The sequence below is a fragment of the Agrobacterium sp. D14 genome (genome assembly GCF_001526505.1).
Taxonomy (GTDB): Bacteria; Pseudomonadota; Alphaproteobacteria; order Rhizobiales; family Rhizobiaceae; genus Agrobacterium; species Agrobacterium leguminum.
In genome coordinates, this window is the sequence record NZ_ASXX01000024.1 from 1 (window position 1) to 46872 (window position 46872).

At 59.7% G+C, this 46872-nt stretch carries 44 protein-coding genes and 1 pseudogene; 26 read left to right on the top strand and 19 right to left on the bottom strand.

The annotated features are described in order from the left end of the window. Window positions 1-83: 83 nt before the first annotated feature. The 4 genes from L901_RS15565 to L901_RS15580 form a co-directional block, all read right to left on the bottom strand. Entirely contained in the window at window positions 84-1130 is a 1047-nt protein-coding gene (locus tag L901_RS15565) for a LacI family DNA-binding transcriptional regulator (RefSeq protein ID WP_183044103.1), read from the bottom strand. 193 nt (window positions 1131-1323) lie between these two features. Further along, window positions 1324-2811 (bottom strand): HlyD family type I secretion periplasmic adaptor subunit, encoded by a 1488-nt coding sequence (locus tag L901_RS15570; protein ID WP_059758385.1) that lies wholly within the window; start codon window positions 2809-2811, stop codon window positions 1324-1326. Continuing rightward, the gene (locus L901_RS15575) at window positions 2808-5012 is read right to left on the bottom strand and encodes a type I secretion system permease/ATPase (protein WP_245289659.1); all 2205 of its coding nucleotides are present in this window, start codon (window positions 5010-5012) and stop codon (window positions 2808-2810) included. The genes L901_RS15570 and L901_RS15575 overlap by 4 nt, the downstream gene beginning before the upstream one ends. Before the next feature lie 138 nt (window positions 5013-5150). Next, a complete protein-coding gene (locus L901_RS15580; protein WP_156430055.1) occupies window positions 5151-7478 on the bottom strand; it encodes an MAP7 domain-containing protein in 2328 nt (775 codons plus the stop codon). A gap of 143 nt (window positions 7479-7621) precedes the next feature. Here L901_RS15580 and L901_RS27095 point away from each other — a divergent pair, with 143 nt between their 5' ends. Then, on the top strand, window positions 7622-8071 hold the full coding sequence (locus L901_RS27095; RefSeq protein WP_147401542.1) for a hypothetical protein: 450 nt from the start codon (window positions 7622-7624) through the stop codon (window positions 8069-8071). A 200-nt stretch (window positions 8072-8271) separates the two neighbouring features. On the opposite strand, the gene L901_RS15585 is transcribed toward L901_RS27095, so the two are convergent. The 9 genes from L901_RS15585 to L901_RS15625 all read right to left on the bottom strand — a co-directional run bounded on the left by L901_RS15585 (window position 8272) and on the right by L901_RS15625 (window position 17332). Continuing rightward, the gene (locus L901_RS15585; RefSeq protein WP_059758394.1) at window positions 8272-9057 is read right to left on the bottom strand and encodes a TIM barrel protein; all 786 of its coding nucleotides are present in this window, start codon (window positions 9055-9057) and stop codon (window positions 8272-8274) included. Between the two features lie 8 nt (window positions 9058-9065). Continuing rightward, window positions 9066-10076, bottom strand: coding sequence for a Gfo/Idh/MocA family protein (locus L901_RS15590; RefSeq protein WP_059758397.1), 1011 nt, complete (start codon window positions 10074-10076; stop codon window positions 9066-9068). 10 nt (window positions 10077-10086) lie between these two features. Continuing rightward, complete coding sequence (locus tag L901_RS15595) at window positions 10087-10983, bottom strand: sugar phosphate isomerase/epimerase family protein (protein WP_059758400.1); 897 nt, start codon at window positions 10981-10983, stop codon at window positions 10087-10089. Window positions 10984-11030: 47 nt separating this feature from the next. Beyond that, window positions 11031-11939 carry a sugar ABC transporter substrate-binding protein gene (locus L901_RS15600; RefSeq protein ID WP_059758402.1) on the bottom strand — a complete coding sequence of 303 codons (909 nt, stop codon included), beginning with the start codon at window positions 11937-11939 and terminating at the stop codon, window positions 11031-11033. Between the two features lie 128 nt (window positions 11940-12067). Next, window positions 12068-13009: a sugar ABC transporter substrate-binding protein gene (locus L901_RS15605; RefSeq protein ID WP_059758405.1), complete on the bottom strand. Its 942-nt coding sequence runs from the start codon at window positions 13007-13009 to the stop codon at window positions 12068-12070. 278 nt (window positions 13010-13287) lie between these two features. Next, entirely contained in the window at window positions 13288-14316 is a 1029-nt protein-coding gene (locus L901_RS15610) for a LacI family DNA-binding transcriptional regulator (RefSeq protein WP_059758408.1), read from the bottom strand. 400 nt (window positions 14317-14716) lie between these two features. Then, window positions 14717-15922, bottom strand: a complete 1206-nt coding sequence (pcaF, locus tag L901_RS15615; protein WP_059758409.1) for a 3-oxoadipyl-CoA thiolase — start codon at window positions 15920-15922, stop codon at window positions 14717-14719. 10 nt (window positions 15923-15932) lie between these two features. Next, on the bottom strand, window positions 15933-16628 hold the full coding sequence (locus L901_RS15620; protein ID WP_059758412.1) for a CoA transferase subunit B: 696 nt from the start codon (window positions 16626-16628) through the stop codon (window positions 15933-15935). Next, window positions 16625-17332 (bottom strand): 3-oxoacid CoA-transferase subunit A, encoded by a 708-nt coding sequence (locus L901_RS15625; RefSeq protein WP_059758415.1) that lies wholly within the window; start codon window positions 17330-17332, stop codon window positions 16625-16627. Before L901_RS15625 ends, L901_RS15620 begins: the two co-directional genes overlap by 4 nt. Before the next feature lie 136 nt (window positions 17333-17468). Between L901_RS15625 and L901_RS15630 the strand changes: the two genes are divergently transcribed. Beyond that, window positions 17469-18230, top strand: coding sequence for an IclR family transcriptional regulator (locus L901_RS15630; protein ID WP_059758463.1), 762 nt, complete (start codon window positions 17469-17471; stop codon window positions 18228-18230). Here L901_RS15630 and L901_RS15635 read toward each other — a convergent pair. Then, window positions 18200-19123: a helix-turn-helix domain-containing protein gene (locus L901_RS15635; RefSeq protein WP_059758418.1), complete on the bottom strand. Its 924-nt coding sequence runs from the start codon at window positions 19121-19123 to the stop codon at window positions 18200-18202. The two genes, L901_RS15630 and L901_RS15635, sit on opposite strands and share 31 nt — an antisense overlap. A 116-nt stretch (window positions 19124-19239) precedes the next feature. Here L901_RS15635 and pobA point away from each other — a divergent pair, with 116 nt between their 5' ends. Next, window positions 19240-20412: a 4-hydroxybenzoate 3-monooxygenase gene (pobA, locus tag L901_RS15640; RefSeq protein WP_059758422.1), complete on the top strand. Its 1173-nt coding sequence runs from the start codon at window positions 19240-19242 to the stop codon at window positions 20410-20412. Between the two features lie 118 nt (window positions 20413-20530). On the opposite strand, the gene pcaQ is transcribed toward pobA, so the two are convergent. Further along, a complete protein-coding gene (gene pcaQ / locus L901_RS15645) occupies window positions 20531-21466 on the bottom strand; it encodes a pca operon transcription factor PcaQ (protein WP_003519800.1) in 936 nt (311 codons plus the stop codon). Between the two features lie 94 nt (window positions 21467-21560). Here pcaQ and pcaD point away from each other — a divergent pair, with 94 nt between their 5' ends. The 12 genes from pcaD (at window position 21561) to aroQ (ending at window position 30898) form a co-directional block, all read left to right on the top strand. Further along, a complete protein-coding gene (gene pcaD, locus L901_RS15650) occupies window positions 21561-22358 on the top strand; it encodes a 3-oxoadipate enol-lactonase (RefSeq protein ID WP_059758425.1) in 798 nt (265 codons plus the stop codon). Between the two features lie 3 nt (window positions 22359-22361). Continuing rightward, window positions 22362-22781, top strand: coding sequence for a 4-carboxymuconolactone decarboxylase (pcaC, locus tag L901_RS15655; protein WP_020009036.1), 420 nt, complete (start codon window positions 22362-22364; stop codon window positions 22779-22781). Continuing rightward, on the top strand, window positions 22778-23518 hold the full coding sequence (pcaH, locus tag L901_RS15660; protein WP_003505508.1) for a protocatechuate 3,4-dioxygenase subunit beta: 741 nt from the start codon (window positions 22778-22780) through the stop codon (window positions 23516-23518). The genes pcaC and pcaH overlap by 4 nt, the downstream gene beginning before the upstream one ends. Before the next feature lie 2 nt (window positions 23519-23520). Beyond that, window positions 23521-24141 (top strand): protocatechuate 3,4-dioxygenase subunit alpha, encoded by a 621-nt coding sequence (pcaG, locus tag L901_RS15665; protein WP_059758429.1) that lies wholly within the window; start codon window positions 23521-23523, stop codon window positions 24139-24141. 68 nt (window positions 24142-24209) lie between these two features. Beyond that, complete coding sequence (locus tag L901_RS15670; protein WP_059758432.1) at window positions 24210-25271, top strand: 3-carboxy-cis,cis-muconate cycloisomerase; 1062 nt, start codon at window positions 24210-24212, stop codon at window positions 25269-25271. A gap of 370 nt (window positions 25272-25641) precedes the next feature. Beyond that, on the top strand, window positions 25642-26310 hold the full coding sequence (locus L901_RS15675; RefSeq protein WP_059758436.1) for an amino acid ABC transporter permease: 669 nt from the start codon (window positions 25642-25644) through the stop codon (window positions 26308-26310). Between the two features lie 10 nt (window positions 26311-26320). Then, the gene (locus L901_RS15680) at window positions 26321-26971 is read left to right on the top strand and encodes an amino acid ABC transporter permease (RefSeq protein ID WP_035262651.1); all 651 of its coding nucleotides are present in this window, start codon (window positions 26321-26323) and stop codon (window positions 26969-26971) included. A 41-nt stretch (window positions 26972-27012) separates the two neighbouring features. Continuing rightward, window positions 27013-27852, top strand: a complete 840-nt coding sequence (locus tag L901_RS15685; RefSeq protein ID WP_020810443.1) for a transporter substrate-binding domain-containing protein — start codon at window positions 27013-27015, stop codon at window positions 27850-27852. Between the two features lie 35 nt (window positions 27853-27887). Further along, the gene (locus tag L901_RS15690) at window positions 27888-28727 is read left to right on the top strand and encodes a transporter substrate-binding domain-containing protein (protein WP_059758439.1); all 840 of its coding nucleotides are present in this window, start codon (window positions 27888-27890) and stop codon (window positions 28725-28727) included. Between the two features lie 30 nt (window positions 28728-28757). Beyond that, complete coding sequence (locus L901_RS15695; protein ID WP_003505500.1) at window positions 28758-29516, top strand: amino acid ABC transporter ATP-binding protein; 759 nt, start codon at window positions 28758-28760, stop codon at window positions 29514-29516. A gap of 72 nt (window positions 29517-29588) precedes the next feature. Further along, entirely contained in the window at window positions 29589-30458 is an 870-nt protein-coding gene (locus L901_RS15700) for a shikimate dehydrogenase (RefSeq protein WP_059758465.1), read from the top strand. After that, window positions 30455-30898 (top strand): type II 3-dehydroquinate dehydratase, encoded by a 444-nt coding sequence (aroQ, locus tag L901_RS15705; protein WP_059758442.1) that lies wholly within the window; start codon window positions 30455-30457, stop codon window positions 30896-30898. Before L901_RS15700 ends, aroQ begins: the two co-directional genes overlap by 4 nt. Here the strand turns inward: aroQ and L901_RS15710 are convergent. Then, window positions 30873-31565 (bottom strand): TetR/AcrR family transcriptional regulator, encoded by a 693-nt coding sequence (locus L901_RS15710; RefSeq protein ID WP_020810447.1) that lies wholly within the window; start codon window positions 31563-31565, stop codon window positions 30873-30875. The genes aroQ and L901_RS15710 overlap by 26 nt on opposite strands. 119 nt (window positions 31566-31684) lie before the next feature. Between L901_RS15710 and L901_RS15715 the strand changes: the two are divergent. Next, window positions 31685-33585, top strand: a pseudogene (locus L901_RS15715) (bifunctional sugar phosphate isomerase/epimerase/4-hydroxyphenylpyruvate dioxygenase family protein). A 63-nt stretch (window positions 33586-33648) separates the two neighbouring features. On the opposite strand, the gene L901_RS15720 reads toward L901_RS15715, so the two are convergent. Then, window positions 33649-33951 carry a putative quinol monooxygenase gene (locus L901_RS15720; protein ID WP_059758445.1) on the bottom strand — a complete coding sequence of 101 codons (303 nt, stop codon included), beginning with the start codon at window positions 33949-33951 and terminating at the stop codon, window positions 33649-33651. A 60-nt stretch (window positions 33952-34011) separates the two neighbouring features. Further along, window positions 34012-34422, bottom strand: a complete 411-nt coding sequence (locus L901_RS27440; protein ID WP_183044104.1) for a hypothetical protein — start codon at window positions 34420-34422, stop codon at window positions 34012-34014. A 15-nt stretch (window positions 34423-34437) separates the two neighbouring features. Here L901_RS27440 and L901_RS15725 point away from each other — a divergent pair, with 15 nt between their 5' ends. The 5 genes from L901_RS15725 (at window position 34438) to L901_RS15745 (ending at window position 41429) form a co-directional block, all read left to right on the top strand. Further along, complete coding sequence (locus L901_RS15725; RefSeq protein ID WP_059758447.1) at window positions 34438-36258, top strand: ABC transporter ATP-binding protein; 1821 nt, start codon at window positions 34438-34440, stop codon at window positions 36256-36258. Window positions 36259-36299: 41 nt separating this feature from the next. Beyond that, window positions 36300-37835 carry an ABC transporter substrate-binding protein gene (locus L901_RS15730; RefSeq protein WP_059758450.1) on the top strand — a complete coding sequence of 512 codons (1536 nt, stop codon included), beginning with the start codon at window positions 36300-36302 and terminating at the stop codon, window positions 37833-37835. A 76-nt stretch (window positions 37836-37911) separates the two neighbouring features. Continuing rightward, complete coding sequence (locus tag L901_RS15735) at window positions 37912-38835, top strand: ABC transporter permease (protein ID WP_035263266.1); 924 nt, start codon at window positions 37912-37914, stop codon at window positions 38833-38835. A 6-nt stretch (window positions 38836-38841) separates the two neighbouring features. Then, window positions 38842-39690 carry an ABC transporter permease gene (locus L901_RS15740; RefSeq protein ID WP_059758452.1) on the top strand — a complete coding sequence of 283 codons (849 nt, stop codon included), beginning with the start codon at window positions 38842-38844 and terminating at the stop codon, window positions 39688-39690. 5 nt (window positions 39691-39695) lie between these two features. Further along, complete coding sequence (locus L901_RS15745; RefSeq protein ID WP_059758455.1) at window positions 39696-41429, top strand: M14 family metallopeptidase; 1734 nt, start codon at window positions 39696-39698, stop codon at window positions 41427-41429. A 27-nt stretch (window positions 41430-41456) separates the two neighbouring features. Here the strand turns inward: L901_RS15745 and L901_RS15750 are convergent, their stop codons facing one another. Next, entirely contained in the window at window positions 41457-41828 is a 372-nt protein-coding gene (locus tag L901_RS15750) for a hypothetical protein (RefSeq protein ID WP_059758458.1), read from the bottom strand. 377 nt (window positions 41829-42205) lie between these two features. On the opposite strand from L901_RS15750, the gene L901_RS15755 reads away from it, so the two are divergent. From L901_RS15755 to L901_RS15775, 5 genes are all read left to right on the top strand, one after another. Then, window positions 42206-43378, top strand: coding sequence for an ABC transporter substrate-binding protein (locus tag L901_RS15755; protein ID WP_003519825.1), 1173 nt, complete (start codon window positions 42206-42208; stop codon window positions 43376-43378). An 88-nt stretch (window positions 43379-43466) separates the two neighbouring features. Then, a complete protein-coding gene (locus L901_RS15760; RefSeq protein ID WP_003519826.1) occupies window positions 43467-44330 on the top strand; it encodes a branched-chain amino acid ABC transporter permease in 864 nt (287 codons plus the stop codon). Window position 44331: 1 nt separating this feature from the next. Then, complete coding sequence (locus L901_RS15765) at window positions 44332-45339, top strand: branched-chain amino acid ABC transporter permease (protein WP_059758460.1); 1008 nt, start codon at window positions 44332-44334, stop codon at window positions 45337-45339. Then, window positions 45336-46100 (top strand): ABC transporter ATP-binding protein, encoded by a 765-nt coding sequence (locus L901_RS15770; protein WP_020809643.1) that lies wholly within the window; start codon window positions 45336-45338, stop codon window positions 46098-46100. Before L901_RS15765 ends, L901_RS15770 begins: the two co-directional genes overlap by 4 nt. Then, window positions 46081-46797, top strand: a complete 717-nt coding sequence (locus L901_RS15775) for an ABC transporter ATP-binding protein (RefSeq protein ID WP_020809642.1) — start codon at window positions 46081-46083, stop codon at window positions 46795-46797. The genes L901_RS15770 and L901_RS15775 overlap by 20 nt, the downstream gene beginning before the upstream one ends. Window positions 46798-46872: the final 75 nt, after the last annotated feature.

Below are 46872 nucleotides of genomic sequence, written 5' to 3' on the forward strand. Positions count from 1 at the left end.
ATTCCGGCTCAAGGCCGGAATGACGGGAGAATTAATCGTCTGGAGTTTGTTCAGCGGTCAACACAAGACGATACTCCAACACCTTACTTCGGCGGCGGCGCGATGCTGCCCCTTAACACCAGCCGACAACCGAGTTCCAGCCGGTGCGCCGGGCGGGTGGGATCGGCCGCCACAAGCCGCTGCTCCAGCAGCGCAAGCGCCGCCCCGCCCAGCCTGTCGGCGGGCAACTGGATGGTGCTGAGCGGCGGCGCACTGAAGGCCGCCGGCATGATATCGTCAAACCCCAAGACCGAAACATCGTCAGGCACCCGGATTCCAGCTTCCGTCAGGGCCTTCAGACAGCCAAGCGCCAGATTATCGGCGGCGCAGAAGATCGCCGTGGCGTTTCTGAGCGGCCGCTGTTCGGCCAGCAGGCGGCGGATGGCGGCCTCGCCCCATTCCGGCTCATAGCTCTCCACCTCGATGACCATATCGGCGGGAACAGTGAGACCCGCCGCGAGATACGCGTCGCTATAGCCGTCATATCGGCGGCGGATCGTCGTGCGCCCTTTCCAGGTGATATGCAGAATATTGCGATGCCCGAGAGACAGCAGATGTTCGATGCCGAGCCGCGCGCCAAAACGGTTCTCGGCGGTCACCGTATCGACGATCATGGCCGGGTCCTCGCCATTGATCAGCACCACCGGCCGCGCAAGCGCAGACAGCGCCTCAACCAGTTGCGGCCTGTCATCGTTCAGGATCACGATACCGTCAACATTGTCGGCATCCGCCGCCGCCGCCACCGCAACCGGGTCGAGCCGGCTCGTTGTGCTGACATAGGGAACGATGCGAATGCCGCGCCGCTCGCATTCGCGCCGGAAGCCGTTCAGCATCGTCCAGCTGACCATGTTGAGATCGCTCTGCGGTGCGGCATCATTGGTCATGGCCAACAACACGACACGCAAAGTGGCGATCGTCGCCTTCTGTCGCCGGTTTTCGAGATAACCGAGCGTGCGTGCCGCCTCCAGCACCCGCTCGCGAACCTGCGTGGTCAAGGGTGCGGTGCCATTGATGGCGTGCGAAGCCGTACTCAGCGAAACATTCGCCTCCCGCGCCACGTCCTTAAGCGTCGTTTTCCTGTCTATTTTCATAAAGGGGAAATTCAACCACTCTACTTCGGACGGTGCGGGCAGAAAGCCTGCCTTACGCAGTCGATCTGAAGAATACCCGTGCCTGTTTGCTGCTCTCTCGTCGCCGGAAGACTACAGCATCATCCGTAAATGCGGAATTGATTTCTCTAGGTTTTTCGAGAGCTCCATACGCTGAACGGAGCAGATTTCGAAATCATCTTTCTTTCATCGCTTCGGATGCAATTTCTGTCAGCGGCGAGAACAAATACTCCAAAATTCGTCGTTGTCCGGTTTTGATTTCAACAGTTACGCTCATACCGGGCGTAACCGGAACAAGCCGACCACTGATTTGCATCACGCTATCCTGAAGGGCGAGAGTGACAGGGAAAACAAGATTTTGTACTCTTTGAGCGTTGCCAGTAGGAACAGCGGACTGGGTGGTTTGCGCTATCGTTGACTCGAGATTCTGGGCGTCAGGTTCTGGAATTGCATCCGAGGAGATATGCTTCACCTCTCCTTTCAAAACGCCAAAACGGGTATACGGGTAAGCTTCGACCTTGATGATAGCGAGCTGCCGCGCCTCTACGAAACCTATATCCTTGTTTGGAAGATATGCTTCAATCTCCAGAACCGAATCGAGTGGGACGATACGCATTAACTCGGCATTCGCTGTCACAACCTGTCCCACGGACGTGATGGATGAAAGTTGAACGACACCGTCAATCGGAGACCGAATTTGAAGGCGCTCTCTTCGGCTTTTTATTTTGATTAACTCCTGTTCCAATTCATCCTTGGCGCGCTGCGCCTCCAGCCAACGGTTTGAATTCTCGGCGGATGCGGTTTCAATGATCTTTTCGGCTTCTGCTATAACCACATTCACTTCCGCTTTTGAGCCACTTAGTTGCGCCAGCTTATCGGCCAATGCCGACTTCGCCTCCTGATACTCCTGCGTAGCATCGAAGACTTCGACCTGAGAGCCTACGCGAGATTGAAGCAGTTGCGACCGCATATTGACCCGTTGCTCAAGGGTTCCGACGAGTTCACGTTGAAACGCAATTGCCTCTGTCAGCCCAGCGATCTCATCTTCCTTCTGCCGGCGCTGGGCAACCAGACTACGGATATTGGCCCATACACCCCGAAGATCGGCCTCCAATACGGCTTGCTCACGAAGACGGATCAGATCCGGAATATTGACGGGAACAGCGAGGACTGGATATGCCGACAACGCCGGCTCTTGCCATAGGCTTGTTTTCAACCTCACTAGTACTTCACCAAAAGAAGTACGCCGCAGAATTTCGGCTCGAAGAGTATAAAGGCTGCTCGATTTCGCGGCCTCGTCCGCCCTCGTTTCAGTATCATCGAGTTCGGTCACAATATCGCCGGCCTCGACAATATCCCCATTGCCAACGACGACTGAGCTGGTCTTTCCATGCTCAAGGGATTCTATGATTTTTACGCGCCCGACTGGTTGAATCTTGCCCTGCGCCGTCGCTACGATATCAAATTTGCCAAACCATCCCCAAGCCAGCAGGGACGTTGCTAGAACGCAGATGAACCATAAAAATGCTATCCTTACGGGCGACTGCGGCGTCTCCAATACTTCTAAAGCCGCCGGGAGAAACTCCAGATCCCGACGGTAGACCGCTTTGTTCTTTTTACCGGGTAGCTTGGCGCGACGAGTGAATCGGGTCTTGAGCTTCACGCAAAAACACTTCCGCTCTGAAGATTCCAGAGATGGGCATAGGTCCCGGTGGGGCGAGCAAGCAACTCCTCGTGTGTCCCCTGCTCGGTGATGGCGCCGTCCTTCATCCCGATGATGCGGTTACAATAACGAACAGTGGCCAGTCGGTGAGCTATGATGATGACCGTGCGCCCCCGAACGATATCGCGCATGTTCTGAAGAATAATACGCTCGCTTTCATAATCCAGCGCACTCGTGGCCTCATCGAGAATAAGTATAGGCGGATTGGTTGCCAGAGCGCGCGCCAGAGCTATCCTTTGCCGCTGACCGCCCGAAAGATTAGCGCCACGTTCTTCGATCATCGTATCGTAGCCGCGCGACAGCTTCGTAATAAACTCGTCTGCGCCAGACATTCGCGCCATTCGGATTACGGTGTCGCGGGACATTGCCGGATTACTGAAAGCAATATTCTCATGCACCGTGCGATTGAACAGCATGTTTTCCTGCAACACCACGCCAATATGACTTCTCAGCCATGCGGGGTCGGCTTGAGAAATGTCCTGCCCATCCAGAAATACCTGACCGCTGTCGGGTAGGTAGAACCGCTGAATAAGCTTTGTGAGAGTAGACTTTCCAGAACCCGAGGCTCCGACGATTCCCACGACTTCGCCGGGCCGAATAGAAATATTGATATCGTTCAAGACATTTGGCGTATCTGGCCGATAGCGGAAATTGACCCGTCTGAACTCCAATGCACCCCGAGGCGGCGGCAGGTTGATAGGATTTTTGGGTCTAGGTTCCGCGGGGGCGTTTAAAATGTCCGCAAGCCTCGAAACCGATATCTGTACCTGCTGAAAATCCTGCCATAATTGCGAGAGGCGCAGGATCGGCTGCGACACCTGGCTGGCAATCATATTAAACGCAACGAGCGCTCCGACACTCAATTCGCCATTGATAACGGATTGCGCCCCAAACAGCAGCAAAGCCGCACTTGTGACTTTGTTGATATATTGAATGGCGTTTTGCCCCTTTGCAGCAAGCATGGTCGCACTGAAAGAAGAACGCACATATGCCGCCAGCCTTTCTTCCCATTGGGCGGAAACAACCGGCTCTACCGCCGAAGCCTTCAGCGTTTGGATACCGACGACAGTCTCCACCAGCAATTGCTGGCTATAGGCGCCTCGATCGAATTTCTCATCGATGCGCTCTTTAAGAAATGGCCGGATCAGAATTCCGATCCCTATATAAAACGGTATCGAGGCAACCACGATCCATGCCAAGGTGGTCGAATAACAAAACAGAACGAATATGAAGACACCCGTAAAGAGCAAATCGAGACCCGAGAACAACCCCTGCCCCGTCAGAAAATCGCGGATGGTCTCGAGTTCCCGAATACGCGCAACGGTTTGGCCGGCAGCCCGCGTTTCGAAGTAGCTCAGGGGCAGGTTCATCATATGACGAAAAAGCCTCTGGCCAAGCTCGACATCTATACGATTGGTGGTGTGGGACAGGGCATAGGTTCTGAGATATTGCAGGATGACGTCAAACAGTCCGAGAGCGACGAGTCCGATAACCAGAACGATGAGGGTCGAATAGCTTCTGTGGGCCAGGACCTTATCCACCACGACCTGAAAAAACAACGGCGTTACAAGTGCGAAAATCTGCACGAAAAGAGAGGCGACCAAAACGTGGCCAAATGCTTTGCGGTACCGGAACAGGGATGGAAGAAACCATCGGAAACCAAAAGTGTCTTTGGAAACGCCCGGTCCCGCGAACCGCCGTTGCACCAGTATGAAAGCCCCGTTTCCCGCCTCCAGCAATGTTGCGATATCCATCTGGCGAACCGCCATACTTACGGGATCGGCAATGTTGTGCATGCCGTTGCTTGCGGTTCCGAGATACAAGCCATAGCTGCTATCGATAAAGCAGGCGATTGCCGGGACTGGCAGAGACGCAATGCGTTTTTCCGATTTGGCCTGTATCAGCCTCGCCTTCAAACCGATATTTTTTGCCGCTCTCAAAATATCCCGGGAATGTGACCTGCCGGGAATGGCGAGTTCATGTGTGAGCCTCTTGGGGTCTGCGGCTATACGGTAATGTGAGGCGATCGCGCACAGCGCGACAAGACCGCCATCATGTTCAATTTCGAAAGCCTCTGTGTCGGCAGCTTTTCGTTCGTTACTAAAATCGACGGTACCCTGCATGGCTGTATTCTGTTTCATCGGATTTTCTGGGTTATGACACTGCCACGTTATGTGGCCGATGCCTGAGCTGCACTCGATGGCTGCCCCGATATCGACTGGCGTGCGTTTTCGAGACGCAGCTGCCAGTCGACGTTTCCGTGAACCTTAAAGGAGACCTTACGAAGCAGGCCTATAAGCGAGCGCGACGTCTCCGACGAGAATGGACGTGCCGTCTATCCGTTTCGCAGAGCTCGTGCCTGCGATCAGCGACCCATCCGGAAACGCTTTCGCGTCCTGTTCGGAAGGTAGAAGATCGATGAAGGCAATACCCTCAGCCTCCATCGTACTAAGCTCGCCGTCGTCGGCGGTACCGTTCTGGTTGAAGTCCTGCCAGATGCGGAACTCGCTCCATCGAGCGTCGCGATTGTCGAGAATATTGTCTTGATTGGTGTCAAATGCAAAACGGAGACCTTCGAGATCGGTTACCGGACGACCGGTATCGTCAATGCCTTGCGCTTTGAGTTCGGCCAATCGCTGCTCTTCCGATTTCCAGAGTGAGAAAGCGACTTCTTCCGGCCGATTGATTTTGCCGTCGGGTCCGGGCGCGCCGGTATCGGCACCGAGGTCGATAGTCAACAAACCATCGCTCGGGCCTACCCACGCGGTTGCATCTCGTTTGCCGTCACCGTTCCAATCGAAAACCGGATGTGAATCTTCCGTCCCTTCAACAACTGGCAAAATCCGCAGGTCTAATTCACCATCCCCATTCATGTCCATAACCACAGGAAAGCCTTTATAGCCGGGGCGCCATTGTGATGGAGGATTTGGGCGTGGGGTGGGGACGGGGCCTGGACGTGGCTGCGGGACAGGCATTCCTGGAGCTGGGCGCTTCCCGTTACCGGTACCAGGTATCCGAATGCTGTCCATTTCTCTTCTAAGCCGTTCTTGTTCAGCGTCTCGCCGAGCCTGATCTGCAGCAGCTTGTCTGCGTTGTTCCTCGGCTTCGCGCTGTCGTTGGAGATCCCATTGCCGTTGGCGCTCTTGGCTCTCTTTTCGTGCTTGTTCTTCTTGCCTCAGTCTCTCCTGATGGCGCTGCATCTGCAATTCGTTCTGGCGACGTGCTTCCTCGAATGCCAGCCGGTCGCGCTCTGCCTTTGCAGCAGCCTCCCGCCTCATTGCCTCGGCGCGTGCAGCCTCCTGCCGTGCAGCTTCGGCTCTCGCAGCCTCCTGTCGTGCAGCCTCGGCTCTCGCAGCCTCCTGCCGTGCAGCCTCGGCTCTCGCAGCCTCCTGTCGTGCAGCCTCGGCTCTCGCAGCCTCCTGCCGTGCAGCCTCGGCTCTCGCAGCCTCCTGTCGCGCAGCCTCGGCTCTCGCAGCCTCCTGCCGTGCAGCCTCGGCTCTCGCAGCCTCCTGTCGTGCAGCCTCGGCTCTCGCAGCCTCCTGCCGTGCAGCCTCGGCTCTCGCAGCCTCCTGTCGCGCAGCCTCGGCTCTCGCAGCCTCCTGCCGTGCAGCCTCGGCTCTCGCAGCCTCCTGTCGTGCAGCCTCGGCTCTCGCAGCCTCCTGCCGTGCAGCCTCGGCTCTCGCAGCCTCCTGTCGCTCAGCCTCAGCCTTCTCTGCCGCCTGCCGTTCCGCCTCGGCCTTTGCTGCAGCCTGCCGCTCAGCCTCGGCCTTCGCCTGCCGTTCGAATTCCGCCTTCAATGTCTTTTGCTGTTCACGCTGAACTTTAATGGCTTCATCCAGTTGCGCTACGAAATCTTCAAAAGGCTTCCCGAGAATTTTCTCTGCCAAATCCCCAACTATACCGAGTGCCATACGTGCTTCATGCCCCAAGTTTATAGCGGTATAGTAGTCAGCTCTGTAATTTCTATTGTTGTAGTCGGAAAACCATTTGGCTCTAGCTTCGTTGAGGGCATTTTCGTACTTCCGGATCGTTTCCTTAGCATCTATGAACCGACGGGAAATTTCATTAAAAGTCAGAGCATTAAACAGGGAATCTTGCTCAATTGGCCGGAACGCCGCCTCCCCCGTTCCGTTTGGACTATTTGCGATGCTCTTGAGAGCGTTAATCTCGTACTGGCCAGTATATGACGTTGGGAAATTTGGACCCTCGGGATCAATTACCGGCGTCTTTATACGTTCACTTTTTTTCCCCGGCTTAATGTCGATTTTATCCCCAATTTCCTTTTGTTTTCTTTCAAAGTCATTTTTCAATAATTCGAGATTTTTAATGGTTTTTTTATGCTCATTTATTTTATCACCTAATATACCAGAAGGATCATCTACTATATTTGTAACATTATTAAGTCCATCAATAAATTTCTTAACGTTTTCGTATATATGATCAACAGTCATCTTCGGGCCATCTGGCCAATATGACCCGTCTCCAGTCAGGAGATATTTTAGTCGCCCATCGATCCAGTTATGAACACCTACCCTATCCTTCTCAGCCAAGGAGAATACTGTTGTTCCCGGCAATGGAGGTAGTGGCGCAGATTCAACCTTAGACATAATCTTCTCCAAACAATAATAATGACTCGCCCATCCGAAATAATATATATAATAATAAAACTAAAAATACGCATTAATTTCACATCAATACGTCAATGTGAGACATTTACACCAAATAAAATAAATAACAAAGGAGAAATTTTATGAATATAAGGTCATTATCAGCAATTTTATATTCAATAATTATTATTTTATTATTTAATAATAATTTATTTTCTCAAGAAAATATAATAAAAATACAGTATATAATTAATATAGATGGAATAAATACAAAAGGAACGACATTTTGTTCACGAGAAAAAATTTGCGACATTAGAATAGACCCCTTAATTAGCCTATCTTTCTATTTATCGGGGTTCAATGATGATTTGTTGTTTAATCTAAATTGCTTTAGAAGCTCCTGTTTACTACAAGACGGCTATGCAGAGCCAAAAGATTCGATCGTAATAAAGGTTCCAGAAACAGAAAAACATGAAGAACTTAATAGTAAATTTAAAATATACTATGGGATAATGACTAAATCACTTGAGTACAGGCCAAGAAGATACGCTGGAACTTTGATGTTAAAAATATCTTCGGCGATGGAACGCTAACTCCACGAGGGCGATGACTTAAAATGGATAAACATCCTCTACTAGGCAGGCGCCTAAATGCCGACAAGTTTCCGCCTCCACACCGCCAGCGAAAGAGCAAAATATGGGAGACTTTGTCGCTCGGAATAATCCGCCATCGGATTCGCCTCAAACCGTCCATAAAGAACGCCGCCCGCAGCGAACCGCGGGCGGCGAGGCGGTCAGAGCGCCTGGGAGATATGGTCGATGCTGCTCTTTACGGCAGCGGCCGGATCCTTCAGTTCATGCACTTCCGTCGCGAAGGGTTCGAAGCTGTAAGGTCCCTTGTAACCGGCCGCCTCGAGCGTCCTGATCTGGGCGATATTCTCCAGCCGGTCGCCGCCATCCACCAGAACGCGGTGGGCGTCGAGCATGTCGGCTACGGAGACGGCAGGACCGATCACGCCGGAAATGTGGACCAGCCCCGTTCGCTCCGGGAAGAACTCCGTCTCGCCAGCGAGATGGTGGTGGAAGGTGTCGTGCACCAGCCTGTAGACATCGCCGCCACCGGCCGCATCGATGGCCCTGATCGCTTCGGCCTTGGTGCGCAGCGACGAGACCGGGAAACCGAGCGGCTCGACGAAACCGATCAGGCCGCGTTCCTTAAGGATCGGTTTCATGGCCTTCAGCGCCGTGACGAGATCGTCAAAGGACACCGGCGTACCGTCGTTGAGCGGGCACATGACCAGCGCTTTCGCGCCGCTTGCCGCCGCATAATCGGCCATCGCGACGGCCCGCGCAGGCAGGTCGCCCGACCAGACGTTGAAGGGATAAAGCGCATTGATCGAGATGATCGTCACGCCGGCCTTTTCGGCCGCCGCCTTCACGGCCGCCGGCTCAACCGTGCCGACGATGTTCGGCAGGTCGTTGCGGATTTCGACTTCGGTAAGGCCGAGTTCGCGGGCTGTCGCAAAGAACGCCTCAAGGGAAAGCTTCGGGGCGGTGATGTGGTTGATGGCAAAACGCATGAAAGACCTCACTGATAAAGGGCGGGACGGGTGGGAAGCTCGATTGCGACGGCTGCCCCGTCCGTTTCCTGCGCGGCCACGCAGGCGTCGGAGGTGATGGCGGCCACGTAGCCGTCCCACGCGTTGGGTCCCGATGCCGTGCCCTTCGCCGCCGCATGGATGAAGTCCTGCAATTCGACATCGTAGCTGGCGATGAAGCGGTCTTTCCAGTCGGTAAGGATATCGTTCTGCAGCTTGGCACCGAGGCGGGTCTGTACCGACATCGGCTCCGGCAGGCTGGCAATGCCGTCTTCGCCTACCACCTGGCACTGGATATCATAGCCATAATGGCAATTGACGAAGATTTCGACGTCGATGATCGTGCCCTTCGCCGTCTCCAGAATGACGATCTGCGGGTCCTTCAGCCGCGCATGGCTTCTGGCCGCCGAACGGGGAAAGAGAACCCGCGCCGAAACATAGTCATCGTCGAGCAGCCAGCGCAGCACGTCGATTTCATGGATCATCGTGTCATGGATCGCCATCGGGGTGACATATTGCTCCGGAACCGCCGGGTTGCGGTGGGCGGCGTGCACCATGATCGGCGCGCCGATCCTGCTATCGACGGCCTGTTTCAGCGCCACGTAACCGGCGTCATATCGGCGCATGAAGCCCACCTGAACCAGCCGCCTGCCATGAGCCACCTCGGCGTCGACGATGCGTCTTGCGCCTTCCGCCGTTGTCGCCAGCGGTTTTTCGCAAAAGCATGGCTTGCCGGCGGCGATTGCCGCCAGCACATATTGCTCATGCGTGGCACCCCATGAGGTGACGAGCACGGCATCCACGTCAGGCGATGCGATCAGCTCTTCGCCGGTGGCGAAAACGACGGCATCCGGGGCGATGTCGTTTTTGACCGCCTCGGCCGAGGCGCGGTTGACGTCGCTGAGCGCAACGATCTTCGCGCCGCCCAGAACCTTGTTGATACGGCGGGCGTGATCACGCCCGATTGCGCCGGTGCCGACGACACCAATTCTGACAGTCATTTGAAAAACCTCATTTCCAGTACTTGGCGACGTATCGCCGGGTTTCGCTGAGCATGAACCGCGCGCTTTCATCGACACGATCTTCCCAGGCAAACACGCAGTTCGAGAGCACGCCGTCGAATTTCATGTCGGCGAGCGTCGCAAAGAAGGTCTCCCAGTCGATCTCGCCCTGGCCGAAATCGGTGTGCTGGTGCACCCTGACCTTCGAGCCGGGGGGATTGACGATGTAACGCAGCTGCGACGACTTGTTGTGGTCATAGGTATCGGCAAGGCGCACATGCACGAGATGGCCCTCGGTCGCACGCAGGTTAGCCACCATGTCCGGCCCGTAAAAGAACGTGTGCGGCGCGATGAAGGAGGCCTTCACCGCCTTGGAATTGATGGTCTTGATGATGTCGATGGCCGGCGCGATCTCCTCGATCCAGTCTTCGGGATGGGCCTCCAGCGACAGCAGCAGACCTTCCCGTTCGAGGATCGGCACCAGAATATCCATGGCGCGGAAGAACTGCGCTTCGCAGGTTTCCGGGCGATGCAGGCCGGAACGGTCGTTAAGGCTGCGATCCGGCGAGCCGCCGCGGCCGAATTCCGAAACGAACATCGGGCATTCCATCTCGACGGCTATCTCGATGGCGCGTTTCCAGTTGTCGATCGCCACCTCCCATTCGTCCGGATAGGGGCTTGCCCAGCGATACATCGGTTGCAGCGTCGCAAGGCCGACACCATGGTCCTTCAGCGCCTTTTTGAATTCGGCGACGCGTTCGGGATAGACCTTCGGCCGGGTCCACCAGGAGAGGAAATCCGGACGGGGTGAAAGTTCGACGTATTCATAACCGAGGTCTGCGACCTTGCGGCAGGTCTCGGCCAGCGAAAGGTGCCGGAACATGTGGGGGTCGAGCGTATGTTTCATGGCTGTTTCCAGTGGAGTGATAGATGGACCGGGGCCGAAACCCCCGCTTATTTGGCGTAGGCGGACATGTTTTCCGGGGTGACGAGTTCGAAGGGCACCCAAAGCGTCTTCTCAGTGCTTTGCCCGGCAGCGGCCTTCACCGCCGTCTGAACCGAGACCTCGCCCTGCTTCGTCGCATTCTGGTAAACGGTAATGTCGAGATCGCCGGCCTGCATGGCGGCAAGGCCGTCCGGCGTGGCGTCGATGCCGGCGATGACGACATCCTTCATGGAAACGCCCGCCGCCTTCAGCGCCTGCGCGGCGCCGATCGCCATTTCATCATTGTTGGCGATGACGGCATCGAACTGGATGCCCGCCGTCAGCCAGGAGGAAACGAGGTCCTGCGCCTGCGTGCGGCTCCAGTTCGCCGTCTGCTTTTCGAGGATTTCGATCTTGCAGTCCGACCGGGCAAACACCGTTTCCACATCCTTGGTGCGCACCAGCGCCGCATGGTTTTCCAGAGGTCCCATCAGGATCACGGCCTTGCCCTTGCCGCCCATCAGCTTGCAGGCGGCTTCCGCCTCCATGGTGCCGGAATCGAGTTCGTTGGAACCGACGAAGGCCGTGCCGTCAGGCAGGCCGGTTTCCAGTTCGGCCGGCGGATGATTGACATAGACGAGCGGGATTTTGGCGGCGGACGCGGCCTTGGTGATCGCCGAGGTGGCATCGCCATCCACGGCATTGACGATGATCGCATCGACGCCGTTGGCGATGAAATTCTGCACCTGATTGAGCTGTTTCGAAGGGTCGAGCTGGGCGTCCTCCACCAGAAGCTCGATATTCTTTTCACGCCCGGCCTCAGCCCTGATACCGTTCAGCAAAATCGTCAGGAACGGATTGTCGAACGATGTCATGGAGACCGCAACACGGGTCTCGGCAAGGGCGGGCGTTGCGAAAATGCAGAGCGCCGTCGCCATCAACAGGTTTTTCAAAGTCTTTCCTCCCGCGGAAAACCTCCGCTGGTTCAATCGCACTGATATTGCTGAAGCCGGAATATCCTCCCCCCGCCTTCAGCGTCTTCTGTCTGTCACGTCATTGTCAGGCCTCAGTTCTTGGCCTGATAGTCCTTGAGGTTTGCCGGTGTGACCAGTTCGAAGGGTACGAAAACCTTCTTGTCCACCGCATCCCCCTTTGCCAGTTTCAGCGCCGTATCAACCGCGCCCTTGCCCTGGCCGGCGGCATTCTGGAAAACGCTCACATCCAGCTCCCCCGCCGCCATGGCGGCAAGCGCGTCCTGCGTGGCGTCGATGCCGGCGATGATGACGTCATCCATCGACCGGCTGGCCGCCTTCAGCGACTGTATCGCGCCGATGGCCATTTCGTCATTGTTGGAAATCACCGCATCGAACTGCACCCCGGCCGAAAGCCAGTTGGTCATTAGGTCCGAGCCTTGCGTGCGCGACCAGTTGGCGGATTGTTCCTCGACAAGCTTGATGAAGCTGCAATCGGGCGTCGCCACCACATCCTTGATATCCTGCGTGCGCATGCGGGCCGCCTGGTTGGAAAGCTCGCCCATCATCACCACCGCCTTCGCTTCCGCCTTGCCGGCCGCCTTCAGCAGGCGGCAGACTTCCTGCGTCTGCAGGGTGCCGGACTGCTTTTCATCGGAGGCAACGAAAGCCTGTTTTTCCGGCAGGCTGTCGAGGTTGACCGGCTGGCGGTTGACATAAACGAGCGGAATGCCGGCGGCAGCGGCAGCCTGCGAAAGCGCCACGGTCGCATCCGTATCCACCGGGTTGACGATGATGGCGTCGACGCCGGCGGCAACGAAGTTCTGCACTTGGCTCAACTGCTTGCCGACATCGTTCTGCGCATCCTCGATCTGCAGCGAAACGCCGCTCATGCCCTTGGAATAATCGATCATGCCGTTGCGCAGCACGGTCAGGAAATTATCGTCGAACAGGGCCATCGAAACGCCGATGGTTTCCGCCGAGGCGGTCGTCGCCAGCATGGTGGCGAGCGCTGCAATCGCGAAATGTCTTTTCATGTTGTTCTCCTCCAAAACCCTTGAAAAGAACCGGCTGCACGGTTCAGCGCCCATCGCGCCGCCACCGTTTTCCGGCAAAAAATACCCGTCGCCGCGAAGACAAGTCCGCAGCCTGAAGCAATCTGAAACATCGTTATTATCGTGGATCAGCCTCCTGCCCGCTCCACACGCAGGCAAGATTTCCCAGTCCCGGCCCGGCGTCAACGGGTCAGCGGCAACCGAAACCATCAAGGCTGATAGAAAGAGACGCGGAATTTATGATAGAACCTATCAAACCATCAAAGGCTTTCAGGAACCCACAGATGGGCGGGTACAAACCGCTGTCCCGGCGTTTCCGCCATGCCATGTTCGATGCTGTGAACCATGGTGGCGATGAGGTCCGCGCATAATTCACGGAGCGGCGTCTGGAATATGCCGCTGATACGCTTTTCCAGCAGCGCCTGACGGGATTCGGGCGTCAGTTCATTCACAAGACAGACGATGGCCTCCTGCCGGTTTTCCTGCTGCAGGGCCTCGATGACGCCTTCCATGCCGCCGCCGATGCAATAGATGCCGACCAGATCCTTGTGCTTGGCGATGGTGTCCATCACCAGCTCATAGGTCAGCCGCCGCGTTTCCAGCGTGATCAGCGCATCCATCACCTCGAATTCCGGCGCATATTCCCGCATATAGCTGCGAAAGCCGGTCTCGCGCAGCGAATGACCGTGAAAACGGTGGCCGCCGAGCAGCAAAAGCACCTTACCCCTGCTGCGCGCCAGCCGCGAGATCATCCAGGCCGCCGTGCGCCCGACTTTCATGTTGTTGGCGCCGAGATAAGCTTCCCGCACCCCCTGCGCGAAATCCGAAAGCAGCGAAAATGTCGGAATGCCCTTCGCCTTCAGGGCCTCGACGGCGGCGGTGACATCGTGATGGTCCGGCCCGGTGGCCGCCACGGCCTGCACGCGGCCCTTCATGCCCGTCAGAAGGGCCGCAAGCTCGCTCGGCTCGCCCGACTGGGCGAATTCGATGCGCAGATTGAGATGGCGATCCCGGACGTTGCGCGCCGCAAGCTCCAGCTCGTCGGCAAAGGTCTGGTAGAAGGCGTGCCGTTCCTTGCGCAGGATGATGCCGAGACTATAGGACGGCAGATCGGCCAGCATGCGCTGACGAATGATGTTGGTGGCGTGAAAACCGATCTTCTCCGCCGCCTCGAACACCCGCCGCGCGGTTTCCTCCCGCACCGGCAGGCGACCGTTCAGCACCCGGTCGACGGTGGCGACGCTGACGCCAGCGGCTGTCGCAACATCTGTGATGGTCGGACGTTTCATGCGGGCACCCCCCTAGACGGAAAGATTTCTGTCATATCTCGCAAAACATGTCACGGACCATGATGGAATCCAACGCATGCCGGAGGATTTCGTCAGGGAAGGCCATGGAGGTGAATATCAGGCAGGCGCCGAATTTGCGAGATCGGCATTTAAAATGCCGTTGCCTCCCTCATCTCTGTGCTTGTCACAGAGATCCAGCCAGCCCAAATCCTTGGGCTGAAAAGACTCCCTTCGCCGCGCAGACGCGCGTCAGCTAGATTCCTGTGACAAGCACAGGAATGAGGGAGGTACCAAGGCGAGAGAATCGCCACCTGATTGCCGGACTAGCAGAAGTCACTCAAGAAGAAATCGAGGCAGCGGCATTCGCACCGTTTTGACGAGGCCGAATGCCGCCAGACAATCAGACCCGTTCCAGCGCCACGGCGATACCCTGCCCGACGCCGATGCACATGGTGGCGAGCGCAAGACGTTTGCCGGTCAGCGAAAGTTCGAGCGCCGCCGTGCCGGCAATGCGCGCACCGGACATGCCGAGCGGATGGCCGAGCGCGATGGCGCCGCCATTGGAATTCACCCGCGCATCGTCATCCGCAATGCCGAGCTGCCTCAGCGTCGCAAGACCCTGGCTGGCGAACGCCTCGTTCAGCTCGATCACGTCGAGCTGCTCCTGCTTCAGCCCGAGCCGGGCCAGCAGCTTTGCGGAGGCCGGGGCCGGGCCGATGCCCATGACGCGCGGCGGCACGCCGGCGGCGGCACCGCCGAGAATGCGGGCAATCGGCGTCAGTCCGTATTTTTTCACAGCTTCCGCCGATGCGACGATGAGTGCGGCCGCGCCGTCATTGACGCCGGACGCATTGCCCGCCGTCACCGTCGCGCCATCGCGCCTGTTGACAGGCTTCAGCTTCGCCAGCGCATCGAGGCTGGTCGCACGCGGGTGTTCATCCTTCGAGACCACCAGCGGATCGCCCTTGCGCTGCGGGATGGTCACGGACACGATTTCCCTGTCGAGGCGACCATTGGCCTGCGCATCAGCCGCCTTCTGCTGGCTGCGAACGGCGAAGGCGTCCTGATCCTCACGGGAGACCTGATAGTCAATGGCGACGTTATCGCCGGTCTCCGGCATGGAATCGACGCCATATTGCGCCTTCATCAGCGGGTTGACGAAACGCCAGCCGATGGTGGTGTCGTAGATTTCGGCATTGCGCGAAAAGGCGCTCTCCGCCTTCGGCAGAACGAAGGGCGCGCGGCTCATGCTTTCGACGCCGCCAGCGATCATCAATTCCGCCTCGCCCGATTTCACGGCGCGGGCGGCTGCGATGAGGGCATCCATGCCCGAACCGCACAGCCGGTTGATCGTCGTTCCGGTCACCGAAACCGGCAGGCCGGCGAGCAGCAGCGACATGCGCGCGACGTTGCGGTTATCCTCGCCCGCCTGGTTGGCGCAACCGAAGATCACATCTTCGATCGCTTCCCAGTCGACGGACGGGTTGCGCTCCACAAGCGCCTTCAGCGGCACCGCGCCAAGATCGTCGGCCCGCACCGAAGAAAGCGCGCCGCCGAAGCGGCCGATGGGCGTGCGGATATAGTCGCAGATGAATGCGTCGGTCATCGGTTTTTCCTTAAAGTTCCGGGGCGACGAGATCGGCGACCTCGCCATCGACCGCCAAAGGCGCGCCGGTCATGGCCTGCAATTCATCGAACGTCATCGCCGGCAGTTTTTCACGCAGCACGAAACGGCCATCCACCACGTCGATGACAGCATGGCTGGTATAAATGCGGGTAATGCAGCCAACGCCGGTCAGCGGAAAAGCGCATTTTTCAACGAGCTTCGGTTCGCCGTTCTTGGTCACATGTTCGGTGATGACGAAGACTTGCTTGGCGCCATGCACCAGATCCATGGCGCCGCCGACGGCCGGGACGCCCTTGGAGCCGACACGCCAATTGGCGAGATCGCCGTTCTGCGCCACCTGATAGGCCCCGAGGATCGCCACATCCAGATGCCCGCCGCGCACCATGGCGAAGCTGTCGGCATGGTGGAAGAAGGCAGCACCCGGCTTCAGCGTCACAGCCTTCTTGCCGGCATTGATGAGGTTCCAGTCCTCTTCGCCTTCCGGTGGCGCTTCGCCGAAATTGAGGATGCCGTTTTCGGTATGGAAGATCGCCTGACGGCCGGGCGGCTGGTAACGCGCCACCATTTCCGGAAAGCCGATACCGAGATTGACGTAAGCGCCGTCCTCGATGTCCTGCGCCGCGCGCCATGCGATCTGGGCGTTGGAAAGCTTGATGTCTTCGCGGGTGTCGATGGTCTGGGTCATGCGTAGGCTACTCCCGCACGAATGAGGACTTCTTCCTGTTGCGGATCGGGGATTTCCACGACGCCGTTCACGAAAATGCCGGGCGTGACGACATGCTCCGGATCGATCTTACCGGCTTCGACGATCTTCGAGACCTGCGCAATGGTGGTCTTTGCGGCCATGCACATCAGCGGGTTAAAATTGCGGCCCGCCTTGTTGTAGGTAAGGTTGCCATAGGTATCGCCAAGCTCGGCCTTGACGATGGCAAAATCGGCTTTCAGCCAGTGTTCCTGCACGTAAGAGCGGCCGTCGAATTCCGCGATGACCTTGCCTTGCGCCAGTTCCGTGCCGAAGCCGGTGGGGGTGTAGAAGGCCGGAATGCCGGCACCGCCGGCGCGGATGCGCTCGGCAAGCGTGCCCTGCGGCACCAGTTCCAGCTCGATTTCGCCGGCCAGATATCTGTCTGTAAAGGCACGCGGATCGGAAGAGCGCGGGAAGGAGCAGATCATCTTCCTGACCATGCCGGCGTCGATCATCGCGGCGATGCCGATGCGGCCGTTGCCGGCATTGTTGTTGATGACCGTCAGGTTCTTCGGGCCCTTGTCGATCAGCGCATGGATCAGCTCGATGGGCGCGCCGGAGCCGCCGAAACCGCCGATCATGATCGTCGCACCGTCACCGATGCCGGAAAGCGCCTCTTCCGCGCTCTTGATTGTCTTGTCCATTAAAACCTCCATCCAGCCGGACGGATGGAACCCGCAAGGCTGCCTGACCGTGAGGTAAATCCGAAACCGCCTCGACGGCAAGGATTTTGTGCGTTATATGATTTTTGTTCGTATATCGCACAAATGGAGCTTCGACATAGCCGTCAGCGAAAGAGACATGATGGGCGGTCTCGCCAAGGGATTGCGGGTCATTGAGGCCTTCAGCGCCGAGCGGCCGCGCCTGTCGATTTCCGATGCCGCCGAGATCGCCGGGCTGGACCGCGCCACGACGCGGCGCTGCCTGCTGACGCTTTCGGAACTCGGTTATGCCGCTTATGACGGCAAGTTCTTTACCGTGACACCGAAGGTGCTGCGCCTCGGCACCGGCTGTCTGGCCACCATGCCGCTGCCGCGCATCGTGCAGCCGCTGCTCGACCGCCTTTCCGAAGAGATCGGCCAGAGCACCTCCGTTTCCATTCTGGATGAGACCGAGATCGTTTATGTCGCCCGCGCCGCCCAGCAGCGGGTCATGTCGATTGCGCTGATGCCGGGTTCGCGCCTGCCCGCCTATTGCACCTCCATGGGCCGCGTTCTTCTTTCGGCGCAGACGGCCGAGCGGCAGCGCGACATTCTCGAAGCCTCCCGGCTGGTGGCGCGCACGGAAAAGACGATCACCAGGATGGACGCCCTGCTCACCGAAATCGAGGCTACCGGCCATCGCGGTTATGCGCTGATCGATCAGGAGGTCGAGATCGGCCTTCGCTCCATCGCGGTGCCGCTGAAAACCATGCGCGGCCAGACCGTGGCCGCCCTCAATGTCGGGCTCGCCGCCTCGGTCGCCTCGATGGAAGACCTCGTGGAGCGATACCTGCCCGCCCTTCTTGCCGTTCAGCGGGAACTGGCAAGAATGCTGGTCTGAAGCGGCACCTGCCGCGCGCCGGAATCTCCCATTTTCCGCTGCTCCGCCAGCCGCCAGGCACGCGGGGTCATGCCGGTCTCGCGCTTGAAGAACCGGTTGAAATAGGCCGGATCGGCAAAACCCAGCCCCTCCGCAATCATCTGCACGCTGGAAACGGTAAAGATCAGCTCCTGCTGGGCGATCTCGATCTGGCGTTTGGCGATCAGCCGCTGCAGGCTGAGGCCGGAAACGGAGCGGACCAGACGGTTGAGATGCGTCTCGGAAAGACCGAGCTTTTTCGCGTAAAACTCCGCCTTTTGCGGCTCGCGAATATGGCGTGCAATCAGTGACAGCAAAAGTTCGAAACGCTGCTCCGCAAGACCTTCGCCGGTTCCTTCCAGCAGCGGCCGCGCCGCCCGCGCCAGAAGCGCCGTCACGATGGCTAGCTGACCTTCGATGATGGCATCCCGGCCTGTCTCGCGTGTTTCATATTCAGCCGAAATCTGTTCGAACCCGCTGCGCAGGCGTTCGCCATCGGTAAAATCCCGCAGCGGCAACAGGATAGGCCGCTGGAAATTCCGCAGCAACAGCGCCTGCACCGATGCCGGCAGGGCGCCCGGCAGCACGGTAACGATCACCCCGCCAATATCGCGCGAAAACCGGAAGCCGTGTTCGAAACCCGGCGGCACGACAATGGCGACCGGCGGGCGGATCGCCTCGATGCGACCATCCAGCAGCGCATCGCCCTCGCCGCCCCAAATGTACAAGATTTGCTGAAAGGCAGCGTGACGGTGCAGGCCGATTTCAAAGCGGTGAAGGCTGCTTCTGGAAAAAAGCGTCTCGCAATGAAAGCGGAAATCAGTGCCTTGCACCGCTTCTTCGCCATACAAACCCTCACTCGCAGCAAGCCGCATGTTCCTTCGCTCCTCCGCACAATGGTCGGATTGTGCAATTTGCCGATCAGAAAGTCCATTGAGCTTGCCGCATCCTTGGTCAATTTCTTGATAGGAGACAAGTTCGGGAGGAAACAATGCGCACCCAGGTCGTCATCATCGGCTCCGGCCCCTCGGGGCTTCTGCTTGGCCAGCTTCTGGGCAGAGAAGGCGTCGAGACCGTCATTCTCGACCGGGTCAGCAAGGATTACATTCTCGGCCGTGTCCGCGCCGGCGTGCTGGAAAAAGGCACGGTGCAACTCATGGAAAAGGTCGGCACGGATAAGCGCCTTCACCGGGAAGGCCTGCCGCATGACGGTTTTTCGCTGACCTTCGACGGCCGCGACCACCGTATCGATCTCTTCGACCTGACCGGCGGCAGCCATGTGATGGTTTATGGCCAGACCGAAGTGACCCATGACCTGATGGATGTCCGCGAAGCGGCAAACCTTGTGACCATCTACGACGCCGGCAATGTCGAACCGCATGATTTCGATGGCGCAAGCCCCTATGTCACCTATCAGAAAGACGGTGTAACCCACCGTATCGATTGCGATTTCATCGCCGGCTGCGACGGCTTTCACGGGGTGAGCCGCAAATCGGTGCCTCAGGGCGCGATCAAGGAATTCGAGAAGGTCTATCCTTTCGGCTGGCTCGGCATTCTGGCCGATGTGCCCCCCGTCAACCATGAACTCATCTATGCCAACCACCCGCGCGGTTTTGCGCTCTGTTCCATGCGTTCGCACACCCGCAGCCGTTATTACATTCAATGTTCGCTGGAGGACCGGCCGGAGGACTGGAGCGACGAGCGCTTCTGGGACGAAATCCGCCGTCGCCTGCCGGAAAACCATGCGGATGTGATGGTAACCGGCCCGTCCTTTGAAAAATCCATCGCGCCGCTCCGGTCCTTCGTCTGTGAACCGATGCGGTTCGGAAGGCTGTTTCTGGCCGGAGACGCCGCCCATATCGTGCCGCCGACGGGCGCGAAGGGTCTCAACCTTGCCGCCAGCGATGTGCATTATCTGAGCGAGGCGCTGATCGAATTTTATCGCGAGAAGTCCGAGGCCGGCCTCGACGGCTATTCCCAGAAGGCGCTTTCCCGCGTCTGGAAGGCCGTGCGCTTCTCCTGGTGGATGACGACGATGATGCACCGCTTCCCTGACACGGGAGATTTCGGCCAGCGCATTCAGGAAGCGGAGCTGGACTACCTCGTGCAATCGCGCGCTGCTTCCACCGCGCTTGCGGAGAATTATGTGGGGCTTCCCTATTAGGGGCCACGCCACTTGTGTCGACGTCATCCTCGGGCCTGTCCCGAGGATCTGCAACGTAGCGATTTTACTCGACGTGATTAGATCCTCGGCACAAGGCCGAGGATGACGTCGAGTGTGTTCACCCTTCAGCCCTCCCATCCAGCAACTCGCCCGCCGCCTCGCGAATAGCCTGCATCAGAAGAGACAGCGGCAGCGAGGGCTGCGTATCGGCCCTCACCGTCAGCCCCACCGGGCCGCTGGTATCGCCGGTCTCGACGGGCAGGATTGCCAGAATACCATCCGCCACATCGGCCGCCACCACGCCTTCCGAGATGATCCAGATCGCATCGCTGGTGCGCAGGAAGGCGCGGCCGAAGGCGTCGGACACGGTTTCGATGCGGATCGGCAGGGCCGGCACGCCGTTGGCGATCAGGAACTGCTCGACGACGGGGCCGATGACCGATTGGCGTGTCGGCATCAGCACGGGATATTCATGCAGGTGATCGAACACCGAAAGGCCGGGTGACAACAGCGGGTGGCCGGCGCGCACCACGAAGCGCACCTTTTCCGAATAGAGATGCTCGAAGGAAAAACCCGCCATTTTCTGCGGTGCAGCCAGACGGCCGACAACAAGATCGAGATCGCCGACGCGCAACTGCTCCAGCAGAACGGCGTTTTCGCCTGTGACGATCTTCACCGGGCTGCCGGTTTTTTCGGCCAGAAAACCGGCCATCGCCTTCGGCATGATCCGCACCGAAACCGTGGGCAGAGCGCCGACCCGCACCGGCGGACCGGCGCGCGCCGCCTCCTGCGATACCGAATCGACCGCCTGCCTGAGCGCCGTCATTGTCGCGCCGGCATGGCGCAGGAACACCTCGCCATAACGGCTGATGCGGATGCCGCGCCCCTCCCGGTCGAACAGCGAGACGCCGAGAATATCTTCCAGTTCACGGATCGTCTTCGTCACCGCCGGCTGGCTGACATGCAGGATTTCCGCAGCCCGGATGACGCTTTTCTGCCGCGCCACCTCCACGAAAGTCTGCAGGTGGCGGAACTTGATACGCTGATCGACCATCGCTCATATAATCCACAGGTTATGATTTTCATCGATAATGTCATTTTACTTAACCGGAACCCGCTTGCAATATCCCCGGCAGGAGGAGCACATCATGCATTTTCTGCGCTGCGGCGAGACCGTGATCCATTACCGCGTCAAGGGATTGGACACAGGCAAGCCGGTCATCGCCTTCATCAATTCGCTCGGCACCGATTTCCGCATCTGGGATGCGGTGATCGAAGCGCTCGGCGATGATTATGCGTATGTGCTGCACGACAAGCGCGGCCACGGGCTCTCGGATGTCGGGCACGCTCCCTATTCCATCGACGATCACGCCGGCGATCTGACCGCGCTGCTCGACCATCTTGGCGTGAAGAGCGCGATCATCTGGGGCCTGTCGGTCGGCGGCCTGATTGCGCAGGGGCTTTATGCCCACCGTCCCGATCTGGTGCGCGCGCTGGTGCTCAGCAACACCGCCCACAGGATCGGCACGGCCGAGATGTGGAACGCCCGCATCGACAAGATTGCCGCGGACGGCCTCGTCTCGCTGGTGGATCCCGTGATGGAGCGCTGGTTCACACCCGCCTTCCGCAAGCCAGACAATGCCGCCTATGCCGGCGCGCGCAACATGCTCTCGCAACAGGCGGAAGCCGGCTATAGCGGCACCTGCGCCGCCATCCGCGATGCGGATTTTACCGAAGCCGCCGGGCGCATCGCCGTGCCGACGCTTTGCGTGGCGGGCGATCAGGATGGCTCCACCCCACCGGAACTGGTGCGGTCGCTCGCGGATCTCATTCCCGCAAGCCGTCTCGTCACCATCGCCGGCTGCGGCCACATTCCCTGCCTTGAACAGCCGCTCGCCTACGCGCAGGCAGCCTCCATTTTTCTCAAGACCTTGCCGGAGCATTGACCGATGGCGGACCATATCGACAAGAACGAACGTTTCGAACAGGGCATGAAAACCCGCCGCTCCGTGCTCGGTGACGCCCATGTCGACCGGGCGCAGACCATGACGTCCGGTTTCGACCAGCCTTTCCAGCAGCTCATCACCGAAGCCGCCTGGGGAACGGTGTGGTCGGGCAACCACTGGACGAAACGCGAGCGCTCGATGGTGACCATCGCCCTGCTCGCCGCACTCGGGCAGGACGAAGAGCTGGCCATGCATGTGCGCGCCACCGCCAATACCGGCGCCACCGAGGCGGATATTCGCGAGGCGCTGCTGCATGTGGCGATCTATGCCGGCGTGCCCGCCGCCAACCATGCTTTCAAGATCGCCAAGCTTGCCCTGGCCGGTATGAAAGCCGATAGTTCCAGCGAGGAGGAGACGAAATGAGCAACCAGCCGCCCGAAACCGGGCCGTTCTTCGCACGCAACCGCGATATTCACCCGCTGGCCTATGCGCCCGGATACAAGACCTCCATCCTGCGTTCGCCGCAACGCGCGCTGATTTCGCTCGAGGGCACCAAGAGCGAAATCACCGGACCGGTCTTCGGCCATGGCATGCTGAACCCGCTGGATAACGATCTCATCCTCAATTATGCCCGCCCCGGCGAGATGCCCGTCGGCCCGCGCATTCTGGTTCACGGCCGGGTACTGGACGAGCGCGGCCGCGGCGTGGATGGCGCACTGGTGGAATTCTGGCAGGCCAATGCCGGCGGTCGCTACCGCCACAAGAAGGAAAGCTATCTCGCCGCCATCGATCCGAATTTCGGCGGCGTCGGCCGCACGATCACGGACGAGAACGGTTATTACTGGTTCAAGACCATCCAGCCCGGCGCTTATCCCTGGCCGAACGGCGTCAATGACTGGCGGCCGGCCCATATTCATTTTTCCGTCTTCGGCCACGGGTTCGCCCAGCGGCTCATCACCCAGATGTATTTCGAAGGCGACCCGCTGATCTGGAAATGTCCGATCGTCAAGACCATTCCGGATGAGGATGCGATCAGAAGACTGATCGCGCCGCTGGACATGAATGCGACCCTGCCGATGGACATGCTGGCCTACAAGTTCGATATCGTTCTGCGCGGCCGCCGCTCGACCCTTTTCGAAAACCGCATGGAGGGCAACTGACCATGGTTCAGCCGCTCAACTATCTCAAGGAAACCGCCTCGCAGACGGCAGGCCCTTACGTGCATATTGGCTGCACGCCGAATTTCGTCGGTATCGAGGGCGTGTTCGAGAAGGATCTCGGCTCCGGTCCGCTTTATAACGACAAGGCCCGCGGCGAACGCATCAGCGTGCGCGGCATGGTCTATGACGGTGCGGGCATGGCGCTGAAGGACGCGCTGATCGAAATCTGGCAGGCCGATACCGACGGTTATTACAACAGCCCCAGCGAAACGCGGGGCAAGGCCGATCCGAATTTCATCGGCTGGGGCCGTTCGCCCGGCGACATGGATACGGGCGAGTTCGTCTTCGAAACCATCAAGCCGGGCAAGGTGCCGTTCCGCGACGGCCGGCCGATGGCGCCGCATATCACCTTCTGGATCGTCGCACGCGGCATCAATATCGGCCTGCAGACCCGCATGTATTTCCCGGAAGAACAGGAGGCCAATGCCGCCGACCCGGTTCTTGCCCGCATCGAGCAGAAAAGCCGCATCGCCACGCTTGTCGCCAAAAAGGAGGAAGGCAACGTCTATCGTTTCGATATCCGCCTTCAGGGCGAGGGCGAAACCGTGTTTTTCGATATCTGACGCATATCGCGCAAAAGTGTGCAGCGGTTTTGCGACGACGATATGCGCAAAAGAAAGCGAGACGGAAGATGAGCCTTTCCCCCTTCGAGCATCCGTTTTTGTCAGGCCTCTTCGGCGACAGCGAGATCGTCGAGCTGTTTTCGGCAAGAGCGGATATCGACGCCATGGTCCGTTTCGAGACGGGGCTGGCGCAGGCGGAAGCGCAGGCCGGCATCATCCCCGAGGAGGCGGCAGAAGCGATCGTTTCGCGGCTTTCGGATTTTGCCGCCGATATGACCGCGCTTCGCCATGGCGTCGCGAAGGACGGCGTCGTGGTTCCCGAACTCATCCGGCAGATGCGCGCGGCGGTCGCCGGCCAGGCGGCGGACAGGGTGCATTTCGGCGCCACCAGCCAGGATGTCATCGATACGAGCCTGATGCTGCGGCTGAAGGCTGCGGCGGAAATCATCTCGGCCCGGCTGGGTCGCCTGATCGATACGCTGGGAGACCTTGCCTCCCGCGACGGCCACAACCCGCTGACGGGCTATACCCGCATGCAGGCCGCCATCGGCATCACCGTCGCCGACCGGGCGGCGAGCTGGACTGCGCCGCTGGAACGCCACCTGCTGCGGCTCGAAAATTTCACGCAGAGCGGCTTCGCCCTGCAATTCGGCGGGGCGGCCGGCACGCTGGAAAAGCTTGGCGACAATGCCGCAGCGGTGCGTGCCGATATCGCAAAACGGCTCGGCCTTGCCGACAGGCCGCAATGGCACAGCCAGCGCGACGGCATCGCCGAATTCGCCAATCTGCTCTCGCTCATCACCGGCGCGCTCGGCAAGTTCGGGCAGGATATTGCGCTGATGGCCGAGCTCGGTGCGGAAATCCGCCTCTCCGGCGGCGGCGGCTCCTCGGCCATGCCGCATAAACAGAACCCGGTCAATGCCGAAGCGCTGGTGACGCTCGCACGCTTCAATGCCGTGCAGATATCCGCCCTGCACCAGTCGCTCGTGCACGAACAGGAAAGATCCGGCGCGGGCTGGATGCTGGAATGGCTGTCGCTGCCGCAAATGGTGACGGCAACAGGCGCCTCGCTGCTGATCGCCGAGCGATTGGCCGAGCAGATAGACAGGCTGGGCACAGGCGAAAACTAGCCGCAAGGCCGGTTGATTTCGTGTGCAGACAGGGTTTTCGGGCACTGCCGAACGGCGGGCCGGAAGCAGCATGACGACGCGTGGAAAGCGCTTGCGCTTTTCCGCATTAGTCATTGATAAAAAAGACTTTATTCAGAAATCCAGAAAATGAAAAAACAACATGAAAGCTGCTTTTTAACCGGACATGACGCTTGACATAAAAATGAACTAACTGGTACAAACATTATGATTAATAACCTGCCGCCGACAGGGGTTTTGAAGCCTGCAGCGACAGTGAACGACAAATGGAGGGCTTTGGCGCCGCAAGGTTTCCAAAGCGATGCGGACAAGGCGAAACGCCTGTCCGGACCCGAACGGGTTGGGAGGAAGAATGTCTTACAGTCTCGATTTTTCGGCGGTCATAGACCGCCTTCCCGAGCTGCTTTTAGCCTGTCTGGCGACGATCGGCCTTGCGATTGCCGGCATGTCGCTCGCCACCGTCATCGGCGTTCTGGGCGTCGTCGCCCGCCGCTCGCGGTTCAAGCTGCTGCGCGGCCTCGTCATCGGTTTTGTGGAAACAATCCGCAACACGCCGTTTCTGGTGCAGATATTCTTCATCTTCTTCGCCCTGCCGCAGATCGGCATCAAGCTCAACCCGACGGTAACGGCCATCATTGCGCTGGCTCTGAACGGCGGCGCCTATGCGATTGAAATCATTCGCGGCGGGGTCGATTCCATTCCCAAGGGGCAGGTCGAGGCTGGGCTTGCGCTCGGCCTTCACCGTGCGCAGATCTTCCGGCACATCATCCTGAAGCCGGCGCTGCGGGCGGTCTATCCCTCACTCACCAGCCAGTTCATCATGCTGACGCTGACCACCTCGGTCTGCACCTCGATTGCCGCTTACGAGCTGACCTCGGTGGCGCAGAAGATCGAGGCGGATACCTTCCGGTCCTTCGAGGTCTATTTCTCGATCACGCTGCTTTATCTGGTCATTTCCTCGCTGATGATGGGCATTTTCTCGCTCATCTCCCGCGCATCCTTCAGCTATCCGGTCAAGTGAGGAAAAGACAATGGCATCCATCGGTCCCAACGAACTCTTCTTCCTGCTGCAAGGCCTGAAATGGACGCTTGCGCTGACCATCATCGGCTTTATCGGCGGCGGCGTCTTCGGCCTTTGCGTGGCGCTTGCCCGCGTCGCGGATAGCCCGGCGATCCAGCGCGCCAGCACCGGCTACATCGCCGTCTTTCAGGGCACACCGCTCCTGATGCAGCTTTTCGTGGTCTATTACGGCGTGGCGCTTGCGGGCCTCAATGTCGATGCCTGGATTGCGGTCGCCATCGCTTTTACGCTGCATGCCAGCGCCTTCCTCGGCGAAATCTGGCGCGGCGGCATCCAGGCGGTGCCGAAGGGCCAGACGGAAGCCGCCAATGCGCTCGGCCTGCATTACATCTCGCGCATGAAGGACGTGGTTCTGCCGCAGGCCTTCAAGATTTCGCTGCCGGCCACCATCGGTTTCCTCGTGCAGCTCATCAAGGGCACCTCGCTTGCGGCCATTGTCGGCTTCGTCGAGCTGTCGCGCGCCGGCCAGATCGTCTCCAACCAGACGTTCCGCCCGCTCACCGTCTTCGCCCTCGTCGGCGTCATTTATTTCCTGATCTGCTGGCCGCTTTCCCTGTGGGGCGCCAGCGTTGAAAAGCGGCTGCAGACCGCAACCCGCTAAATCCATGAAGACATCATCAGCTTTGTAAGGAGGAGCAAAAGATGAAAACCACCAGCATGAAATTCTCTCGTCGCGCCCTGCTCGCGCTTGCCGCGGCAACGGTTGCCCTGCCCTTCGTCGCACCGGTCGATGCTTTCGCCGGCACGGTGGAAGAGGCCAAGGCCAAGGGCAAGGTCGTCATCGGCATTCAGGGTGACAACTCGCCGTGGGGCTTCGTCAATTCCAGCGGTGTGCAGGATGGCCTCGATGCCGATATCGGCAAGGCCTTTGCCGATTATCTCGGCGTCAAGGTTGAGTTCGTCCCGCTCGCCGTGGCCAACCGCATTCCGGCGCTTCTGACCGGCAAGGTCGACCTCTTGTTCGCAACCATGGGCATGACGGCCGAACGCGCCAAGACCATTCAATATTCCAAGCCCTATGCCGGCAACGTGCTTTCCGTCTACGGCCCCAAGGACAAGAAGATCGGCGGTTATGACGATCTGACCGGCATCGCCGTCGGCGTTCCGAAGTCCAGCGCCATGGATACGGCAATCACCGCCGGCGCCGGCTCCAAGGCCAATATCCTGCGCTTCGACGATGACGCCGCCAATATTCAGGCGCTGATCTCAGGCCAGGTCGAGGTCGTCGGCGGCAACCAGTTCTACGGCGACCGCCTGAACAAGGCTGCCGAAGGCAAATATGAGCCGAAATTCGACCTGACGACGCTTTACAACGGCGCCGGCACCCGCCCCGGTGAAAAGGACTGGAACGAGACCGTCAACGCCTTCCTCGACAAGATCAAGTCCGACGGCCAGCTCGCAAAGATCTACGACAAGTGGATGAAGCGTGAAGTCCCGGCCTTCCCGGACAGCCTGCCCGACATCCCGTTCACCGTGAAGTAACGGCGGGTTCCGTCTGGATTTGGGAGGAGGAAACAATGAGAATCTTGAAAACCCTGACGGGTTGGCGAGCAACCCTTGCAGCGGGACTGGCTGCAGCTTTGCTGCCGGTTCTGACGCCGGTGGCGGCAGATGCGAGAACGCTTGACGAGGCAAAAGCCAGCGGCAAGGTCGTGATCGGTATCCAGGGCGATAATGCGCCCTGGGGTTTCATCAATTCCACCGGCGTTCAGGAGGGTTATGACGCCGATCTCGCAAGGGGATTTGCGGATTATCTGGGGCTGAAGGTGGAATTTGTGCCGCTTGCCGTCGCCAACCGCATCCCTTCGCTTCGCACCGGCAAGGTCGATGCGCTGTTCGCATCGATGGGAATGACGCCGGAGCGGGCGAAGAACGTGCAATATGCGCAGCCCTACGCACATAATGTCATGTCGGTCTATGCCACCAAGGACAAGAAGATCGCCGGTTTCGACGATCTGACCGGAATGACCGTCGGCGCACCGAAATCCAGCCCGATGGATACAGCCTTGACCGCCGGGGCTGGCACCAAGGCGAATATCCTTCGCTTCGATGACGACGCCGCCACCATTCAGGCGATCCTGTCGGGCCAGATCGAGGCGATCGGCGGTAACCAGTTCTATGGCGACCGTCTCGCGGCTGCCGGCGGCAAGGACTACGAGGTGAAGTTCGACCTCGTGACCCTCTACAACAGCGCCGCCACACGCCCCGGCGAAAAGGACTGGAACGAAGCGCTGAACGCCTATCTGGACAAGATCAAGGCCAATGGCGACCTCGAAAAAGTCTACGCCAAATGGATGAAGCGCCCGGTACCGCAGTTCCCGGCTTCGCTTCCCGACATTCCCTACACCGTCAACTAACACTGCTGCCAAAGCATGAAGGAAAGTTCCATGCCGCAATCCGCCGCTCAGGCTCCGCTGATCGCCCTTGAAGGGGTGGGAAAGTGGTATGGAGCCTTCCACGCGCTTAAAAACGTCAACATGACGGTTCGCAAGGGCGAAAAAATCGTTCTTTGCGGGCCGTCCGGTTCGGGCAAATCCACGCTCATCCGCTGCATCAACCATCTGGAGGAAATCCAGGAGGGCAAGATCACGGTCGAGGGAACGACGCTGTCGGATTCCAGCCGCGCCATCGATGCGGTTCGCCGCGAAGTGGGCATGGTGTTCCAGAGCTTCAATCTCTTCCCGCACAAGACCATCATGGAAAACTGCACGCTCGCGCCCATGCGGGTGAAGGGCCTGTCGAAAGCCGATGCGGAGGCGACGGCGCGCAAATATCTGGAGCGCGTGCGCATTCTCAACCAGGCAGACAAGTACCCGGCCCAGCTTTCCGGCGGCCAGCAGCAACGTGCGGCCATCGCCCGGGCGCTGTGCATGGAGCCGAAGGCCATGCTGTTCGATGAGCCGACCTCGGCGCTCGACCCGGAAATGGTGAAGGAAGTGCTCGACACCATGATCGGCCTTGCCCGCGACGGCATGACGATGATCTGCGTAACCCATGAAATGGGCTTTGCACGGCAGGTGGCCGACCGGGTGATCTTCATGTCGGAAGGCGAGATCATCGAGGAAGGCCCGCCGGAGGAATTCTTCCGCGATCCCAAGCACCAGCGCACGCGCACGTTCCTCGGCGAAATTCTCGCCCACCACTGAGGTTCGCGCGCTCTTAAGACGGGCGGGGATAATCCCGCCTCTCCCACACCGTCCGATGAGCGACACGTGATCATGACAGAGAAAACATCCTTCAAGGTCGGCCTGATTGGCGCCGATATACAGCTTTCCAAATCGCCCGCGCTGCACATGCGCGAAGGGGCGGCTCATGGCCTCGATTATTCCTACGAGCTGGTGGATGTCACCGCCCGCAAGCTGCCGCCGAGCGCCCTTCCCGACCTGCTGGACGAGCTGGAAGCGCGCGGTTTTTCCGGCACCAACATCACCCATCCCTTCAAGCAGGCCGTTATTCCGCATCTGCACGAACTGTCGGACGATGCCCGCATGCTGGGCGCGGTCAATACGGTCGTCTTCCGGGACGGGCGCCGCATCGGCCACAACACCGACTGGTACGGCTTTTACGAAAGCTTCGTGCGCGGCCTGCCGGATGCGCGGCGTGACCGGGCGCTTCTGGTCGGCGCGGGTGGCGCTGGCGTTGCGGTGGCCCATGCCGCATTGAAGCTCGATATCGCCCGTCTCGACATTCTTGACCGGGATTTCCCAAGGGCGGAGCAACTGGCCCGGGAACTCAATGCCCGCTTCGGCGAGGGCCGCGCGCTTGCCGTCAAAGACCCCGCCGCTTCCCTGCCCTTTGCCGATGGCCTGATCCACGCCACGCCGATGGGCATGCCGGCCCATCCCGGCATGCCGGTTCCGGCCGATCTCATCGAACGGCGGCACTGGGTGGCCGATATCGTCTATATGCCGCTTGTCACCGAGCTATTGGCGACGGCGGCGAAAAAGGGCTGTCGCACCCTGCCCGGCGGCGGCATGACGGTGTTTCAGGCCGTCGGCGCATTCCGCCTCTTCTGCGGCCGCGAGCCGGATGCCGGGCGCATGACGGCGCATTTCACCGAGCTTTGCATGGCGGAGGGCGTCGCATGAGCCTTTTCACCGTTCTGAACGGTCCCAACCTCAACCTGCTCGGCCAGCGCCAGCCGGAAATCTATGGTTATGAAACGCTCGCCGATATCGAGGCCAATTGCCGTGGGATCGCCGAAACCGCGGGCCACGATCTGTTTTTTGCCCAGAGCAACCGGGAATATGAGCTGATCGACTGGGTACACGAAGCCCGCGGCAAGTCCGCGGGCATTGTCATCAATCCCGGCGCCTTTACCCACACCTCGGTCGCGATCCTCGATGCGCTCAATGCCTTCGAGGGGCCGGTGATCGAGGTGCATATTTCCAACATCCACAAACGCGAGGTTTTCCGGCACCACTCCTATATCTCGACCCGCGCCGAAGGCGTGATCGCCGGCCTCGGCGTCGATGGCTATGAGGTGGCGCTCCGCCACCTCATCAATCGCCTTTCCCGATCCTCGTAATATGCTCGGGCATCAATACATAGCGCAGCAACATCTCCGCCACATGCGCAGACAGCGCTTCCTGGCCGGCCTCGCTAAAAAGCGTGTCGCCAAAATTGAACGAAAATGTCTCGGTGTTCGAGACGTTATAAAAAGACAAAGCGCTGATCTGCCAATGCAGTTCAAGAGCGTCCAATCCGGGCCGAAACACGCCGGCATCCTGCCCGCGCTTCAATATTCGGCGCATGATTTCAATGGCCGGTCGGTTGACGTTACGGATCGCTTCGGAAACCCTGATGTGCCTGCCGTGGTGAATGTTTTCCGTCATCACCATCCGGACGAAAGCGGGATTGCGGCGGTGGTGCTCGAAGGTAAACCGACAGAGCTTCTCAAGTGCGGCGACCGGCTCGAGATCATCCAGCTCAAGACTGCCTTCGCCGCCGCGCACCTGCGCATAGGCCTCCTCCAGCACGCGTTTGTAAAGGCCTTCCTTGTCGCCGAAATAATAATAGATCATGCGCTTGGACGTGCGCGTGCGCGCCGCAATCTCATCGATGCGGGCGCCCGAAAGGCCATTCTGCGAAAATTCCTCCATCGCGACGGAAAGAATATCCCGGCGCACCCCTTCCGGATCGCGCTTCGCCTGCCGGGTATCGCGGGTGCCTTTGGAGGTCGTGCTTTTGCTCATGCTTCATTCCCTGGACGGGGCTGGCTTCTGGCTGCGTCCCCTTTATTAACCAATCAGTACATAAGGCTGAAAAGGAAGGCAATATGGCGAGCTATGACACAATAAGACACGGCATGCCAATGCGCACATCCATTGCAACCGTATCGATCAGCGGCGAATTCCCCGAAAAGCTGGCGGCCATCGCCAAAGCGGGCTTTTCCGGCGTTGAGATTTTCGAAAACGATTTCCTGACCTACGACGCCTCGCCGCGCGAGGTGAAAGCGCTGGCCGCCGATCACGGGCTGGATATCACCCTTTTCCAGCCGTTCCGCGATTTCGAGGGCATGCCGGAGCCGCACCGGAGCCGCGCTTTTGAAAGGGCCGAGCGCAAATTCGACATCATGGGGGAACTCGGCACCGACCTGATGCTGATCTGCTCGAATGTCTCGCCGGTCTCGCTCGGCGGCATCGACCGCGCCGCCGCCGATTTCCATCAGCTCGGGGAGCTTGCGGCAAAACATGGCGTGCGCGTCGGTTACGAGGCGCTGGCCTGGGGCCGCCATATCAGCGATCACCGCGACGCCTGGGAAGTGGTGCGCCGCGCCGATCACGCCAATGTCGGCATCATCCTCGATAGTTTCCACACGCTGTCGCGCAAGATCGACCCGAATTCGATCCGCTCCATTCCTGGCGACAAGATATTCATCGTGCAGCTTGCCGATGCGCCGCTGATCGACATGGACCTGCTCTACTGGAGCCGCCACTTCCGCAACATGCCGGGCGAAGGCGATCTGCCGGTGGTGGATTTCATGCGCGCCGTGGCCGCCACCGGCTATAGCGGCCCGCTATCGCTCGAAATCTTCAACGACCAGTTCCGCGGCGGCTCGGCCCGGCTGCTTGCCGAAGACGGCCACCGCTCGCTCATCAACCTGATGGACCAGGTGCGCCGTCTCGAACCCGATATCCGCATCGATGTGCCCGCCATGCCGGAACGGGTGGAGACGGAAGGCGTGGAATTCGTCGAATTCACCACAGCACCGGAAGAAAAACCCAATCTGGAAGCCCTTCTCGCCACGCTCGGCTTTGAAAACACCGCCCGGCACCGCAATCGCGATGTCGATCTTTATACACAGGGCGATATTCGCATCGTCATCAATACCAGCGATGGCGGCGACAGTTTCGCGGGAGCCTCCTATTCCATCCACGGCACCAATGCTATGCCTTCGGGCTGAAGGTGGATGATGCCGCAGCAGCGCTGGCGCGGGCCGAAGCGCTCGGCGCGCCCACCTTCGCCGAACCGCGCAAGTCAGGCGAAGTCGCCGTTCCCGCCATTCAGGGCGTGGGCAACGGCGTCATCTATTTCCTCGACGGTTCACCGGAGCTTTCCGCCATCTGGGACAATGAATTCGTGCCGACGGAAGGCCGAACGCCGGAAGGCGATGCCGGCCTCAGGCGGATCGATCATCTTGCGCAAACAACGCATTACGATGAAATGCTGACCTGGCTTTTATTCTACACCTCACTGTTTGCGACGCGGCGCACGCCGATGGTCGATGTGGTCGACCCAGGCGGGCTGGTGCGCAGCCAGGCGATTGAAAGCGTGCCCTCACCGCATTTCCGCCTGACAATGAACGGTGCGGACAATCGCAAGACTTTCGCCGGCAAATTTCTGGCCGAGGGCTTCGGCACCAGCATCCAGCACATCGCGTTTGCCACCGACGATATCTTCGCCACCGCAAAAGCCCTGCAGGCGCGCGGTTTCCACGCCCTGCCGATCTCGCGCAATTATTACGACGATCTGGAAGCCCGTTTCGGGTTGGAGCCGGAGTTTTCCGATGCGCTGCGGGCCGCGAGCATTCTTTATGACCGCGACGACAATGGCGAATATTTCCAGATTTACAGCCGCACCTTCGGCGAGGGTTTCTTCTTCGAAATCATCGAAAGACGCGGAGCCTATGGCGGTTATGGCGCGATGAACGCCCCCTTCCGCATCGCCGCACAAAGACGGCTTGCGCCGCCGGTCGGCATGCCGAAGGAATAACTCCCGGCACCGAAATACGATCAGGCCGCAGCCGGCAGGAATGCCGCTGCGGCCTGTTCTCATTCACGCCAATGTCGTTATCTCATAGTCGCGTGGAATGGCGGAGGTCGCCGTGAACCACTCGGACGCCCGTGTCCGCTGCTGATGGAAATCGAAGGCGGCGCGGTCGGCGAAAAGCTCCTCCACCTGCCAGATCAGGGGATCGTCTGTCTCGGACACCTCGAAGGAAAGACAGCCGGGTTCCGCTCTGGTCAGACGCAGATGTTCGGGAAGGTAGCGTCGCACCAGTTCGACATCATCCTTGGACAAGCACCGTAAAAAGCCCCTCAGCCTGACTGCACCTGCCTTGTTGTTCATGCCCGGCATTCCCGTTCCTCATCGTTCTTCTCAAAGGTTTTTAGCGACAATAACCGTTGAATACACGCATCATTGCGAAGCATTCTTCAGGAATGCGCGCTCAAAATCGGTGCAGCTGCGCATTTGTAGAGCAGTACACAAAAATTGTTCAACACTCTGGACATGATTGTTCGGTTTTGTTAGCTTTTTCGCAAAACAAGGGTGGGGAATTAGAGTTACATGCGCATCGTCGAATCTGCGGCCGACGCAAATCATCCGGCCGGTACCGATGAGGTTGCCTGCGGCGCTTCGGTGACATCGAATGTGCTGTGTCCACGGGCGACGGCCAATGCGCATTTTGCCGACAAAGCGGCCTGAAGACATGCAGTTCTTCGCGACATTCCCGTCCTTGCCCATGGCATCGCCCAGCACGCGCCTGCCCGAGACATTTTCCCCTTCCTCATTTTCACATGGCCGCGCCAGCTTTGCCGCGCAGGCCACGCCGGAGACGCTGACATGACTGCCGCACCCGCAAACGCCCTCCTCTCGGTCGAAGGCCTGAGCGTCGAGTTCGGCAATAGCCGCGTCGTGGACGATATCTCCTTCAGCGTCGAGCCCGGCCGCACGGTCGCGGTCGTCGGCGAATCCGGATCGGGAAAATCGGTCACCTCGCTTTCGACCATGCGCCTTGCCGACATGATGGGCGCCACCTACCCCACCGGCAAAATCCTGTTTGAAGGCAAGGACTTGCTGAAGGCTTCGCAGAAAGAGATGCGCGCGATCCGCGGCAAGGAGATCGCCATGATCTTCCAGGAGCCGATGACCTCGCTCAACCCCGTCTTCACCATCGGCGACCAGATCTGCGAAGTGCTCGTGCTGCATGAAAAGATGGGCAAGCAGGCAGCGCTGGCGGAAGCACAGAAGCTGCTCGAAATGGTGCGCCTGCCCGATGCGGCCGAGCTTCTGAAGCGTTATCCGCACCAGCTTTCCGGCGGCATGCGCCAGCGCGTCATGATCGCCATGGCGCTCGCCTGCCGGCCGAAGCTTTTGATCGCCGACGAGCCGACGACGGCGCTGGATGTGACCATTCAGGCGCAGATCCTCAACATCATGCGCGACCTGCAGAAGAAGCTCGGCATGGGCATGGTCTTCATCACCCATGATATGGGCGTGGTGGCGGAAATGGCCGATGACGTCGTCGTCATGTGGAAGGGCAAGAAGGTGGAGGAAGGTCCGGTCAAGGATATCTTCGCCAATCCGCAGCACCCTTACACACGCGCCCTGCTTTCCGCCGTTCCGCGCCTCGGCAGCATGGAAGGCGAAGAGTTTCCCAAGCGCCTGCCGCTCACCGTGTTGCAGGACGGCCAGCCGGTTGTGGTTGGCGAGGAGCGCGTGCAAAACACGGCGAAATATGACGCGAAGCCGCTTTTGTCGGTCAAGGACCTGTTCGTGCGCTTCGATATCCGCAAGAACCTGTTCGGCAAGGCGACGCACCGTTGCAGCGCCGTGCAGAAGGTGAGTTTCGATATTCATGCCGGCGAAACGCTGGCGCTGGTGGGCGAATCCGGTTCCGGCAAATCCACCATCGGCCGCACCATTCAGCAGCTGCAGACGGCCATATCAGGCGAAATTGCCTTCAATGGTCGCAGCTATTCTCAGATGTCGGCGGCAGAGCGCTTCCGCATGCGCCAGGAAGTGCAATATATCTTCCAGGACCCCTTCGCCTCGCTCGATCCGCGCAAGACGGTCGGTTTTTCGATTGCCGAGCCGATCAACACCCACGGTTTGATCAACGATCAGAAGGCCGTAAAGCGGCGCGTGGATGAATTGCTGGAGCGTGTGGGCCTCAGCTCCGAACATGCGGCACGTTATCCGCACGAGTTTTCGGGCGGCCAGCGCCAGCGCGTCTGCATTGCCCGTGCGCTGGCTTCCGATCCGAAGCTCATCATCGCGGACGAGGCGCTCTCGGCGCTCGATGTCTCCATTCAGGCGCAGATCATCAATCTGTTCATGGACCTGCAGGCCGAGCGTGGCCTCGCTTATCTCTTCATCAGCCATGACATGGCGGTGGTGGAAAAGATGAGCCACCGCGTCGCCGTGCTTTATCTCGGCCAGATCATGGAAATGGGCAGCCGCCGGCAGGTGTTCGAAACGCCGACGCATGATTATACCCGCCGCCTGCTTTCGGCCGTGCCGGTCGCCGATCCGACCATTGAGCGCCGCATCGCGATGATCGAGGGCGAAATCCCCAATCCCGTGCGCCGTGTCGGCGATGAGCCGGCCATTCTCGCCCATGAGGAAATCAATCCGGGCCACTTCATCGCGAAGAGCGCCTGAATAACAACCAGAACCGCAACCATCTGAAGAGGAACAGGTAGATGACAATGATCAAGAAGGGGATGACGACAACGTTCGTCGCGCTTGCCATGGCCGCCACGGCCTTTACCGCCGCACCGGCTCTTGCCGCCGGCAAGATGACCATATCCAGCCCGCAGGACCCGGGCAGCTGGGATCCGATCGACACCTTCCTCGTGCAATGGGCGGCTGTCGCCACCAACATCTTCGATGGCCTGACCTATCGCGGCCCGGACCTGAAGGTCGTGCCCGGCCTTGCCGAATCCTGGGAAGAGCTGGATGAGGGCAAGCGCATCCGCTTCAAGCTGCGCCAGAACGTCAAGTTCCACAATGGTGAGCCCTTCAACGCCGCCGCCGTCAAGTTCACCTTCGAGCGCCTTCTCGGCGAACAGGGTGCCAAGGGCCCGCAGCGCTCCAACTATGTCGCCATCGAAAGCGTCGAGGTCATCGACGATTATACCGTCGACATGAAGCTGAAGGCGCCGGATCCGGTGCTGCTGACCAAGCTTGCCGGTTATGGCGGCATGATCGTTCCGCCGAAGTACATTCAGGAAAAGGGCGAGGATAATTTCAACCTCAACCCCGTCGGCACCGGCGCGTTCAAATTCGTTTCCTACGCACCGAAGACCAATATCAAGCTGGAAGCCAACCCGGATTACTGGGGCGGTGCACCGAAACTCTCCGAGCTTGAATATCGCTTCATCGCCGAGCCGGCGACCGCCGTTGCCGAATTGCAGGCCGGCCGCGTCGATCTCGTCATTCCGCCGACCATTCCGATCGGCATGATTCCGGTCATCCAAGGCGATTCCAAGCTTGAGATCGTCAGCGTGCCCGGCCCGACGGTCGATGCGCTGCGCTTCAACACCCGTGACGGCATCACCGCCGATCCGAAAGTGCGCAAGGCGATCATCATGGCCGTCGACCGCGGCACCATCGTCAAGTCGATCCTCGCCGGTCAGGCATCCGAAATCGCAAGCTTCCAGAGCGCGCTGTCCTTCGGTTACGATCCGGAGCTGAAGCCGCTGCCTTACGATCCGGAAGGCGCAAAGAAGCTGCTCGCGGAAGCCGGCGTCAAGGCAGGCGCGGCGCTGCAGATCGACATCCGCGGCAATGACGCGACGATGAACGAGGTGGCGCAGGTCATTTCCAGCTACCTCTCCATGGTCGGCATCACCGCCACCATCAAGCCCTATGAGACCAACGTGCTGCTGAACGACATCATCCCGCAGGGCAAGACCGGCGCGATGTTCCAGCAGAAATGGGGCGGCTGGACCTTCGATTACGACAACACGGCCTATTCCATGTATCACTCGGGTGAAAAGTGGAACCCCTATGACAAGGACGAGAAGCTGGACAAGCTGCTGGAATCCCAGCGTCCGCTGACCGACCGTGCCGCGCGCGAAAAAATCCTCAAGGAAATCGGCAGCTATACCGCCGACCGCGCGCTGGAAATTCCGCTTTACAACACCAATGCCATTTACGGCATCAACAAGCGGGTCAAGGGTTTCGTCGCACCGCCGGATAACCGCCTGAAGCTGACCGACGTGACCGTCGAATAAGCGGGCTGTTCTCTGATCAACACACCTTGCCCGCCGCAATGCGGGCAAGGTCGGGTCTCTCTTCAAGGTAAAAAACGTGGCCGGTTTCCTCATCAAGCGATTGCTGCAGGCGATTTTTGTCGTCATTGCCATCACCCTTCTCGTTTCTTTCGCCATCCGCCTCACCGGCGATCCGGCTGTCACCATGTTCCAGGGCGGCGGCAGCATGACGGAAGACGATCTGGCGCGCATTCGCGCGGCGCTCGGCACCGACCGGCCGTTCTTCGTGCAATATTTCAGCTTCCTGAAGGGCCTCGTGACGCTCGATTTCGGCCGCAGCTTCACCGGCAGCACGCCGGTCTCGCGGCTGATTGCCGATGCCCTGCCCGCCACGCTGCTCTTGGCCTTCATCTCCATGGCAGTGTCGATTGCGCTTTCCATCCCGCTCGGCATCAAGGCGGCGACCTCGCGCGGCAAGGCGGCCGATCAGGTGATCCGCATCTTCTCGCTCGTCGGCCTGTCCTTCCCGAATTTCTGGCTGGCCACGATGCTGGTGCTCCTGTTCTCCATCACGCTCGGCTGGCTGCCGCCAAGCGGCATGGGCGGTTTTGCCAGCTACATCATGCCCGCCGTGACGATGGGCGTCATCCTCACCGCCACCAATGTGCGCCTTGTGCGCACCGCCATGCTCGATACGCTGCGCTCGCAATATGTCATGGTGGCGCGCGCCAAGGGCCTCAGCGAAAACAAGGTTCTCTACAAACACGCGCTGCGCAACTGCGCCATTCCGCTCATCACCTATTTCGGCCTGCAATTCGGCGGGCTGCTCGGCGGCATCGTCGTCATCGAACGTGTCTTCAACTGGCCGGGCCTCGGCACGCTGGCCTTCGATGCGGTCGGCGCGCGCGATTATCCCGTGCTTCAGGCCGTCATCACCGTGCTGTCGCTGATGATCGTCGGCATCAACCTTCTGGTCGATATCGCCTATGGGCTTGTCGATCCGCGCATCCGCACGGAGTAAGTGACGATGGCTGCCAAAACCTCGCGTCTCGCACGCTTCACCAATCTCGAATTCGTCCTCGGCGCGTTCCTCACCGTGGTCATCTGCCTTGCCGTCGTCTTTTCCGACGTGCTGTTTCCCGGCGGCGCGGACAAGATCGACCTGATGGCACGCCTTGCCAAACCCTTCGCCAATGCCGCCCATCCGCTCGGCACCGATCCGCTGGGGCGTGACGTGCTCGCCCGCGTCGTTGCCGGCGGCAAGATTTCGCTGCTTGTCGGTTTCACCTCGGTCATCGGCGCGGTCATCTTCGGCGTCGCGGTCGGACTGGTCGCCGGTTATTATCGCGGCTTCTGGGATATGCTGGTCATGCGCTTTGCCGATATCCAGCTCGCCATGCCCTTCATTCTGCTCGCCATCACCTTCATCGCCATTGTCGGCGGCAGCCTCACCAACACCATCATCCTGCTGATCGTGTCGCAATGGGTGCAATATGCCCGCCTCGTGCGCGGCTCGGTGCTGACGCTGCGCGAACGGGAATTCATCCTTTCCGCCCGCGCCATCGGCGTGAAGGACTGGCGCATCATTCTCCAGCACCTGCTGCCGAACCTCATCGGCCCGGTCATCGTGCTGATGACGCTCAATGTCGCCAACAACATCCTCTTGGAAAGCAGCCTCACCTTCCTCGGCCTCGGCGTCGATCCGACCATTCCGAGCTGGGGCGGCATGCTGGCGGATGGACGGACCTATTTGCAGACGGCATGGTGGGTCAGCGTCTTCCCGGGTCTTGCCATCCTTCTGACGGTGCTTGGCCTCAACCTTCTCGGCGACTGGCTGCGCGACAGCCTCGACCCCACCGGCAGAACCTCGAGGTAACAGCGATGAGCCAGATTTTCGACCAGACTTTCGAACGCACGCTGGATGCGCTTCTCGCCAATGCCGAGCCCGGCCAGTCCTTCGAGGCATGGAGCTTCGATGACGCCAAAAGCCGCCGCGAAGCCGAAAACCGGCTGAAGAAAAAAGGCGTCAGCGCCCGCATCCGCAGCGCCTACAAGCCGCTTCTCTTCACCTTTCTGGAAGAGATCAATCTGGATGGCGTCGACACCATAGAGGTGCGTTACCCCGTACACGCCAACGCGCCCGCCAATCGTTTCCGGCTGGAAGCCTATCCGCTGGCGGCTCTGGTGGGCGAGGCGAAGATCGACTTCGTCGCCCGTCAGGACGACACCTTCCATTATGATGTTACCCTGAGCCGCAACGGCAAGAAGGAAACCCTGAAGATTCTGGCGCCAAACCGGGTGCACACCGATATCATCGGCGAAACCAATGTTTCACCCACGGGCTGGTTCCGGCTTGCCGGCGACGCTTTAGGCGAGCGACTGGAGACGGATTACGAACGGCTTTTCGAAGCGGCGATCCATGCCGTCGCCAACCACGGCTGGGGCGATAAAGAGCCCTATTTCGAGGAACTGAACATCCGCGTCGCGCATCCGGCCGAAGATCTGCCGCTCTCCCTCGGCGATGAGGTCGTCAGCCTGCGAGAAGCCCTGCATGAGGATTTCTATTTCTCGCTGCTGGAGTTCTTCCAGAAGAAGTCCGGCCGGCCGCTGGGCGACCGGGGCCTGAAGCCCGGCCAGATCGTGCCGGAAATCGTCAAAAGCCAAGGCGAAGTCTCCGTCCGCATCGAGGCCCGCACGCTCACCACAGCCTTTCTCGATGGCCGTGAACAGCCGATCGATACGGCCAGCGAACCGGTTGCGGCAGGCCAGCTCGCGAAACTGCTTGAAGAAATCGGCGGCGAGGCCTTCGAGGCCCGCTCCCGTTCCGGCCGCATTCTTGCCGCCCGTTATGTCACCGGCAGCGATGCCGCGGTGATGATCAGCGGCGGCCAGCACCCCAACGAGACCACAGGCATCGTCGGCGCCATCCGCGCTGCCCGCAAACTCGCAGAACGCAAGGGCGCACATTTCACCATTTCGCCGCTGGAAAATCCGGATGGTTACGCCCTGCATCAACGGCTGAGAGCCGACAATCCGCGCCACATGCATCACGCGGCGCGTTACACGGCGCTCGGCGACGATCTCGAATATCGCACGCGGGAGAATTCGGGTGTCCATCTCAACGAGAAGGCAATCCGTTTCAGGGCGCAGGAAATGAGCGGCGCCAGCCTGCATGTGAACCTGCACGGTTATCCATCCCATGAATGGACCCGGCCGCTTTCCGGCTATGTACCGCGCAATTTCGCCATGTGGACGCTGCCCAAGGGTTTCTTCCTCATCATCCGCCACCATGCGGACTGGGAAAGGCAGGCCGAAGCCCTGCTCGACCGGGTAACCCGCCATCTCGGCGCCATTCCCGGCCTGCTCGATTACAACAACCGACAGATCGCTCTTTATGAAATCCATGCCGGCGAAACCGGTTTCCGCATCATCAACGGCTTCCCGTGCCTGTCCTCCGTCGACGACCGCCACACCGTGCCGATGACGCTGATCACCGAATATCCCGACGAGACGATCTACGGCAACGACTTCATCACCGGCCACACCGCGCAGATGGAAACGGTTCTCTCCGCCTATGATGCCTGGCAGGAGATTCTCGTCGGGGAAGTGGCCTGATATTGCAGGCCGCCCTCGATGGGCGGCCTATTTTCCTGCCGTGCCGGCGAGTTTTTGGTCCCGCTGCTTCTGCAACAGCCTCTTGCCCTTGCTCAGAATATGCAGATTAGCGGCATCAAGCTTGTTGTACCCGGCCTGAATAATATCGAGATCGGCAACGTGACCGATTGCTGCCAGCTCATGCATCACGTCGCCAATAGCGACATCGACACTCGGCTTTTGCAGGTTGATCACATCCTCCACCGCAGCGTGCATGCCTTGCGCGTCTCCGCCCATGACGTGATACAGCGCCAGCGCCTTGCGAAGAAATGCTTCGCGGCGCTCGATCTTATTGTTGAGTATACTTTCGCCAACGCGATCTCGCATCAACTCAACAACTCTATTTTGATATTCGCCCATCAGACACCAAATAAAGTTCACAATATGCTTCGCGAGGCTACAAACAATCCCCTTAGAACTGGTTAAGGCACGAGGCTTGCGCGGGTATGACCGTCATTTTCGAAACATGTCACAAAAGCTGGTTTTCATGACGAAGCATTTCGATACCACGTGCCGCGAAAACACCGGTCGTGATGGCTGCGGCGGCGCTATACATTGAGAATCACGGGATGATCACTATTGTGCGATCTTACATGAGACAAACCCGGCGAGACGGGTATTGATAACCGTCAGGTTATTTATCACCCCCCTTATTTCATTTTACTTTGGCCACCGCACTCATCAATCTGGCAGTCTGGATCGGTGGATGGGAGCCACGGATCAATTGGGAGGAAATCATGAAATTACGGATCACCGCCGCCATCGCGGCCATCTGCTTCAGTACTGCCGCTTATGCCGAGACCATCAAGGTGGGCGTGGTCGGTCCGTTCTCCGGCCCCTTCGCGCTGCAGGGCAAGAACTTCAAGGCCGGCATCGATGCCTGGTTCGCCCTTCACGGCAACAAGGTCGGCGATGACACGGTCGAGGTCGTCTATCGCGATGTGCCGCAGGCCGATCCGGCGCAGTCCAAGGCGCTGGCGCAGGAGCTGGTGGTCAAGGAAGGCGTGCAATATCTCGCCGGCTTCTATTTCACCCCAGACGCCATGGCCGTCACGCCTTTGCTGAAGCAGGGCAACGTGCCGATGGTCATCATGAATGCCGCCACTTCGGCCATCGTGACCAAGAGCCCCTATGTGGTGCGCACCTCGTTCACCACCTGGCAGACCTCCACCCCCATCGCCAAGGTGGCCTTTGACGGCGGCGTGAAGAAAGTCATCTCGCTGGTCAGCGATTATGGTCCGGGCGTCGATGCCGAGAACGCCTTCAAGGCGGCCTTTACCGCCGCCGGCGGCGAGGTTGTCGAAAGCATCCGTATGCCGCTTTCCACCAATGATTTCAGCCCGATCATGCAGCGCGTGAAGGATTCCGGCGCGCAAGGCGTCTTCGCCTTCCTGCCGTCAGGCCCGACCACGCTCGGTTTCGTCAAGGCCTTCAACGATAACGGCCTGAAATCCGCAGGCGTCAAACTCTTCGCACCGGGTGATCTGACGCAGGAATCCGACCTGCCGGCGCTCGGCGAAGCCGCGCTCGGCATGCAGACGACCTTCCATTACGCCGTCTCGCATGATTCGCCTGAGAACAAGACCTTCGTGGAAGCCGCCGCCAAGGCGATCGGCAATCCGAAGGAACTCTCCTTCCCTTCCGTCGGCGCCTTTGACGGCATGTATGTCATCAGCAAGATGATCGAGGCCACCGGCGGCAAACAGGATGCGGAAAAGGCGGTGGACGCGGTGAAGGGTCTTTCCTGGACAAGCCCGCGCGGCCCTGTCAGCATCGATCCGGAAAGCCGCCACATCACGCAGAACATCTATCTGCGCGAAGTGGCCAAGGGCGATGACGGCAATTATTACAACAAGGAAGTCCAGACCTTCGAAAAACAGGGCGATCCGGGCCTCGCCGCCGCGAAATAACGGCGGTTTGTAGAGATGTTCCGGGCCGCCCGTCGCGGCCCGGTTCCGGCCCGGATGGGTATTGCAGCACCGGGAGGAGCTTTTCAGCATGCAGACGGTCTTCAGCATCCTTGTCGATGCGCTTGCCTATGGCATGGTCCTGTTCATCATCTCCATCGGCCTTTCGGTGACGATGGGGCTGATGCGGGTGGTCAATCTGGCGCATGGCGCCTTCGCCATGATCGGCGGTTACCTCGCCTCCTATGCCGCCCACGGCCTCGGCCTCGGTTACGCCGTGGCGATCCTCGTCGCCATCGTCGGCACCATCGTCATCGCCATTCCGCTTGAGCGTTTTCTCTATCGCCGCATCTATGGCGCGCCGGAACTGACGCAGGTGCTGATGACCATCGGCATCACATTCTGCATCATCGGCATCGCCAATTTCGTCTTCGGCCCGACGCTGAAGACCATTCCGCTGCCGCAGCAACTGGCCGGCCCCACCGATCTCGGCTTCCGCACCATCGCCACGCATCGCATCTTCGCCATTGCCTGCGGTCTGGCCGTAGCAGGCGCGCTGTGGTTCACCTTCGAAAAGACCGCCTTCGGCATCAAGCTGCGCGCTGCTGTCGATAATGCCGCCATGGCGGCCGCACTCGGCGTGCGCACCGAGGTTATCTATGCCGTCAGCTTCGCCATCGCCGTCGGCCTTGCCGCCATGGGCGGCGTCATCGGCGCGGAATTGCTGCCGGTCGAACCCTATTATGCGCTGCGCTACATGGTTACTTTCCTCGTGGTGGTCTCGGTCGGCGGCGCGGGCTCCATTCCCGGCGCGCTGATCGCCTGCCTGCTGCTCGGCGCCATCGATACGACCGGGCGCTATCTCGCGCCCGAATATGGCGAATTCTTCTTTTACCTGGCGGTCATCGTGATCATCACGCTGTTCCCGCGCGGCCTTCTCGGAAGGGCGAAATGAGATGGCGGTGCTCATGAACGACGTGACTGAAACGGCAGAGATCCCCAAGACGCGCTCACCGCTGCGCACGCTGGCAGGGCCGCTCCTCATCATTATCGCCGCCATTGCCGGATATTACCTGTTTCCGGACAATCTGGCGCTTCTGACCCGCATCATCGCCATTGCGCTGCTGGTGCTGTCGATCGATCTCGTTACCGGCTATTGCGGCGTCGCCACGCTTGGCCATGCCGCGCTCTTCGGCGCGGGCGCCTATGCCGCCGGCATCGCCGCCGCCCATTTCGAAATCACCGATCCGCTGCTGATGACCGTGATCGGCGCAGGCGCGGGCGGCGTGGCCGGACTTGTCTCCGGCACGGTTCTCCTGCGCGCCCACGGCCTGCCGCAGCTCGTTCTTTCCATCGCCGTCATCCACCTGTTCCATGAGGCGGCCAACAAGGCATCCGGCTGGACGGGCGGCAGCGACGGTCTTGCCGGCGTCTCCCCGGACGCGCTGTTCGGCACCTTCGAATTCGATCTTTTCGGCCGCACCGCCTATATTTACGGCGTCTGTCTGCTGCTTGTCGTCTTCCTCGCCCTCAGGGTCGTGGTCAATTCGCCCTTCGGCATGTTGTGCCGCGGCGTCAAGCAGGACAGCATCCGCATTCAGGCTATGGGCGGCGCCGTCAACGGCACAATTTTGAAGATGTTCGTCATATCGGGCATCGTCGCCGGCATTGGCGGTGCGCTGAATGCCATCTCCACCCAGGTCGTCGGCCTCGACAGCCTCAGTTTCACGCTTTCGGCCGAAGCGCTGGTCATGCTGGTGCTCGGCGGCGCGGGTTCGCTTTACGGCGCGCTGATCGGCACCGTCACCTTCATGTGGTTCGAAGATGTCGTTTCCGCCGCCAACCCGTTCCACTGGCTCACCATTGTCGGCCTGCTGCTGATTGCCGTCGTGCTCTTTGCGCCGCGCGGGCTTTATGGCGCGGGTGAGCAGATCATTGCGCGTATTCGGGGAGGTCGCAAATGAGCGCCATTTTCGAAGTCTCCGGCCTCAAGAAGAATTTCGGCGGCCTCGTCGTCACCAACAATGTCTCGCTGTCGCTTTCGCCGGGAGACCGCACGGTGCTGATCGGCCCCAATGGCGCCGGCAAGACCACCTTCGTCAATCTCGTCACCGGCAATATCAAGCCCTCGGCCGGCACTGTGCGCATCGCCGGCGAAGACGTGACCGGCCTCAGCGCCAGCCAGCGGGTGAAACGCGGCCTCGTCCGCTCGTTTCAGGTCACAAGGCTGTTTCAGGACATGACGCCGGAGGAACATGTGGCGCTTGCCATTCTCCAGCGTGAAGGCAAAACGGGCCGGATTTTCGGCCGTTACCGCGCCATGCCTGCGGTGATGAGCGAAGCCCGCGACATTCTCGGCACGCTCGGTCTTCTCGCACTTGCCGAAACAAAGGTACGCGAGATCGCCTATGGCCAGCAGCGGCTGATCGAGATCGCGCTTGCCATGGCGCTTCGCCCGAAAATCCTGCTGCTCGACGAGCCGGCCGCCGGCGTGCCTTCCACGGAAACCGCGCGCATCGAACAGGCGCTCGACCGGCTGCCGGCCGATCTCGCGATCCTGATGATCGAGCACGACATGGATCTGGTCTTCCGTTTCGCCAAACGTGTGGTGGTGCTCGCCGCAGGCGCGGTCATCTTCGACGGTTCGCCGGAAGACGTCACCAGCAATGCGGAAGTCCGCCAAGCCTATCTGGGAAGTTACGCCGATGCCCGCAGCGCCGCTTGAAATCGTTAACCTCACCGCCGGTTATGGCCCGACAAGGGTTATCGAAGGCCTGTCGCTTTCCGTGCCGTCGGGCTCACGTTTTGCCGTGCTCGGCCGCAACGGCGTCGGCAAGACCAGCCTCTTCGCCACGCTGGCCGGCCAGACGAAACGCTTTGCCGGCGATATTCGCATCGGCGGGCAGGACATCGCCGCTTTGCCGAGCGCTGCCCGCGCCAAAGCCGGCCTCGGCTACGTGCCGCAGACGCGGGATGTGTTTCCCACCCTCACCGTCGAGGAGAACCTCTTCGTCGGCCTCAAGACCCGGCCGAAATCGGCTATCGAGGAAGCCTACACGCTGTTTCCGCGCCTCAAAGAGCGCCGCCGCAATCTCGGCTCGCAACTTTCCGGCGGCGAACAGCAGATGCTCTCCACCGCCCGCACGATTCTCGGCCAGCCGCGCGTGCTGCTTCTCGACGAACCGCTGGAAGGCCTCGCTCCCGTCATCTGCGAGGAGCTGATGGCGGCCTTCTCCAAACTGGCGCAGTCGGGTGAAATGACCATTCTCCTCGTCGAACAACGCATTCAGATGGCCATCGACTTCGCCGACCACGCCATCATCATGGAACGCGGCCGCATCGTCTGGGAGGGGCCGTCGAGCGACCTTGCGGAGAACCCGGATATTATCGACACGCATCTTGGGGTTGGCGGGCTGCACTGAGCCAACGCATCGCCGTTGCGCGTTCATATATACAATCTCCGTCATACCGGCCTTGTGTGGACGTATTGTGGTTTA

What these genes read in the sequence shown, in the direction of transcription:
- pobA (WP_059758422.1), top strand. Translation starts at nt 19,240, where the DNA reads ATGCGCACCCAGGTCGTCATCATCGGCTCCGGCCCCTCGGGGCTTCTG.
- pcaQ (WP_003519800.1), bottom strand. Translation starts at nt 21,466, where the DNA reads ATGGTCGATCAGCGTATCAAGTTCCGCCACCTGCAGACTTTCGTGGAG.
- L901_RS15620 (WP_059758412.1), bottom strand. Translation starts at nt 16,628, where the DNA reads ATGACCCAGACCATCGACACCCGCGAAGACATCAAGCTTTCCAACGCC.
- L901_RS15565 (WP_183044103.1), bottom strand. Translation starts at nt 1,130, where the DNA reads ATGAAAATAGACAGGAAAACGACGCTTAAGGACGTGGCGCGGGAGGCG.
- pcaC (WP_020009036.1), top strand. Translation starts at nt 22,362, where the DNA reads ATGGCGGACCATATCGACAAGAACGAACGTTTCGAACAGGGCATGAAA.
- L901_RS15770 (WP_020809643.1), top strand. Translation starts at nt 45,336, where the DNA reads ATGAGCGCCATTTTCGAAGTCTCCGGCCTCAAGAAGAATTTCGGCGGC.
- pcaF (WP_059758409.1), bottom strand. Translation starts at nt 15,922, where the DNA reads ATGACCGACGCATTCATCTGCGACTATATCCGCACGCCCATCGGCCGC.
- L901_RS15700 (WP_059758465.1), top strand. Translation starts at nt 29,589, where the DNA reads ATGACAGAGAAAACATCCTTCAAGGTCGGCCTGATTGGCGCCGATATA.
- L901_RS15625 (WP_059758415.1), bottom strand. Translation starts at nt 17,332, where the DNA reads ATGGACAAGACAATCAAGAGCGCGGAAGAGGCGCTTTCCGGCATCGGT.
- L901_RS15680 (WP_035262651.1), top strand. Translation starts at nt 26,321, where the DNA reads ATGGCATCCATCGGTCCCAACGAACTCTTCTTCCTGCTGCAAGGCCTG.
- L901_RS15760 (WP_003519826.1), top strand. Translation starts at nt 43,467, where the DNA reads ATGCAGACGGTCTTCAGCATCCTTGTCGATGCGCTTGCCTATGGCATG.
- L901_RS15635 (WP_059758418.1), bottom strand. Translation starts at nt 19,123, where the DNA reads ATGCGGCTTGCTGCGAGTGAGGGTTTGTATGGCGAAGAAGCGGTGCAA.
- L901_RS15575 (WP_245289659.1), bottom strand. Translation starts at nt 5,012, where the DNA reads ATGAAACAGAATACAGCCATGCAGGGTACCGTCGATTTTAGTAACGAA.
- pcaH (WP_003505508.1), top strand. Translation starts at nt 22,778, where the DNA reads ATGAGCAACCAGCCGCCCGAAACCGGGCCGTTCTTCGCACGCAACCGC.
- L901_RS15695 (WP_003505500.1), top strand. Translation starts at nt 28,758, where the DNA reads ATGCCGCAATCCGCCGCTCAGGCTCCGCTGATCGCCCTTGAAGGGGTG.
- L901_RS15670 (WP_059758432.1), top strand. Translation starts at nt 24,210, where the DNA reads ATGAGCCTTTCCCCCTTCGAGCATCCGTTTTTGTCAGGCCTCTTCGGC.
- L901_RS15740 (WP_059758452.1), top strand. Translation starts at nt 38,842, where the DNA reads ATGGCTGCCAAAACCTCGCGTCTCGCACGCTTCACCAATCTCGAATTC.
- L901_RS15590 (WP_059758397.1), bottom strand. Translation starts at nt 10,076, where the DNA reads ATGACTGTCAGAATTGGTGTCGTCGGCACCGGCGCAATCGGGCGTGAT.
- aroQ (WP_059758442.1), top strand. Translation starts at nt 30,455, where the DNA reads ATGAGCCTTTTCACCGTTCTGAACGGTCCCAACCTCAACCTGCTCGGC.
- L901_RS15610 (WP_059758408.1), bottom strand. Translation starts at nt 14,316, where the DNA reads ATGAAACGTCCGACCATCACAGATGTTGCGACAGCCGCTGGCGTCAGC.
- L901_RS15710 (WP_020810447.1), bottom strand. Translation starts at nt 31,565, where the DNA reads ATGAGCAAAAGCACGACCTCCAAAGGCACCCGCGATACCCGGCAGGCG.
- L901_RS15750 (WP_059758458.1), bottom strand. Translation starts at nt 41,828, where the DNA reads ATGGGCGAATATCAAAATAGAGTTGTTGAGTTGATGCGAGATCGCGTT.
- L901_RS15755 (WP_003519825.1), top strand. Translation starts at nt 42,206, where the DNA reads ATGAAATTACGGATCACCGCCGCCATCGCGGCCATCTGCTTCAGTACT.
- L901_RS15745 (WP_059758455.1), top strand. Translation starts at nt 39,696, where the DNA reads ATGAGCCAGATTTTCGACCAGACTTTCGAACGCACGCTGGATGCGCTT.
- L901_RS27095 (WP_147401542.1), top strand. Translation starts at nt 7,622, where the DNA reads ATGAATATAAGGTCATTATCAGCAATTTTATATTCAATAATTATTATT.
- L901_RS15580 (WP_156430055.1), bottom strand. Translation starts at nt 7,478, where the DNA reads ATGTCTAAGGTTGAATCTGCGCCACTACCTCCATTGCCGGGAACAACA.
- L901_RS15765 (WP_059758460.1), top strand. Translation starts at nt 44,332, where the DNA reads ATGGCGGTGCTCATGAACGACGTGACTGAAACGGCAGAGATCCCCAAG.
- L901_RS15730 (WP_059758450.1), top strand. Translation starts at nt 36,300, where the DNA reads ATGACAATGATCAAGAAGGGGATGACGACAACGTTCGTCGCGCTTGCC.
- L901_RS15605 (WP_059758405.1), bottom strand. Translation starts at nt 13,009, where the DNA reads ATGAAAAGACATTTCGCGATTGCAGCGCTCGCCACCATGCTGGCGACG.
- L901_RS15600 (WP_059758402.1), bottom strand. Translation starts at nt 11,939, where the DNA reads ATGGCGACGGCGCTCTGCATTTTCGCAACGCCCGCCCTTGCCGAGACC.
- pcaD (WP_059758425.1), top strand. Translation starts at nt 21,561, where the DNA reads ATGCATTTTCTGCGCTGCGGCGAGACCGTGATCCATTACCGCGTCAAG.
- L901_RS15685 (WP_020810443.1), top strand. Translation starts at nt 27,013, where the DNA reads ATGAAAACCACCAGCATGAAATTCTCTCGTCGCGCCCTGCTCGCGCTT.
- L901_RS15675 (WP_059758436.1), top strand. Translation starts at nt 25,642, where the DNA reads ATGTCTTACAGTCTCGATTTTTCGGCGGTCATAGACCGCCTTCCCGAG.
- pcaG (WP_059758429.1), top strand. Translation starts at nt 23,521, where the DNA reads ATGGTTCAGCCGCTCAACTATCTCAAGGAAACCGCCTCGCAGACGGCA.
- L901_RS15725 (WP_059758447.1), top strand. Translation starts at nt 34,438, where the DNA reads ATGACTGCCGCACCCGCAAACGCCCTCCTCTCGGTCGAAGGCCTGAGC.
- L901_RS15775 (WP_020809642.1), top strand. Translation starts at nt 46,081, where the DNA reads ATGCCCGCAGCGCCGCTTGAAATCGTTAACCTCACCGCCGGTTATGGC.
- L901_RS15690 (WP_059758439.1), top strand. Translation starts at nt 27,888, where the DNA reads ATGAGAATCTTGAAAACCCTGACGGGTTGGCGAGCAACCCTTGCAGCG.
- L901_RS15595 (WP_059758400.1), bottom strand. Translation starts at nt 10,983, where the DNA reads ATGAAACATACGCTCGACCCCCACATGTTCCGGCACCTTTCGCTGGCC.
- L901_RS15585 (WP_059758394.1), bottom strand. Translation starts at nt 9,057, where the DNA reads ATGCGTTTTGCCATCAACCACATCACCGCCCCGAAGCTTTCCCTTGAG.
- L901_RS15720 (WP_059758445.1), bottom strand. Translation starts at nt 33,951, where the DNA reads ATGCCGGGCATGAACAACAAGGCAGGTGCAGTCAGGCTGAGGGGCTTT.